The following is a 57,671-nucleotide window of genomic DNA, read 5'->3' as shown; positions in this document are numbered from 1 at the left end:
TCTCAGCTGGTTTATTCTCAGCTGGCTTGTTTTCAGCAGGTTTATTTTCTGCTGGCTTGTTCTCAGCCGGCTTGTTTTCAGCAGGTTTATTTTCTGCTGGTGTTTCTGCTTTTGGCTTATCTTCCTTAGGTTTATCCTCTTTTGGTTTTTCTTCCTTGTCCTCAACTTGTTTATCGAGAGCATCTAGACCAGCTGGTTTCGTTGTTTCAATACCCTTGATGTAGTTTTGAATCCACTCTAGCTGAGCAGGTGAGAAGAGAATACCTCCACTACGTTTACCAGATACACCATTTTGGTGAATACCAATCAATTTCCCATTTTCATCGAAAATACCGCCACCACTAGCACCTGGTTCACTTCCTTGATAGCTAATGCCACGAACACCTTCTCCGTGATTATTAATATCCTCAACAGTTGTATTCAAAATTGGATCAAGTTCTCCTTTTGGATATCCAAATACGTGAACCTTATCTCCTACCTTAGTTGTTGCAGGCTTGTCAGTCACTTCAACTGGTGCATTTGCAAGAGGTGTACGAAGCTTAACGATTGCCAAGTCATTTTTATATCCTTTGAGGAATCCTTCACGGTCCCAGTGTTTTACATCATTTTTACTGAATTTGACGTCTGGAGCGCCTTGGTAAGAAATTGTATAAACATCGTCATCACTTTCAACATTATCAGCTACCTTACGATTATTGCCATCTGGAACATCTTTGATAAAGTTATGAGAAACAGACAAAACGAGATTTTCCCCGATAACAATACCACTACCGAGCCCAGCAGAGCTTTTAATTTCGACAGTTGCACCGTAGTTTAATACCCCATTTTTTGTTTTAGCTACTTCTTCTGGAACTAAGCTTTTATCTTCTTTTTCTAGTTCTTCTTTTGAGGCAGTGCGGCCATTTTCTTCAGCCTTATCAAGTTTTCCACGTAGTTCTTCAGGAAGAGTATCTGAAGCTGCTGAGCTTGTTGCAGTTGCAGTTTCTTTTTCTTTTGCCAGCAATTCTTCTTCAGTCTTTGGTCCTTCAGTTACTTCAGGAGAACCTTGGTCTTCACCAGGTTTTGGTGCTTCAAAGTCATGCCCATCATCCTCTTTAGCATTGGCAAGAGCTGTCGCCAAATCAGCTGGCATGGTCGCTGTTGAACCTGTTTGTGCAGAATCTGCGAGAACAGTGCTAGTTCCAAAGAAAGCTGCACCAATCATAACAGAAGCAACCCCTAATGAAAATTTCCGAATACTATATTTGCAACGTTTTTCAAATAATCCTTTATCCATCGGTTTTTTGTTCCTTTCAGTTTACCAGGTAAGCGTTTGCATTTTATTTTTAAAAAATATCCTCCTCAATTTTTAAACACTACTGGATAAACATATAATTTTTTCTATACCAATTTAATATATCAAAAACAGTTTAAAAAATCAATAGTTTAATAGGTAAAACTAGTAAAAGTAAAATCCGATTATTAGGCAAGTCTGAAACGATTTTCAGATGGCCTTATTTCTAAAGAAATCGCTATAAAAAAGGAAACTTCATCGTAAAAGTTAGACCATTTTTGACTAACTTTTCAATAAAGTTTCCATGCATTTTTATACTATTTTTACGTTTTTTATTGTTGTAAAACCTTTCGTGGCTTCGTTCCTTCTGCTGGACCAATAACCCCAGCCATCTCTAATTCTTCCATCAAGCGAGTTGCTCGGTTAAAACCAACTGATAATCTACGTTGAATCATGGATGCGCTCGCTTTTTGAGTTTCAATGACCAGAGCCTTAGCTTCTTCAAATAGCGGATCTCCACCTTCATCTCCTGTGCCAGACTCACCTTCTGTCTCAGAAACCTCTCCGGGATCAAAGCTTTCATCATAATCGGCATCTGCTTGAGCCTTGATAAAGCTAACAATACGTTCCACATCATCATCCGAGATAAAGGAGCCTTGCAAGCGTACAGGGTGATTTTCATCGATTGGTTTGAAGAGCATATCCCCTCGACCAAGCAATTTCTCCGCGCCATTTTCATCCAAAATCGTACGTGAATCCGTTCCAGAAGATACAGCAAAGGCTACACGAGACGGTACATTGGCCTTAATCAAACCAGAAATAACATCCACCGACGGACGCTGGGTCGCGAGGATCATATGAATACCAGCTGCACGCGCCTTCTGTCCTAGACGGATAATGGCATCTTCTACTTCCTTGCTAGCCACCATCATGAGGTCAGCTAACTCATCAACAATCACGACAATTAAAGGTAGAGGTACTTGCTTGTATTCAGACTGGGCATTGAATTCCTCAACTTTAGCATTGAAACCAGCAATATTACGAACCCCAATTTTGGCAAAGAGTTCATAACGGTTTTCCATCTCATCTACGACTTTTTGAAGGGCCTTGCTGGCCTTACGAGGGTTAGTCACGACCGGAATCAAGAGGTGAGGAATATCATTATAGACTGACAACTCAACCATCTTCGGATCCACCATCATAAACTTGACTTGGTCTGGACGTGCCTTCATGAGAATACTTGCAATGATACCATTGACTGCAACAGATTTACCAGAACCTGTCGAACCAGCCACAAGTAAGTGAGGCATTTTAGCCAGGTCGAAACTGCGAGCTGTACCATTGACGGCTTTGCCAAGGGGAATTTCTAGCAGATTTTCAGGTTTAGTTTGCGATTGTTCCCAGAGTTCTCGGAAAGATACGGTCGCAATTTCAGAGTTAGGCACTTCAATCCCGACCAAGGATTTCCCTGGAATTGGAGCTTCGATACGGACATCTTTCGCAGCCAAGGCCAGAGCCAAGTCATCTGCTAGATTGGAAATGCGATTGACCCGCACACCAACAGCTGGCTTTACTTCGTACTTGGTAACTGATGGACCGATTTCAGCACGTTCAACCGTTACCTTGATACCGAAACTCGCAAAGGTTTCTTCCAAAATTTTGATATTTTCTCGAACGATTTTCTTTTCTTTTGACTGATCTTTTGGTTTATCGGGTGCAAAGAGTTGCAAGCTTGGAAGTTTGTATTCCAAGGCTTTTTTAGCAGAAAAATCTACCTCAACATCCTCATCATCTAAGAACTCAGCTTCCTCTGGAATATCAACTTCGCTAGGAACTTCATAGTCTGCTTGCGGGAGAATAATTTCAGGTTCTATCCATTCTTCCTCTGGAAGGGGTGGTAAATCATCAAAGTGAACAGGGGGAGCTTCTAAAATCTCGCCAGTTTCCATATCAACAGGAGGTATGTCCAACAAGGTTTGCTCTGCTTGTTCTTTTTCTAGTTTTTCCTGCTCCTCTGCTTCCTTACGCGCTTTTTCCTCTTCCCGTTTGATGAAGCGTTCTTGTTTCTTCAGCTCGCGTCGCTCCATCCAAAGCGAAAAACGTGCTCCAAGAAAATCAGCAACGTCATAGACAGACCAGGGACTGACTAGAAGAGCACCAATCAAGATTAAGATGGCTCCGATAAAGTAAGTACCAATATTTGAAAAGAGAAAAGCTACTGGAATGTAGAGAGCAACACCTAGCAGCCCTCCTCCAGCAAAGCTAGTCACACGAAAGCCTGTCAAATCTGTCAAAACTTGGGCTAAAGTTCCCTTAAAGACAGACTGCTCTAAGCCATATTTCCATACAAGATAAGCTTCAAAAATCAGCAATAAGCCTGAAAAAATGCAAAGAAAACCTGAGATCAGACCTTCTTGCTTCCGAATCCATTTGAAGAGAAAAAGATAGACTAGGACGACAAAAATGACCAGATAGGCCAGACTTCCTACTAATAGACGAATGAGATTATAGAGGGTGAGACCCACTGCTCCTAATCTCAGAGCAGCGAACATTAAGCAAAAAGCTATGACTAAGGAAATTAACATCCGTTGGATAGCTTGCTTTCTTTCTAATTCAGCTTTTGACGGTCTCCGTCTTGTTTTACTTGTATTTTTGTTTGCCATGCTTCTATTATACCATATTTCAGAAACATCTAGAACAATCAAAAAAATGACTGCATCTACTAGACACAATCATCTTTCGTTGATAATTCTGAATTTTCTATTCTATATGATTTTTCAACAACCTTGTCTCACTACTTCTTCAAAAATCTAATTGCTGATTTTCTTGCCTTCTCAATCTTTTCGATTTCCAACTTCTCCACAGCAGATGTAGGAATCCATTTTTTCCCAAATAAAACTTGAGCTGCTTCTATCATCAGAGCACAAGCCCGAAAGTCCTTTTCTTCTGCAATGGCTTCACCAAACAAATCCTTCGTTTTCTCCATCAAGACTTCTTTTTCAACTTGATGAAAAGATAATTGCATCAAACTACTGGCAGACCAGGCACGACAAAGTGGATCTTGGTCAGTCAAGAGATGTTGCCCTAAGATTTCTATCTCACTTATTGAACCAATCCAACCTAGGGCAATGATTAACTTTCTACGATTCGAAGCTTCTGAACTAGGTAAAAGAGAGATTAGAACAGGAAGTACTTGCTTGCAGGAAGATGCATAAAAATCTCTATGTCTTACTTTGGAGAGGATTTTCGCTAGAAGATATACAATCAAAACACGTTGTCTCTCTGCTTCCTTTTGATCGAGAATTTCCAAAAGATAATCGATTCCCTCCTGCCCATGCTGGTCAAAACTCGCTTCAAAATTTAGGTCAGTTTCTTCCTCCCAATCGTTGCAAATGAGCTCAAAATGAAAGGCAATTTCTGGACTCCTGCCTAAATCAGCTATAAAATGAATTCGTTTAGAATCAGGAAAATTCTCCTCCAGCAAGCTGGCATAGGTCTCTTGTAACTCTTCTTTTGCAAGATTTTGGTGAGAGATATTTTCTTTCACTAATTTGTCGATTTCTTCTTTTCTAGAATCACTCATGACACTTTTCTCCTCTAAGGTATTTGTAGAACTTTAGCATTCTATCATTTGGATGAAGAAAAATTCTCTAATATTTACTTCTATTATATCACTTTAAAGATCGGTCTCCCTAACCTCATTATCAAAAAAATGACTGCCCACTTTCGTGTTCAGTCATTTGAATCTATTTGTGATTATTTTTCTAATGGTTTACGAAGGTAACCATAAACTACACCACTAACAAGTGCTCCAATCAAGACAAAGACAAGGTAAAGAAGGGCATTTGTTGTAAGGGCGATAACGAAGATTCCTCCATGAGGTGCCATGAGTTTGATACCTGCAAGACCAACAAGTCCACCTGCCACTGCTGAACCAAGGATAAAGCTTGGGATAGCACGAGCTGGATCAGCCGCACCAAATGGAATCGCTCCTTCAGTGATGAATGACAAGCCCATAACGATGTTAGTCAAACCTGAGTTGCGTTCTTCTTTTGTGAATTTATCTTTAAAGAGAAGAGTTGCGACAAAGATTGCAAGTGGTGGAACCATTCCTCCAGCCATAACCGCTGCCATGGCTACTGAACCACCTGTTGACACTGTTGCTGCAAGAGTACCAGTACCAAAGACATAAGCTGCTTTATTGACAGGTCCACCCATATCGACAGCCATCATACCTCCAAGAACGATACCAAGGAGGACAGCTGATCCACCTCCAAGACCGCCAAGGAAGTCGTTCATAGCAGTGTTGATTGCTGCCATTGGGATGTTAACAGCAAGCATGACAAATCCTGTCAAGACTGTTCCAAGAAGTGGCAAGAGAAGGATTGATTTAGCACCTTCAAGCGAACGTGGAACCTTCACGTATTTCTTAACCAAGAGTACCAAGGCACCAGCGATAAATCCACCAACAAGGGCTCCAAGGAAACCTGATGATACACCTGCAAGGGCTGAAGTTGCTTCACCACCTTGAGCATAAGGGATTTTACCAAAGGCAAAACCTTCTTTAGCGATAGCCCCAGCTACGAAACCTGCTACCAAACCTGGTTTTTCAGCGATTGAGTAAGCAACATATCCTGCAAATACTGGCAACATCAAACCAAAGGCTGCACCACCGATTTTCATAAACATAGAAGCGAGTTCATGGTAAGATCCAAGATTTCCGAGGCTATCATTTGGCACACCCATAGCACCATCAATCAAGAAGGCTAGGGCAATCATGATACCACCACCGATAACGAATGGCAACATTTGAGATACACCACTCATCAAGTGTTTGTAGAAAGCACCACCGACACTTTGTTTTTCATTTGACGCTGTTGAAGATTGTGCTCCGTTAGCAGCATGATAAACTTCAGCATTTCCAGAAAGAGCCAAGTTAATCAACTCTTCTGTCTTACGAATACCATCTGCAACTGGACGATTTACCAATGGTTTACCATCAAAACGATCCATCTCAACAGCCTTATCTGCAGCGATAATGACAGCTTTAGCCTTGCGGATATCTTCTGCTGTCAATTGGTTACCTACACCGCTGGCACCATTTGTTTCAACCTTGATACCAACACCCATTTCAGCAGCCACTTTTTGAAGAGCTTCTTGAGCCATGTAAGTGTGGGCGATACCTGTTGTACAAGCTGTAACTGCTACGATGAAATCATCAGAGTCATTTGCAGGAGCTTGAGCTGGTTCCTCAGCTTTTTCTGAAGCTTGATCAAAGAGTTCGATGACTTGATCAGCTGATGTCGCTTGACGAAGTTTGTCAGCAAAGCCGTCTTTCATTAAGTATTGAGATAATTCTGCCAAGGCAGCCAGGTGAGTATCATTGGCACCTTCTGGAGCGGCAATCATAAAGAAGAGATCAGTTGGTTGTCCGTCTAAACTTTCGTAGTCAACACCCTTATTTGACTTAGCAAAGAGAACAGTTGCTTCTTTAACTGCAGCGTTCTTGCTATGAGGCATTGCGATACCATCACCCAAACCTGTAGAAGTCAAAGCTTCACGCGCCAAGATTCCTTCTTTGAAGGTTTCGAAATCTGTCACATATCCGTGCTCTACCAAGCTATGAATCATTTCTTCGATAGCTGCTGTTTTTTCAGTTGCTTGTAAATCAAGCAACATCACATCTTTTCTCAGTAAATCCTGAATTTTCATCTTTTTTCTACCTCAACTTTTTCATAAGTCTCTTTAATAAATGCTGCAGTTGCCAAGTCATCAGAGAAGGTAGTTGCTGTTCCACAAGCCACTCCCCATTTGAAGGCTTCTACTGCGTCTTTTGATTTGACAAACTCACCTGTAAATCCAGCAACCATCGAGTCACCAGCACCAACTGAGTTTTTCACGGTTCCCTTAATCGGTTTTGCAAAGTAGGTTCCTTCTGATGTTACCAGAAGGGCTCCATCTCCAGCCATAGAAATAATAACGTTTTGAGCACCTTTAGCCAACAATTCTCGAGCGTATTTTTCAATCTCATCTAAGCTTTCGAGTTTCACTCCAAAGATAGCTCCAAGTTCATGATTGTTCGGTTTAACTAGAAGAGGTTGATAATCCAAACTATCGATTAAGGTCTGACCTTCAAAGTCACAGACCACTTGAGCACCCGTTTGACGAGTCAAGGCAATCAAATCCTTATAGATAACATTGCCTAGGTTTTTTGCACTTGAACCAGCAAATACAACTGTATCTTCTGCTGTCAGATTTGAAAGAATGGCTTTTAATTCTTCAAGCTGTTCTGGCTCAACAGTAGGACCAGTTCCGTTGATTTCGGTTTCTTGGTCTGCTTTGATCTTGACGTTGATCCGCGTATCTTCTGCCACTTGGACAAATCGTGTTTCAATTTTCTCTTCAGCTAAAGTATCTGTGATAAATTTACCTGTAAAGCCACCGATGAAGCCTGTCGCAGTATTTGAAATATCCAAGCGTTTCAAGACACGGCTAACATTGATTCCCTTACCACCAGCAAACTTATCATCACTGTCCATACGATTAACACTACCAACTTCCACTTTATCCAGACGGACAATGTAGTCAATAGATGGATTTAGTGTGACTGTATAAATCATACTTCGATAACCTCCGTTTTTTCTTTGATAGCTGGCAAGAGTTCGTGACCCTTGCTTGTAATCACAATAGCTCGTTTTATAGGGGCTACCTTAGCGAAGCAAGACTGACCAATCTTGGATGAATCTGCTAGAACATATGTCTGTTTAGCATTTTCTAAGATAGCACGCTTGACGGCGCCCTCCTCCATATCTGGAGTTGTAAAGTAACCTTCATCTACACCATTCATTCCGATAAAGGCACGGTCAAAGTGAAGCTGGTTAATCTGATTAAGCGCGACACCACCGATGCTGGCATCAGTCGTCATTTTAACCCCACCGCCGATAATAACTGTCGGGATTTGCTTATCCACTAATTGAACCGCATGGTGAATGGAGTTAGTCACAACAGTAATGTCTTTTCGCTCCAATTCCTTAATGAGAAAGGCTGTTGTACTTCCTGCATCCACAAAGATAACATCTTTTTCTTTGATGAGGGAAGCTGCCTTTTGCGCAATCAATTTTTTCTCTTGAAGGTTTTTGACAGATTTCTCTTGAATGGTTTCTTCTTCTTGCAAAGAGTGAGGCAACTCTGCTCCTCCATGCACTCGGCGAAGTTTATTTTCCGATTCCAATTCATCTAAATCTCGTCTAACCGTTGATTCTGACGTGTCTAACAAACCTACTAATTTCTCTAGAGAAACGACTTTATGTTTGCCCAGCTCCTCTAAAATCAATTTTTTTCTCTCGGTTTTTAGCACTTACTCACCTCCTGTTAACGATTACAATAATCATTCTACCACAAAAAAATCAAAGTCAAGCACTTTTTGTCACTTTCTTTCACTTTCTATCATTTTGCCAATTGTTTGAATTTTATTTGCAAGATAATTCCCTTTATGATAAACTATTTTAGTAAGTATTGGAAGATTACTCAAGAGGCTTAAGAGGCCGTGTTGGAAACGCGGTAGGCGTGTGAAAGCGTGCGTGGGTTCGAATCCCATGTCTTCCGTTGCTATAGTGTAGCTGCATCTTCATGCAGCTTTTTATAATATTTTTCGTCTATCAAAGATTTGAATTGCAAAAAATCACCCAAGAGTTAACTCTAGGGTGATTTTTTCTACTTCATGTTAAAAGGTCTTAAAAAATATCAAATAGCAATTTCACATTGAGAACAGTTAAGATAATGGAAACGATATAACCAAGGATAGTATTCCACTTGGCATTGGTAAATTCTCCCATCAGTGATTTCTTAGAAGTTAGATAAATCAAAGGAAAGATTGAAAATGGAAGAGCGATTGAAAGAAAGACCTGTGAATAAACCAATAACTGATCCAAGGTTTTTTCTTGATGACCAAACAGAACCGCTACTATCATAACAGGCAGTAAGGCAAAGAGACGAGTCGCCAAACGAATGAACCACTGAGGCAATCGCATATGTAAGAAACCTTCCATAACGATTTGTCCTGTCAAGGTACCTGTGATAGTCGAATTCTGACCACTGGCTAATAGAGCCAAGGCAAACAAGGTTGATAAGGTTGAGCTAGCTATAGCTCCCGCAATGGTTGAATCCTGCAAGGCATTATACATTTGAGAGAAGGCAGAAATCTCAGATGCATGTCCGAAAAAGAGAGCCGCCCCTAAGATCAAAAGAAGGGAGTTAACCACAAAGGCCAAGGATAACTGGAGATTAGAATCCCAGGTCATAAAGCGCACGGCTTTTCGAACATCATTCTTGTCCTTGTGATTGACTTTCCGAGTCTGAGACAAGGAAGAATGCAAATAGAGGTTATGGGGCATAACAGTCGCACCCACGATACCCAACGCCAAGGTTAATTGACTTTCATGTCCAGGCAGAGGACTCTCAAACAAGGTTGCATTTGGCAAATAACCTTCAACGATTCCTTGGAAGCTTGGATGTGACAAAGCTACCAGATAGGTAAAGATTGCTAAGATCGTTAAAATTAGCGTGGTCACGATAGCTTCTATCTTCTTAAAGCCAAACTTCATCAAGAGCAGCAAGAGAAAAACATCCAAAACCGTCAAGAGGATGGCTATCATAATCGGAATTTTAAAGAGAAGATTGAGGGCAATGGCTGAACCTAGAACTTCTGCCAAGTCCGTCGCCATCAAGGCCAGCTCCAAAATCACCCATAGACTATAACGAAGCCATTTGGGTGAATGATGAGCTGTTGCTTGAGCCAGGTCCATCTGAGTTACAATTCCAAGCTTTCCTGCCATCTGCTGAAGCTGCATAGCAATGAGTGATGAAATCAAGATGACAAATAAGAGACTGTACTTATAAGATGCACCTCCAACCACACTGGTTATCCAGTTCCCTGGATCCATATACCCTACAGCCACAAGGGCACCTGGACCCAAGAAGGCCTTTAAATTTTGCCAGAAATGATTGTTATTTGGAGTATCGATAGATTGATTGATCTCAGAGAGTGACACTTTTTTATGAGAAGACATAGATACTTACCTCTTTCTAAACCTACTTTTTCATTATTTTCTATTAGAGAAAAATAAGATTGACTTTAAACTATTAAAACAATGAAAACTATATGAAAAACATTTAGTTTTTTCATTATTTTTCTTAAGGCACCTTAATATTTTTCTTAAGGCACCTTAATTATAACACAAAAAATGAAAACTATATGAAAAACATTTAGTTTTTTCATTATTTTTCTTAAGGCACCTTAATATTTTTCTTAAGGCACCTTAATTATAACACAAAAAATGAAAACTATATGAAAAACATTTAGTTTTTTCATTATTTTTCTTAAGGCACCTTAATATTTTTCTTAAGGCACCTTAATTATAACACAAAAAATGAAAACTATATGAAAAACATTTAGTTTTTTCATTATTTTTCTTAAGGCACCTTAATTATAAAAAATATGATAAAAACTTAAGAAAATTCAACAAAATTTTAGGGAAAGTCAGAATAAGTCTACTCATTAACGATAATGATAAATCTATTGATAAACTTTGACATTTAATAGTGAACTGTAACTATTATTTCTAACTTGATTTCTCTATAAAAGAGGAAAAACCAGCGTCTTTTGACGCTGGATAAAAGCTACTTAGATCATTTACCAAGAAACTAAATGGCTTCTGTAACGAAGCTACGGCTTTCAAGTACCTTAAGCATAGCATCCGCTGTATCTAGGGCTGTAAAGAGTGGTACACCATGTTCAATAGCTGAACGGCGGATTTGTTCACCATCTTCATCAGCAGTTCGCTTAGTACCAACTGTGTTGATGATAGCTTGGATTTTCCCTTTACGAACATAGCTTGGGATATCATGTTCATCATCACCAATCTTACCAACGAGTTGAGCCTTCAAGCCATGACTTTCAAAGAAAGCTGCTGTTCCTTGAGTCGCAAGGATACCATAACCAATATTTTGGAAACGACGAGCCAAATCCAAAGCTTCTTCCTTGGCATCATCAGCGATAGTAAAGACAACATTTCCAAAGGTTGGCAAGTGAAGATAAGAAGCTTCAAAGGCCTTGTAGAGGGCTTTTTCAAGAGTCGTATCAGAACCCATAACTTCCCCTGTTGACTTCATTTCAGGACCGAGCAAGCTATCTACTTTCGCTAGCTTGGTAAAGGAGAAGACTGGCGCTTTAATATGAACACGACTGCTTTCTGGGTAAAGTCCATCTTTGTAACCAAGTTCTTCAAGACTTTGACCAAGAATGAGCTTGGTCGCTACCTGAGCCATAGGGATATTGGTTACTTTTGATAGGAATGGTACGGTACGACTGGCACGTGGATTCACCTCAATAACGTAAACTTTCTCATCCTTGATGACAAACTGAATGTTCATCATACCAAGACAGTTAAGGCCGATTGCTAGGCGTTTTGTGTAGTCTGCGATTGTTTCTTGAACCTTTTGAGACAAGGTTTGTGGAGGGTAAACAGCCATGGAGTCACCTGAGTGGACGCCGGCACGTTCGATATGCTCCATGATACCTGGGATGAGGACATTTTGTCCGTCTGAGATGGCATCGACTTCACACTCTTGCCCAACGATATAGGAGTCAACAAGAACTGGATGATCTGGACTAGCCTTAACAGCTGTACGCATGTAAGAACGAAGATCATCTTCGTTTTCTACAATTTCCATAGCACGTCCACCCAAGACATAAGAAGGACGAACAAGGACTGGGAAACCAATCTTGCGGGCTGCAAGTACTGCTTCTTCTTCGTTTGTAGCAGTCTGTCCAGGTGGCTGTGGAATATCCAAGTCTTTGAGAGCTTGTTCGAAGAGGTCACGGTCTTCGGCACGGTCTAGGTCAGCAACCTGCGTACCAAGGATAGTCACACCTGCTTTTGCTAATGGCTCAGCAAGGTTGATAGCTGTTTGACCACCAAACTGAACGATAACACCTTTTGGTTTCTCCAAATCGATGACATTCATGACATCTTCGAATGTTAATGGTTCAAAGTAAAGTTTATCCGATACAGAGAAGTCGGTTGAAACTGTCTCTGGGTTCGAATTCATGATAATAGCTTCGTAGCCAGCAGCTTGAATCGCCTTAACAGAGTGAACAGTCGCATAGTCAAACTCAACTCCTTGACCGATACGGATTGGACCAGAACCTAGGACCAGTACAGATTCCTTTTCAGACTTGATCGATTCATTTTCCCAACCATAGGTTGAATAGAAGTAAGGAGTTTCTGACTCAAATTCTGCCGCACAGGTATCAACCATCTTGTAAACTGGGACAATCTTGTTTTCTAAACGAAGTTGGCGAACTTGATCAGCTGTCGTTTCCCAAAGTTCTGCGATTTTACGATCTGAGAAACCATTCAATTTTGCAGTTTTCAAAACTTCAAGATCTTGTGGATGTGAGCCCAATTCTTGCTCAATTTCAAAGATATGCAAAAGTTTATCCAGATAGAAGATATCGATTTTTGTAAGCTCAGCAATTTCCTCAGGTGTATAACCACGACGAATGGCTTCTGATACGTAGAAGAGACGGTCATCTTGAGCCTTAACAACCTTTTCAATCAAAGCATCATCTGAAACATCTGCAAGCTCAGGCATTTCATTGTGGTGAACCCCAATTTCAAGTGAGCGACAAGCTTTCAGAAGTGACTCCTCGATGTTACGACCAATGGCCATAACTTCTCCAGTTGCCTTCATCTGAGTACCAAGACGGCGTTCACCCTTTTCAAACTTGTCAAATGGGAAACGCGGAATCTTAGCAACTACGTAGTCAAGGGCTGGCTCAAACATGGCATAGGTTGAACCTGTAACGGGGTTGATCACCTCATCCAAGGTCAAGCCAACTGCAATCTTGGCAGCCAACTTAGCAATTGGATAACCTGTCGCTTTAGAGGCAAGAGCTGACGAACGCGATACACGAGGATTTACTTCAATAACATAATACTTAAAGCTGTGGGGATCAAGTGCTAGCTGAACATTACATCCACCTTCAATCTTGAGGGCACGAATGATGCTCAAGCTTGCATCACGAAGCATTTGATTTTCATAATCTGACATAGTTTGTGCTGGGGCAAATACGATGGAATCCCCTGTATGAATCCCGACTGGGTCAAAGTTTTCCATGTTACATACAACAAGGGCATTGTCAGCCGAGTCACGCATGACTTCGTATTCGATTTCCTTAAAACCAGCAATCGAACGCTCAATCAAACATTGAGTAACAGGTGACAGCTTCAACCCATTTTCAGCGATTTCACGCAGTTCTTCCTCGTTGGCACACATACCACCACCAGTACCACCTAGGGTAAAGGCTGGACGGACGATCACTGGGTAGCCAATTGTCGCTGCAAAGGCAACGGCTTCTTCCACTGTGTTAACAATTTCAGATTCTGGAATAGGTTGGTTCAATTCTTCCATCAATTGTTTAAAGAGATCGCGGTCTTCAGCTTGGTCGATGGCAGACAATTTAGTCCCGAGAAGTTCTACTCCCAATTCATCAAGAATGCCATTTTTAGACAATTCCATGGCCATGTTAAGCCCTGTTTGCCCACCAAGTGTTGGAAGCAAGGCATCTGGACGTTCTTTACGGAGAATACGAGTCACAAACTCAAGTGTAATCGGTTCGATATAAACCTTGTCTGCAATTTCCTTATCAGTCATGATAGTTGCAGGGTTTGAGTTTACTAAGACAACCTCATACCCTTCCTCTTTCAAAGACAAGCAAGCCTGAGTCCCAGCATAGTCAAACTCAGCAGCCTGACCAATAATAATCGGACCAGAACCAATCACCATAATTTTTTGAATATCAGTACGTTTAGGCATTTATAAGATATTAAGGGCGTCAAGCGTACAAAGCTGAAATAGGAGTTATGACGAAGAACTGTCAGTTCTAGGAATAACTATCTTTTTAGCACCGTCCGTAGCCCGTATTCAGTTCAGCAAATACGGCTCACCCTTCTCCTTTCTATTCGTCGCCTCACAGGGCGACATTAAATAAATTCTCCGACGATTTCACACTCGTCTTTAGTTTGTTTGTTTGAAGGCTTCCATCATCTCGATGAACTCGTCAAATAGATAACTTGCATCGTGCGGACCTGGTGCAGCATCTGGGTGGAATTGCACAGAGAAACCTGGTTGGTATCTGTGACGTACACCTTCAACTGACTTGTCATTGATTTCTTCATGAGTAATCATCAAATGGTCTGGAAAATCTTCACGGCTCACTGCATATCCATGGTTTTGACTCGTGAAGTCCACGCGCCCTGTCGCAATTTCGCGTACAGCGTGGTTAAATCCACGGTGACCAAACTTCATCTTATAGGTCTTGGCACCATTTGCCATCGCAAAGAGCTGGTGCCCCATACAAATACCAAAGATTGGAATTTTTCCGAGGATACCACGAATCATATCGAGTGCTTCTGGTACATCTTCTGGATTTCCCGGTCCATTTGACAACATAACTCCGTCTGGATTTAGGTGGAGGATTTCCTCTGCTGTTGTAGTATAAGGAACGACCGTTACATTACAATCTCTCTTAGACAACTCTCTTAAGATTGAATGCTTAAGACCAAAGTCTACAAGTACCACGCTCAAACCTACTCCTGGAGCTGGGTAAGCAGTTTTTGTAGAAACCTGTTTGATATTGTCAATTGGTAGAACAGTTGCTTGAAGCTGATCTGTGATGTGATCGATACTATCTCCCACATGTGTCAGAGTCGCTCTCATAGTCCCATGTTTGCGAATGATTTTTGTCAAAGCACGTGTATCAATACCTGAAATACCAGGGATTTTCTTAGACTTCAAAAATTCATCCAGTGTCATCTGGTTGCGCCAGTTGCTGGCTCTACGAGCTTCTTCAAATACTACTACACCTTTACAGGTTGGACTGATAGACTCGTAGTCATCACGGTTAATCCCATAATTCCCAACCAAGGGATAGGTAAAGGTTAGGATTTGTCCATTGTAAGACTGATCTGTAATGGATTCTTGGTAACCAGTCATCCCAGTATTAAAGACAATTTCACCAGTTACATCAATATCAGCCCCAAAGGCTTTTCCTTCAAAAATTGTTCCATCTTCTAAAACTAGAAGTCGTTTAGTCATAAATTCACCTCTCGTGGATGCTCACAGGCATCTTTTAACGTTTTGTGTCTTATTTTGCGTTTCTGTAAGTCAATACAGATTCTAAAATTGCCATTCTGACAAAGACACCATTGGTCATTTGTTGAACAATACGTGATTTTGGTGCTTCGACCAAGTGATCAGCAATTTCAACATCGCGATTTACAGGAGCAGGATGCATCAGAATAGCTTTATCTTTCAAGCGATCATAGCGTTCTTGAGTCAAACCATGCTGGGCATGATAGCCTTCTTTTGAAAAGACTGTTCCACTTTCATGACGCTCATGCTGAACACGGAGAAACATCATCACATCAACTTGGTCAATGATTTCATCAATGCTTACAAACTGTCCATAGTCTGCAAACTCTTGACTTCTCCATTCCTCAGGCCCAGCAAAGTAGAGTTCTGCTCCTAAGCGTTTTAAGATTTGCATATTGGATTTAGCCACACGCGAATGGTCAAGGTCACCAGCAATGGCAACCTTGAGTCCTTCGAAGTGTCCAAATTCTTCATAAATCGTCATTAAATCAAGCAAGCTCTGGCTTGGGTGTTGCCCCGAACCATCGCCACCATTGATAATCGAAGTCGTAATCGTCGGACTATCGATCAACTCTCTGTAGTAATCTACCTCTGGATGTCGGATGACACAGGCATCTACTCCCAAGGCTGACAAGGTCAAAATTGTATCGTAGAGTGTTTCACCCTTGTTGACTGAACTTGTTTTCACATCGAAGTCCAGTAGCTGAAGGCCCAGTTTAATCTCTGCTACTTCAAAAGATTTGTGGGTACGAGTCGAACTCTCAAAGAAGAGATTAGAGACGATGTGTTGGTCTTCATAAGAAGCCTTTGCTCCATTTTTAAATTCGATCCCACGTTTAATCAATTTCATGACTTGTTCTACAGTAAGGTCTTCCATTGAGACTACATGTTGAATGGCTTGTTGATTTTCTGACATGGCTAACTCCTTTGGCTATCTAAGCTTCTTCAGTAATCAAAACTCTATCTTGACCATCAAGTTCTGTCATCTCAACGATGATTTCTTCAGAACGGCTAGTTGGAATATTTTTCCCAACATAGTCTGGACGAATTGGCAATTCTCTATGTCCACGGTCAACCAGTACCGCAAGACTCACGCGCGCTGGGCGACCATGTCCGACAATGTTATCGATAGCAGCTCGGATTGTACGACCTGTGTAAAGCACATCGTCCACCAAGATTACCTCACGTTCTGTCATATCAACAGAGATTATAGAAGTATCTTCACCGCTTTTGACATCGTCGCGGAAAGGTTTGGTATCTAATTCTACAACGGGGACAGAGATATTTTCTAATTGTTCCAAACGCTCTTGGATACGGTGAGCAATGAAGACACCTCGTGTTTTTATCCCAGCCAATACAATCTTGTTTAAATCTTTATTTCGCTCGATAATCTCGTAGGTAATCCGAGTAATCGCTCGCTTGACGGTCAATTCGTCTACAACTTCTTTTGTCTTCATGACAAACCTCCAAAAAGAAAAGTCTCCTTTTTCAAGGAGACTTGAGAATGTATAACTAAGCGAGCCTTACTGTAAACAGTATAGACTTACCCTTCTACTTAATCGAGCTCCTTGCCTGCCTCACGGGACAGGATTAAAGGAATATTTGATTGCTACTACTATATCACAAAGTAGTAATCGATGCAAGAAAAAACACAAGAAATCAATTTTATAATGAACTAAAATCGTATAACTGTGGATAGTGATCGCATTCTGGATTTTTCGGATGACAAATAGCACGACCAAAGTAAATCATAGCCTGATGAGCTGCTAGCCATTCTTCTGGTGGCAAGACATCCATAACACGTTTTTCGACCTCAAGGGGTGTAGCTGATTTTTTAACAATATCGTGGTGTTTACAGATTCGCTCTACGTGAGTATCAACTGCAAAGGCCGGAATACCGAATCCCACGCTCAAAACTACGTTAGCTGTTTTACGACCAACTCCCGCTAAACTCTCTAATTCTTCCCTAGTCTGAGGGACTTGACCGTCAAAATCATCCAGTAGTTGCTGAGCACACCTCTTAAGGAACTTAGCTTTATTTCGATAAAGCCCAAGACGAGAAATATACGAGGCAATCTCACTCTCACTTGCATCTGCCATGGTTTGTGGGGTTGGAAAAGCTGCAAAAAGGCCAGGAGTAGCCTTGTTGACTGCCGCATCTGTCGTCTGAGCAGACAGCATAACAGCAACCAGAAGTTCAAAATGATTGTGAAAATCTAGACTTGGTTTTGCATCTGGAAAAAGAGCAATGATTTCCTCAATGACATGACGGGCACGTTTCTTGGATAAAACCATCTATTTGTCTCCGTCAAACAGTCCTTGCAAACCTGCAAAAGGACTATTTTCTTCTTTCTTGACTGCCTGTTGGGCTTGATACTCTTCCTCAGACATGATTTGCCAGTCATTTCCAGAAACAAAGCCCTGGCCAGCTTCTTCCTCAGCTGTTAAGACCTTGATTGGAATATTTAGCAAGATATTATCTGAGACACTTTCAGCCAGGTCGATTTCCCCATTTTCAATCGGTAAAACCAAGTCATCATCTAAAACTTCTTGGTCCAGTTGATTGGTAGCACCTTCCATAAAGACTTCCGTTACTGGATAAGACTCTTTCAATTCTACAGGTTCCATGCTGCGGCTAGAAGCTAAAACGATTGTATATGACAACTGATAATCTAGGAAAAACATAAGGTCTTCGTACTGAACTTTCCCTATAGCAACAATATCTTTTACATCTATAATTTCTTGATTACGGGCACGCAAGTCAGCTGCTAAGTCTAAAGTTTGCTCAAAGTGCAAACCTTCAGGCTGCTTACGAATTTCTTGAATATTTAATTTCATACTTCCTCCATAAAGATTTACTATCTTGATTATACCATGAAAAAAGTTCAAACAAGGTATCTAAACATTTTAAATATTTTTCACTATTTTTTGATATATTTACTATGACATTTTTTGTTTTTGGTGCTATACTATAGACATCAATACATGAGCAAAGGAGGACGCTCATATGGAAGACAAAGAACTAATCTTAGAAGCTTATCAACTCATTTCCGAGTTAAATAACGCTTACCAAACTTGCAAACAAGGATTGCCTGATGATCTGCGCTTGCAGCAAAATATTGACGAGCTACTCAAACAACTTAAAAAGACAGAGAAACTAGATAACTCTATCTTAGTTGAACTTGAGAAATTTTACCAACATACCAGTCTCTTGATTGGACTTGGCACCCTTAAACTCAATGAAGAAGCTCGCACAGCTTGGCGAAACTATGACAAATTCCACTACGATCACGTCAAACACGTTTTGACTCTCTATGGACCTGTTTTTGGTTTCTAGAAAGATTTAAATTTCTCATTTCTTTTGACAAAGTGTTCCAAAAGGTATAAAATAAACATAGTAATTTTCGGAGGTAAGGGAGACATGAACAACTAAGTCTATCAAATAAAGAACCTTTATTTAGTAGATCTTGTTTCTGTCTCTTTTTGTGCGCTCTTTTTTCTGCTACTTTTTCAGCCCTTTTAAGAGAGGATTTTTTGACATAGACGATTGGCTCTACTAGGTAAAGTAGAGCTTTTGTTATGCAATATAGACATTCTAGAAAGGGCATTAATATGATAAAAATTAACCATCTAACTATCACTCAAAACAAAGATTTACGAGACCTTATTTCCGATTTAAATATTACTATCCAAGACGGAGAAAAGGTCGCTATTATCGGCGAAGAAGGAAATGGAAAATCAACCTTACTTAAAACTTTAATGGGAGAAAGATTAGAGGATTTCACTATTAGGGGCGACATTCAATCTGACCTTCAGTCTCTGGCTCACATTCCCCAACATCTCCCTGAAAAATTGAAGAAAAAATCTCTACAGGACTACTTCTTTTTAGAGTCTGCTGATTTGGACTACAGTATTCTCTATCGTTTAGCTGAGGAATTGCACTTTGATAGCAGTCGTTTTGCTAGTGACCAAGAGATTGGTAGCCTCTCGGGAGGTGAAGCTTTGAAAATTCAGCTTATCCATGAATTAGTCAAACCCTTTGAGATTCTATTTTTAGATGAACCTTCAAATGACCTGGACCTTGAGACAGTTGATTGGCTAAAAAGTAAGATTCAGAAGATCAGGCAGACCGTTATTTTCATTTCTCATGATGAAGACTTCCTCTCTCAAACTGCAGACACCATTATCCACTTGCGACTAGTCAAGCATCGAAAGGAAGCTGAAACCCTAGTCGAGCACTTAGACTATGATCGCTATAGTGCCCAAAGGAAGGCTAGTTTTGTCAGACAAAGCCAGCAAGCTGACAACGACCAACGATCCTATGATAAAGCCATAGAAAAGCATCGCCGAGTCAAGCAAAAGGTAGAAACTGCACTTCGAGCTACCAAAGACAGTACTGCCGGACGACTACTGGCTAAAAAGATGAAAAATGTTCTTTCTCAAGAAAAACGCTACGAAAAAGCAGCTCAGTCCATGACCCAAAAGCCACTTGAAGAGGAAGAAATCCAACTTTTCTTTTCAGATATAGAGCCATTAGCAGCTTCTAAAGTCTTACTTCGACTGGAAAAGGAGACTTTATCCATTGGCCAACGAATTTTGTCTCAAAAACTCCAACTAACTGTTTGGGGGCAAGATAAAATCGGCATCATCGGTCCCAATGGAGTTGGCAAATCTACTCTGTTAGCCAAGTTGCAACAACTACTAAGTAGCAAAAGTGAGATTTCACTTGGATTTATGCCACAAAATTACCAAGAAACATTGCAATTGGATCTATCTCCAGTAGAATTTCTCAGCCAAACTGGACATAAAGAGGAATTACAGAAAATCCAATCCTTTCTAGCTAGTCTCAATTTCAGTTATCCAGAAATGCAACACCAAATCCGCTCCCTATCCGGCGGTCAACAAGGCAAACTCCTTCTTTTGAATTTAGTTCTGCGGAAACCAAACTTTCTCTTTCTGGATGAACCCACACGAAATTTTTCTCCAACTTCACAACCTGAAATCAGAAAACTCTTTGCCAATTATCCTGGTGGTCTGGTCACTGTTTCACATGATCGACGTTTCTTAAAAGAAGTCTGTAGAAGTATCTATCGTTTAAGCGAAAATGGGTTAGAAGTCATTGATTTACAAGATTTATAACTGTAGAAAATAGTAAACATCCAGAGGAAAATCTCTGGATGTTTTTACATATGTTTCAGACGCTCAATCCGTTCTGAGATTGGCGGATGGGTATAGAAGAGTTTTTGCAAGCCACCTCGTTTTTGAGGATCATTGATATAGAGAGCACTGCTAGCATCATCCACATGACGACTCATAGGCTGACTATGGTCCAGCTTACGAAGGGCATTGATCATCCCTTGAGGATTACGAGTCAACTCTACACTTGAAGCATCTGCTAAAAATTCTCGTTGACGAGAGATGGCTAGTTGCACTAAGGTTGCTGCGAGAGGCGCCAGCACAAGAGCTAGTAGAGAAACCACGAGCATAACGATTTCTAAGCCATTTCCATCTCGGTCATCGTCACTTCGTCTGCGACCTGCCCCACCCCACCACATCATACGTCCAGCCATACTTGATAAAAGTGTAATAGCACTGGCAAGGGCAACCGCGATCGTAGAAATCCGTATATCATAGTTACGAATGTGACTGACTTCATGACCAATAACCGCCTCTAACTCTTCACGATTCATAATCGCAAGGAGTCCTGAAGTTGCTGCTACCGCTGCATTTTGGGGATTTGAACCCGTAGCAAAGGCATTTAAGCTGGCATCATCGATGATGAAGACACGTGGCATAGGGATTTGCGCCACCATAGCCATATCTTCCACAACATGATAGAGGGTTGGTGCAGTCTGCTCATTCACCTCACGCGCACCATTCATACTCATGACTATCTCTGTTGATTGAAAAATCATGGACAAGGCATAGATAAAGCCGATAATCAGAGCGATAACTAAGCCACTAAGACCAGATCGCATAAAGAGATAACCAACTGCATATCCAACCAAAGCCAAAAGTAAAAAGAATACTAGTAGTAAAATCCAAGTTCTTCGCTTATTACTCGCGATTTGATCATACAACATCCTAGTCACCTAAACCACTAAAATCAACCTTTGGTACTGCCTTTTCTTCTTCAGGTGTTTGAAGGAAATCAGCCACTTTAAAACCAAAGAGTCCAGCAACTAGGTTGCTTGGGAATGTTTCTAATTTAACATTATAGTTGCTAACAACACTATTGTAGAGTTGGCGAGAGTAAGAAATTTTATTTTCAGTATTGGTCAACTCCTCTTGCAATTGTGCAAAGTTGCCACTTGCTTTTAGGTCTGGATAATTTTCTGCAACAGCAAAAATTCCTGATACTTGGCGTGAAAGAGCATCACTAGCCTTCATAGCTTCTGCTGGTGAAGTTGCTGCTGCTACTTGATTACGAAGTTCTGCAACTCTTTCAAGTGTTGAACCTTCATACTTTGCATATCCCTTTACAGTCTCAATCAAGTTTGGCAAGAGATCGTTACGACGTTTCAACTGAACATCAATCTGACTCCATGCCTCCTTAGTTTGCATGCGATTTTTAACCAATCCATTATAGGTAATAATCACAAAGATACCAATAAGAGCAAGAACTCCAAGAATAATCCAATTCATCTGATATCTCCTTTCTGTTTTTAGATTAGTACCAGTATATCAAATTTCTATCTTTTTGTGGTAAAATAAGATGATACTAAAGAAGGAAACTACTATGAAACCAGAAACATTTTATCAACTACTAGCTGAACAAAATATCAATCTTTCTGACCAGCAAAAAGTTCAATTTGAGCGTTATTTTGAACTCTTGGTCGAATGGAATGAAAAAATCAACCTAACTGCTATTACAGAAAAAGAAGAAGTCTATCTCAAACACTTCTATGATTCCATCGCTCCTATTTTACAGGGATTGATTGAAAACCAGCCCATTAAACTCTTAGACATTGGTGCTGGAGCAGGTTTTCCTAGCCTTCCTATGAAGATTCTCTATCCTCAACTAGATGTGACCATTATTGATTCCCTCAATAAACGAATCAACTTTCTGAATCTATTAACCCAAGAACTAGGATTAGAAAATGTCCACTTCTATCACGGACGTGCAGAAGACTTCGCCCAAGATAAGAACTTCCGTGCCCAGTTTGATATCGTTACGGCTCGTGCTGTTGCCCGTATGCAGGTCTTGTCCGAGTTGACTATCCCCTACTTAAAAGTCGGTGGAAAATTGCTAGCACTGAAGGCTAGCAATGCCCCAGAGGAATTAACTGAGGCTAAAAATGCCCTTAACCTTCTCTTTAGTAAGGTTGAAGAAAATCTCAGTTACACACTTCCTAACGGAGACCCTCGCTACATTACTATTGTCGAGAAGAAAAAAGAAACTCCAAATAAATACCCAAGAAAGGCTGGCATGCCTAACAAACGTCCGCTTTAGAAAGATTAAAAATCTGCAAACTCATACCTCACTCTCTCATTTCAAGGCTCAGGAAAAAATGATTTACAAAATCATACCTCGCTCTCTCATTTCAAGGCTCGGGAAAAAATGATTTACAAAATCATGCCTCGCTCTCTCATTTCAAGGCTCAGGAAAAAATGATATACAAAATCATACCTCGCTTTCTCGTTTCAAGGCTCGGGAAAAAATGATTTACAAAATCATGCCTCGCTCTCTCATTTCAAGGCTCGGGAAAAAATGATTTACAAACTCATGCCTCGCTCTCTCATTTCAAGGCTCAGGAACAAATGATATACAAAATCATACCTCGCTGTCTCGTTTCAAGGCTCGGGAAAAAATGATTTACAAACTCATGCCTCGCTCTCTCATTTCAAGGCTCGGGAAAAAATGATTTACAAAATCATTTTTTTCTGCTATACTATCCTAAGCAAAGGTTTTTAATGTCATCCCGTGAGGTGACGAAGGCGCAGATCTATATAAAACTCTTTAAAACTTGATAAAGGAGTCTTGTTTTAGAGAGGTCTTACTCTGGGAGCCTATTGCTATAAAATAATGGGCTCTTTTTTGATGCCCAAAAGTGAGGTTAATATGAAACAGGAATCAACTGTTGATTTGCTTTTAGACGTTGACCAACGTCCTTCAGCTGGAAAGGGAATTCTTCTTAGCTTCCAGCACGTATTCGCCATGTTTGGTGCAACCATCTTGGTACCTTTGATCTTGGGAATGCCTGTATCGGTTGCCCTTTTTGCTTCAGGTGTAGGAACACTCATTTACATGATCTCTACTGGCTTTAAAGTTCCAGTTTATCTGGGTTCTTCTTTTGCCTTTATCACAGCTATGTCACTTGCCATGAAAGAAATGGGTGGTGATGTATCTGCTGCTCAGACAGGGGTTATCCTGACTGGTCTTGTTTATGTCCTTGTTGCTGCAAGTATTCGCTTTGCAGGTACAAAATGGATCGACAAACTCTTACCTCCAATCATTATCGGTCCTATGATCATTGTTATCGGTCTTGGACTTGCTAGTTCAGCTGTTACCAACGCTGGTCTTGTAGCTGACGGAAACTGGAAAAACGCTCTTGTAGCCGTTGTTACTTTCTTGATTGCTGCCTTTATCAATACAAAAGGAAAAGGATTCCTACGAATCATCCCATTCCTTTTTGCCATTATCGGTGGTTATCTCTTTGCACTAGCACTTGGATTGGTTGACTTCACTCCTGTTCTTGAAGCTAACTGGTTTGAAATCCCTGGTTTCTACCTACCATTCAATACAGGTGGTGCCTTCAAACAATACGACCTTTACTTCGGTCCTGAAACAATTGCCATCCTACCAATCGCAATCGTAACCATTTCTGAACATATCGGAGACCACACCGTTCTAGGTCAAATCTGTGGACGCCAATTCTTGAAAGAACCAGGTCTTCACCGTACCCTTCTTGGTGATGGTATTGCAACATCTGTTTCTGCCTTCCTCGGTGGACCAGCAAATACAACTTACGGTGAAAATACAGGGGTTATCGGTATGACTCGTATCGCTTCTGTCTCAGTTATCCGTAACGCTGCCTTTATCGCAATTGCTCTCAGCTTCCTTGGTAAATTCACTGCCTTGATTTCAACAATTCCAAACGCTGTACTTGGTGGTATGTCTATCCTTCTTTACGGGGTTATCGCAAGTAACGGTTTGAAAGTCTTGATCAAAGAACGTGTTGACTTTAGCCAAATGCGCAACCTTATCATCGCAAGTGCCATGTTGGTGCTTGGACTTGGTGGAGCAATCCTTAAACTTGGTCCAGTTACCCTTTCAGGTACTGCCCTATCAGCTATGACAGGTATCATCCTAAACTTGATCTTGCCATACGAAAACAATGACTAATCCATATAGAATCAACAAGAGGTCGGGACCAAAAATCCCGACCTCGTTTTTATGAACAAGAAGCTTTTGATACAGTGACTCATTGGACTGTTGTCAAAAAGTTTGATTTCTTAATTTCCCCAAGCAATCAGAAGATACAAGAGACTTGAACCAAACATATCTGCCAGAGCATACATGAGAAAAAATGGCAGTAAATTCTTGACTACATACTTGTACAAGAAATAATAAAAGAGACCATAAACAAGCCCAATCACCAAGGCCCAGAGTAAGCCTTGATAGGTATGGAAAGAAATCCGTATAATTACCGAGTAGACTAGAGCCAACCACTTGTGCTTTTCTTTTACTGAAGACAGTAAGCCTAGGAAGAAAAATTCTTCATAAAAACCATTTAGAAGAGCATAACCAATGGCCATTGGCGTTAAAGCCATGAATTTTCAAATGATTTCCATAGGATCTATAAAAGGGATCAACTGAGGATTAAAATAATTGTACTCACCACTAAGGGTTGTAATGATATCACCAAAGATACCAACTACAGCAAAGATAAGGGGAACCCAAATTAAAACAGACCAGCTCCAACGTATAGGAAGCTGTTTAAAATCATAATTTCGAATCACAAGATAAAGGAAGGTAATCCCAAACATCATCAATTGGAAATTGAAATTACTAGAATAAGCTGCCCCATCACTTGCTAGATTTGTCGTAGTTTCTGCGACGCTAGTAAGAGTTGAAGGCGATAAACTTTCCATAAATTGCTGGGTAGAACGAATGATAAACTCTCCAAACATTAAAACAGTGATGATGAGGATATCGAACCATTTTAAGTATCTTAAAGGTTTTGATGGATGAATACTTTGTAGCAAATTCATATTTCCTCCTTTATCTTTAAATGTATGGATTGATTATAACCATTCATTCTTAATACTCAATGAAAATCAAAGAGCAAACTAGGAAACTAGCCGCAGGCTGTACTTGAGTACGGCAAGGCGACGTTGACGCAGTTTGAATTTGATTTTCGAAGAGTATAAGGTTATATGAACCAACTTGCTGGAAGATTAAAAACCAGCCTTATCAAAGACTGGTTTAATCCATTAAACGGAATGATGTTTCTTTTCAAGCATTAAATCCTTCAATGAAATGATAGTCACAGCTAGTAAAATCATTGCCATACCAAGAAAATCTACAGGATAAAAGATATCCCCCATAATCATGAAGGCAAAAAATACTGCCGAGATAGGCTCAATCGAAGCCAAAAGGCTAGACTTGACTGGTCCTATCATACTAGCTCCCTTGAGGAAGGCTGTATAGGCAAAGACCGTTCCAATCAGAATGATGCCAGCAAAAGCTAGAAAGATATCAAAAGATATGGGAATACTGGCCCCGATAAGCCCCGTAAAAGGTACTGCTAGTATACCTGAGATGGTCATTCCAACACCAATAACCAAAATGCTCCCCCATTTTTGAATCAATTTTATGGGTAAAATGATATAAAGAGCATAGGTTAGGGCCGAGAACAAACCCCAAAATAGACCAGCTGGAGTCATCGAGAGTTGATCCAATTGCCCATGGGTTGCAATGAGAAAGGTCCCACCTATAGCTAAAAACATAGAGATGATTTCTGTAAGCGTCGGAGCCACCTTATCCTTGATACAAGTGTAAGCAAGGATTCCAACTGGACAGACATACTGGAGAACTGTCGCTGTCCCAGCATTTGTCTCCTGAATAGCTGAAAGATAAGCTAATTGATTTAGAAAAAGACCAAATAAAGAAAATAACAAGAGAGAAAACAGACTTGATTTATCCTTCAGAAAAGCCATAAATTTATCCCTTGATTTAGTATAGGCAAGAATAATCAGGAGTAAACCAGCAATTATCAAACGGATATTGGTCAGAACGAGGGCTGAAATCCCGTGAGCCATCAAGTACTGACCGCTAGTCCCTGATAGGCCCCATGCGATACCTGCAATCACTGTAAAAATAGTTCCTTTTAAAGCTTTTGACATACTTCCTCCCTAGTCTGCCTCTCGAATCAAGTCCATGACCTGATTACGGTCCAATATCCATTGGGCACGCTCATCTTTTTCATAGGTTCGGTTAGATAGAAAAATTGCCGCCTCTTGTTTCTGTCGATTCCACATGATAAAGGTCCCAGTATAGCCTGTATGGTCCAACCAATCACCTTCAAAATTCCAGGCCAATGAGCGTTCTTTATCATTCAGATCCGAAAAATTCTGACTTAAGTCTGTAGCAAAATCATCCTGCAAATAATGCTCCAAGAAGATTTTTAAATCATGAACTGTTGAAAACAAGCCTGCACTACCTGCATGCTTTCCAAGCAAACGAGCCTTAGGATCATGTACCACTCCTGCTTTCTGTCCACGGACCGTTGGAACAGCACGGCTAACTGGACCAAACTGAGTTTCCTTCATTCCCCAAGGATCCAAAACTTGCTCTTGTAAAATCTGATCCAAGTCCTTTTCAAAATACTTTTCCAAGAGAAAACCTAGCAAGAGAAAGTGCACATCCGAGTAGAGAAAGGCTCTCTTCTCTCGGCGATTAAGATGAAACATGGCATTCCTCAACTGGTCTGCTGAGAGCTGATCCCTATTGAGGATATAGGGGTCCAAATCTGTCGCATGCGTTAGGAGTTGACGAATGGTGATGTCTGGGTAATCCACTTCTGGAAGATAGTCTCTTATGGAGTTATCTAACTCAATCTTGCCTTCCTTCCACAAAAAGGTTAAGACCGTTCCTACTCCAACGACCTTGCTCACACTTGCCAAATCATAGACCAAGCCCTCACGAGTCTGCTCACCAGTTTCTGGATTTGCTTCTCCTAGATACCAGTCAGTCCAAACGCCATCACGATAATACGCAAAAGAGGCACCAGGACAAATCCCTGCCTCAATTTGTTGCTCTATTTTTTGAATGATTTCTTGTTTCATACTTCTTCAAACCACAATTCAATATTGTTGGTATCCTTAGTGAGGAAAAACTTCTCAGATTTTGGAATAAAGTAACCAGCTTCTTCAAAACGCTGACGCAATACAACAAGATCCAAATTCTCAACTTGAAATTTCAACATGGACAAGTCCCAAGTTACATTATTTTCAACCAGTAAATCGCTCCCTTGAGTTTGATTAAAAGCTAGTCGGTTTTCAATTTCTTCTTTTTCAAGTAGGCTTGATGTCTCATCTGGTAAGTTGATTTCCACCGAGATTTCAAAAGCTGTCAAATATCTCAGTTTCTCATCTTTTGCAAAAGTGACTTCTTCCTCAACTTTTTTCAAATCCTTGATATCATCTTCAGCATGAATAAGAATACAATCCCCTTCTGGAGAAAGAACCTCAAAAGCATATCCCTTATTTCCTTTATAGAGTTGAGGGATTTCTTCCATTCTAGCTAGTAGTGCTTCAATCTCAGATGGCTTCTCTACCTTTACAAGTAATCTAGCTAATTTTTTAATCCCTTCAACCTTACGGCTCCTCATACTTGGTGACTCTTCTAAAACTAACTTTTCAATACCTGATTGGTCTCCTAGTGATAAGAAGGCTGACTCTTCAAGCAAGGGTTTCATCCCCAAAGTCTCAATATAAAACAACTCATTTAAATTTCTATTATTTACCTTTAGCGTCGGGATCATACGCTTTATTTGATTTACAATCATAAATTCCTCCAACACTTTTTATTTTAAAGGATTTTATCTTTTTTTACAAGTTATTCAATAAAAAACTTTAACTATATTAACTCTTTAAATTAAATTCCCCCTTCTGTTTGTAGAAGGGGGGCTTGATTGTTTTTACTAAAATACCTTATTTAGTCTTTCCAAGATAGTGTTGCTTGTAGACCGTAATGATCACTAACTTGTGGACTGTTTTTACCATCAAAGACCACGTGAAGTTTTTCTACCTGCACATCCTCTGTTGTAAAGATATAATCGATTCGAAGAGGTTCGCTGTTTCCCTTCCAACCATCAATTTCAGGCGGAACAGTGTAACTACCACTTCTTTCTTTTGCAACTTCAAATGCATCTTGTAAGTTTAGTGGACTAGCTAAAATAGCTTGGTAACCCTCTTGGCCTGCAGGATTATTAAAATCACCTGCTAGCAAGAGTGGCTTGTTCAATTCTTTCAGAACTGCTTCAAAGCGCGCCCATTCCTCTTGGAAGCCTTTATCCCACCAAGAGAGATGGACACTCGCAACTGCAAGTTCTTTACCTTCAACTACTGTCTCTGCTAGAGCAACTCGACGAGTGTGGTAATCTGTCGGATCATCTACATCTGAAACCAAAATTTCACGCGCTTCAATTGGTGTTTTAGATAGAATTGCAACACCTTCATGGTAACGATCATAACCGATATGGTTATAGGCCCAAGTCCAATAATAGTTTTGACCTTGCTCAGCCAACTTCTCTACCAAAAGTCGCACATAGTGGTCTTGATGAATCGGCTCAGCAGATGGTAATGGCTGATAAAGTACACCAGCTTCTACTTGCGCTGAAGTAATTTCCTGGTTAATTTCTTGAAAACAAATCAAATCATAACCATTTTCAAGTATATCTTGAAGTAAAAGTTGAAACTTTTGTTCAGGATCTTTTTCCATCCAACTATGGGTATTGAGTGTTAAAAACTTCATGCTTTTCTCCTATTAAACAAGAGGTTGGAAACAGCTTCCAACCTCCTAAATATTACAATTCTACTTTTGCAACTGCTGTTTTAGCAGCAAGAGAACCTGTTTTTTCTAATTTAACTGATTTGATCGCATCACCATTTGTGAAGACAACTACAGTTGTGGTTTCACGACCAGCTTCACGGATAGCACCCAAGTCAGCTGTGACAAGAAGATCACCAGCTGCAACCTGTTGTCCTTCAGTAACACGAACTGTAAATGGTTTACCTTCAAGACTGACTGTGTCTAAACCAATGTGAACAAGTACTTCAAGGCCTGCTTCAGTCACAAGACCAAGAGCGTGTTTAGTTGGGAAGATGCTTGATACAGTACCTGATACTGGAGATACAATGTTTCCGTTTGATGGTTCCACTGCAAATCCATCACCCATCATTTTTTGTGCGAATACAGGATCCTTAACTTGATCCAATTCAATCACTTGACCGTCAGCAACTGAGTATACTTCTTCAGTCACACCTTTGTATACAACAGCATCTTGTTGAGCTGCTGCCATTTGACTTGGAAGAGTTTCAGGAATCACTTCACCTGAGTCAAGAAGGTCTTGGATATCTGATTTCAAAACGTCAGCTTTAGGTCCGTAGATAGCTTGGACACCTTGTCCTTTCATGACAAGTCCCATAGCTCCTTCAGCTTTCCATTGTTCCTCTGTTCCAACTTTTTCAGCGTCTTTTACAGTAACACGAAGGCGAGTCATACATGCGTCCACATCAACGATGTTAGCACGTCCACCAAGAAGGTTAATGATGTTAACAGCTTGAGAAGCTTCTGCAACTTTTGACTCACCAGAAGCAGCAGATTCTGATGAACCTTCAGCAGTTTCGTAGTTTCCGTTACGTCCTGGAGTCGCATAGTTGAATTTTTGAATCATGAAGTTGGCGATAAAGTACATGATAACTGCAAATAGTGCTGTTACCCAGATAAAGTTAATGATATCCATACCAAGACCAGCATTGATAGCTAGTGGAGTACGAGTCAAGAATTCAATTGAACCGAATGAGTGCACACGAAGGTGAACAATATCAGCCATAGCAAAGGCAGCACCTTGAACAACAGCGTAGACAAGGTAAAGAGGTGTTGCAACGAACATGAACATATATTCAATTGGCTCAGTAACACCTGTCAAGAAAGTTGCAAGAGCTGTCGCAATCATCATACCTTTGTATTGGTGTTTCTTGTCTGCTTCAACATTACGGTAAATAGCAGCAGCCACACCCATCAAAATACCGAATGAACCAATCATTTGTCCAACTTTGAAACGAGCTGGATGAACTGTATCTAGCAATGTTTGGTATTGACTAGCATCAGTACCTTTAAGGTTTACAAGGTCTGTTACCCATGCAAGCCAAAGTGGATCTTGTCCAAATACTTGAGTGCCTTTTGCTGCACCAGTTAAAATATCGTAAGTACCACCAAGAGCTGTATAGTTCATTGGGATAGTCAACATATGGTGAAGACCAAATGGCAAGAGCAAGCGTTCCAAAGTACCATACAAGAATGGTGCAAGAACTGGTGCTGTTTCTTGTGAATTAGCAATCCAGATACCGAAGTTGTTGATACCTGTTTGAACAACTGGCCAGAAAGCTGAAAGAAGAATTGCAGCGATTGCTGAGCGAAGAATAACTACAAATGGTACAAAACGTTTCCCGTTAAAGAATGAAAGGGCATCAGGAAGTTTACGGAAATTATAGTATTTGTTAAATGCAGTCGCTCCAACAAAACCTGAGATAATCCCTACAAATACCCCCATGTTAAGGGCTGGTGACTCAAGTACACTAATGAAGTAATCAGCAACCTTGATAGATCCACCAAAGATTGTTGAAACCATAGCGTTAGGATCTTTCAACATATCCCCTGATACACCGAAGATTGTACCAGTGATACGGTTAATAAGGATAAATGCAAGACCTGCCGCAAAAGCACCACCAGCACGTTCTTTAGCCCAACTTCCTCCAATAGCGAGGGCAAACAAAATATGAAGGTTACCGATAACTCCCCAACCAATTTGCTCTAGTACGCCACCAGTAATAACTAGGGGAGCAAGGTTTGGGTCAATCATTGCAAGTGACTTACCGATTGAAATCATCAATCCAGCCGCTGGCATAACAGCGATAACCACCATTAGAGCCTTACCGAATTTCTGCCAAAATTCGAAAGACAAGACATTTTTGAATGTATCTTTCATCATTCAAATCTCCTTTTATATTTATTAGGCAAACGTTTTACGAAAACGTTTGCACTTGTTTGTGACTTAATTATACCACTTTTTATTTTTTTGTAAAGGCTTTTTTTAAAAAAATTTTCTGTCCAATCATTTCAATATCTCTCACTTATTTGCTGACTTTGAGTTTGCGGGTCTTTTCTGATATAATATTAGCTATGAAATCGTATAATACCTTGAATGATTACTATCGAAATTTATTTGGAGAAAAGACTTTTAAAGTCCCTATTGATGCTGGCTTTGATTGTCCCAATCGCGATGGAACTGTAGCACATGGGGGCTGTACTTTTTGTACGGTTTCTGGTTCTGGAGATGCAATCGTTGCTCCTGATGCTCCTATTCGCGAGCAATTCTATAAGGAAATTGACTTTATGCACCGTAAGTGGCCAGATGTTAAAAAGTATTTGGTTTACTTCCAAAATTTTACCAATACACATGAAAAGCTGGAAGTGATTCGCGAACGCTATGAACAAGCTATCAATGAACCAGGTGTAGTTGGCATCAATATTGGAACTCGACCAGATTGCCTTCCTGATGAAACAATTGAATACTTGGCAGAATTATCAGAGCGAATGCATGTTACCGTAGAGTTAGGCTTACAAACTACTTACGAAGAAACTTCAGAATTGATTAACCGCGCCCACTCCTATGAACTCTACGTGGAGACTGTCAAGCGCTTGAGAAAATATCCTAAAATCGAGATTGTTGCCCATTTGATCAATGGTTTGCCAGGTGAAACTCATGAAATGATGGTGGAAAACGTTCGGCGTTGTGTAAGGGACAATGATATCCAAGGGATTAAACTTCACCTACTTCACCTCATGACCAATACTCGGATGCAAAGGGATTATCATGAAGGTCGTTTGCAGCTCATGAGTCAGGATGAATATGTCAAGGTTATCTGTGACCAACTAGAAATTATTCCCAAGCATATCGTTATCCATCGGATTACAGGTGATGCGCCTAGAGATATGCTGATTGGTCCTATGTGGAGTCTCAATAAATGGGAAGTTCTAAATAGCATTGATGCTGAAATGAGACGACGCGGTAGCGTCCAAGGATGCAAGGCTGTAAAACAGGAGTTTATGAATGAAAAGACCACTTGAAATGGCGCATGATTTTCTTGCCCAAGTCATTACACAAGATGATATTGTCGTTGATGCGACCATGGGAAATGGCCACGATACCTTTTTTCTTGCCAAGTTGGCTAAACAAGTCTACGCTTTTGATATACAGGAACAAGCTCTAGAAAAGACAAGCCAACGTCTACAAGAAGCTGGTTTGACCAATGCAGAATTAATCCTACAAGGTCATGAAACCGTGGATCAGTTTGTAACTGAGGTGAAAGCTGCCATCTTTAATCTTGGTTATCTTCCTTCAGCTGATAAAAGCATTATCACCCAACCTCAAACAACTATTGAAGCACTGGATAAACTTTGCCAATTGCTAGTTAAGGGTGGACGAATAGCCATCATGATTTATTACGGGCATGAAGGCGGAGATATCGAACGGGATGCAGTCATGGATTTTGTCAGTCACTTACCACAACAAGAATATACTGCTACGATCTATCGCACTCTCAACCAAATCAACAATCCACCATTTTTAGTCATGATTGAAAAATTAGAAAGGTATCGACATGGATAAACAATACCTACGAGATAAAATAGAAAATCTACGTCACAACTTTGTCGAATCAACTCAACATGAACGGGCAGTTGGTATGTTAGACGAAGCTCATATGAGCAAGAAGATGCTGAAAATCAAGAAGAAAATGATAACACTTGAAATGGAGCGTTGTCAGAAGAAAATCGAGCATAAGGACTGCTCGAAGATTGATCAAAAAATCCAAGAACAAAAGGAACTTTTTGAAGCTTGTCGAAAACAAAAATAAGGAGGTAGAAGATGGATTTACTGTTTTATCTCTTGATATTTTTACTTGTTCTAATTGTTTCTAGTACGACCAATAAACTGCTTCCCTTTTTACCCATGCCCCTGATTCAGATTTTGCTGGGTATCGGTATTGGTCTTTGCTTACCTAATAACCAATATCATCTAGATACTGAATTGTTTCTTGCTTTAGTTATCGGACCGCTCCTCTTTCGAGAAGCTCAAGAAGCAGACGTTACCTCCATCCTAAAACACTGGCGGATTGTCCTCTTCTTGATTTTTCCAGTTATCTTTGTCTCAGCTCTGAGCATAGGGGGACTCGCTCATGTCCTTTGGGCTAGCCTACCATTAGCCGCCTGCCTAGCAGTTGGTGCGGCTTTAGGACCTACTGACCTAGTAGCCTTCGCATCCCTTTCTCAACGCTTTTCCTTCCCGAAGCGGGTTTCTAATATCCTAAAAGGGGAAGGTCTTCTTAATGATGCTTCTGGACTCGTAGCTTTTCGGATGGCTCTCATCGCTTGGACAACAGGAACATTCTCACTTACCCAAGCCGGAACTTCATTAGCCATTTCCATCGTTGGGGGATTTGCAGTCGGCTGTATAACAGCCTTAATCAATCGCTTCCTTCATACCTTTCTACTCAGCGTCCGTGCAACAGATATCGCAAGTGAGCTCTTACTGGAACTAAGTTTACCTCTCTTGACTTTTTTCATAGCCGAAGAGATACATGTTTCAGGCATCATCGCCGTTGTTGTTGCTGGGATTCTCAAAGCCAGTCGTTTCAAGAAAATAAATCTCCTTGAAGCACAAGTTGATACAGTTACTGAGACTGTTTGGGACACTGTAACCTTTATGCTCAATGGTTCTGTCTTTGTCGTTCTTGGTATGGAACTGGAAATGATTGCAGAGCCGATTCTGAAGAATGCTTTTTATAACAATGTGCTTCTATTACTCAGCGTGTTCCTCTTGACCTTCCTGCTTTTTGCTATCCGATTTGTCATGATCTATGGATTTTACGCTTTTCGGATTAAGAAGCTTCATAAAAGTTTAGACAAGTATGTCAAAGACATGCTCCTCCTTACGTTTTCTGGTGTAAAGGGGACTGTATCCATTGCCACTATTCTCTTGATACCGTCTGATTTAGAGCAGGAATACTCTCTCCTTCTCTTCCTCGTAGCTGGTGTCACCCTGGTCAGTTTCCTTACAGGATTACTCGTACTCCCACACCTTTCTGAAGAGAAAGAACCATCTAAGGATCAGCTCATGCACATCGCTATCTTAAACGATGTCGCCATGGAATTAGAGAAGGATTTAGAGAACACAAAAAACAAGGTTCCACTCTATGCGGCTATTGACAATTATCATGGACGTATTGAAAATCTTATTCTTAGTCAAGAAAACAAAGAAATTCAGGAGGACTGGGAAGCTCTTAAACTCTTGATTCTCAGTGTTGAAAGCGATGGCTTGGAACAAGCCTATGAAGAAGGAAAGATTGGAGGTCGTGCTTATCGTGTCTACCAACGCTACTTGAAAAACATGGAGAAAAATATTAAGCGAAACTTTGCTTCTCGACTAACCTACTACTTCCTTGTCTCCATACGCATTCTTCGTTTTCTACTTCATGAATTGCTCACATTTGGGAAAACATTCCGCTCGTGGAAAGACAAGGAAAAACAGCGACTTCTTGCCATTGATTATGACCAGATTGCAGAACTCTACCTAGCTAATACGGAAATTATCATCGAGAGTTTGGAAAACCTTAAAGGGATTTATAAGAGTTCTCTGATCAGCTTTATGCAGGAATCTCGTCTTCGCGAAACCAGTCATATTACGAGCGGTGCCTTTGTGGAACGGGTTATCAATCGTATCAAACCCAATAACATTGATGAAATGCTTAGAGGATACTATCTCGAACGTAAGTGTATCTTTGAATACGAGAAACAAAAACTCATCTCAGCTCAGTATGCTAAAAAGCTTCGCCAAAATGTCAATAATTTAGAAACCTATTCCTTGAAAGAATCAGCTAATACCTTACCTTACGATATGATGGAATTAGTTCGAAGAAATTAAAATCTATACCAAACAAGACAGAAAGAAACTTGGAGGATTATGAAATGAAAAAGTTGTGGAAACAGCTGATTGATAGACCCTTATTAAAAGCTTTTTTACACTACTATCAAGCCTCTGATAGTGAGTTAACTAGCGTTGCTGTTGCCTACTATTGGTTGATTTCAATCTTCCCTTTGCTCATGATAGTGGTCAATATTTTACCCTACTTTCAAATTCCCGTTTCAAACTTTCTTTTAACAATCAAGGAATTTTTACCAGATACAATCTATGAAGTTGTTGCAAAGATTGCCAGAGAAGTTCTGACCCAACCATCGACAGGTTTACTAAGTTTTGCGATCTTATCAGCTCTTTGGACTTTCTCCAAATCCATGAATTTTCTTCAGAAAGCCTTTAATAAAGCCTATGGAATTGCAAAAAATAGGGGAATTATCTCACACCAACTGATGAGCCTCTTGGTTAGCTTTGGCCTTCAAATTCTCTTTGCACTTTCCTTATTCCTAAGTATGTTTGGTCATATGTTATTGGATTTACTAAAAAACTACTGGAAATCCGAAAGTTCTCTATTTTCTTATCTGCAAGATTTTACAGGACCGCTGATCTATGCCTTTCTTTTCGCTACCGTGATTATGCTCTATTATTTCCTACCAAATGTTAAAGTCAGTCGGATTCGATATGTTGTACCTGGAAGTCTGTTTGTACTAGCTACTACTATTGCTTTATTAAATATCTTTGCAGCCTATTTCAACAATTATGTCAACTATCTCGTAGACGTCCGTTTTTTCAGTTCTATCGTCGTTGTTGTGATGATGTTCTGGTTCATTATCATTGCAAAGATATTGATCATCGGTGCAGTCATCAATGCTAGTGTTCAAAGCTTGAAGGATCCAGAATTTAAAACAAATCAATAATTTTTTATCGATTAAAACTCAATGAAAATCAAAGAGTAAACTAGGAAGCTAGCTGCAGGCATTACTTGAGTACGGCAAGGCGAAACTGACCTGGTTTGAAGAGATTTTCGAAGAGCATAAACAAATCAATCCCCCAGTCATTTGATACTGGGGGATTTTTGAATTGAGTACTTTATTGTTCACTAGTGAGGGCTTGCAATTCTGTTTTTAGATACTGAGCCAAGTGTTGATGCGCATAAATATTGGCATTCTTTTCTGCCGTAGGATTGTAGTTAGTGTTGGTATTTACATCATAAACATAAATGTCTCCACCCTCTGACTGAATCCACTCAATAGCAGCAACTTCAATCTGAGCATTTTTCAGGAAGTTCTCATAAGCCTCTCTTCGATCATCTGGTAGAGGTTCTGTAATCTGGAATTTCTCAGACGTTTCCAGTTGTTCTGGTCTCTTGCCGATTTGACAACCATCTGCGGGACAAAGTTGGAAACCGTCTGAAGAATCAATCGAAACAGTATAGAGGAACTTTTGATTGATAAACTCTGAACGACGGATACGTCCATCACTTGGTTTGATGTAGGCTTGTAACAAGGTAATCCCGTCCACTGAAGGTTCAAATAGGGGACTATTGACATAAGCTTGCAGTTCCTCTTCATTTTGGAAGAGTTGAACTCCTAATCCTTTTCCAGCTCGATTATGCTTGGTAATCAAAGGATAGATATTTAACTTTCTTGCTGCTTCAATGATGTTCTCTTGCCCTAAAACTGCAACTGTTGCAGGCGTTTCAATACCAGACTCGTTTAACTTCAAATATTGTTTGACTTTACTGATTTCAAGGTTGATAGCACCAGTACCATTCACAACCTTACGTCCGTGTGCTTCTAGCCAAGTAATCACCTGCTCTGTAAATTCTGGTGCATAGCGATGACCTCTGGTATGAGAAGACGCAGACATGCGATTGTAAAAGATACCTTGTGGTGGTGGGCTTTGCAAATCTAAAATCCCACTAGACAAATCCCATAGTTCATAAGGGACTTCTAATTCTTCCAACCATTTGACTAAATGCTGGGTCCACTCAAGATTTTCATGAATCACATAAACTTTTGCTTTACTCATTTTTCATATCTCCTTAAGAAAAGCTGACTGATAATTGGCTTTCCTTTTCTTCTTCTAAAATATATCCTTCTGTTTTTTCGATAACGCTAACTGTTAAGATTTGGCCCAAAACATTGATCATAGTACGGCCAGCATTAACAAAGAAGTCAACTGCAAAAATCAAGGCCACTCCTTCAACTGGCAAGCCCAATTGAGGTGCTGCAGCTAATAGAACTACGATAGCTCCTGATGGCACAGTTGCTGCAGTTTTTCCAATCAAAGTCAACAATAAAACAGTAAGCAAGAGACTTGATAAAGAAAATTGAATGCCGTAGGCGTGGGCGATAAAGATTGTCGCAACTGAGAAATAAACTGCGGCTCCCTCTAAGTTAAAAGTATATCCTAAAGGAACAACTAAATCAATTGTATGCTCGTCATGCCCCTGTTTTTTCAAATCTTTAAGAAGTGATGGCAAGACAACACTAGAACTACCAGTCACAAAGGCCAATGTCAAGAGACTCCAATTTTCACGAAAGGCTGACAAATACGGAACTTTAAAGAAGACGGCAATCAAAGGGAAAATAAGAAGAACCAAAACAGCATAAGCCAAATAAGTTCCAATTACAAACTGACCAAGCCCAATCAACTTGTCGACACCAGTAGTTGCAACATCTTTTGCGATAAATCCAAAAATTCCAATCGGTGATAGTTTAACAATCACTGCTACAATCTTATAAATGGCTTCAATCCAGATTTGGAAACCTTCGATAATTTTCTGAGATTTATCCATCTTAAGATTTCCAATACCGTAACCAAGAAAGATGGCAAAGACGATAATTGGTAAAAGGGCACCTTCTGAAAGAGACTTGACGATATTTGATGGAATAAAACCTAGCAAAAATTCGCTGAACTTGACATTGTTGGCAATCCCATCAAGATTTCCACCAGTTTGACCGATATTCACTCCTTGCCCAAATCCTAAATAGTAACTAGCAAATACAAACAAAAGAGTAATGGCAGTTGTTACGGCAAAAAAGTAAACCAGACTCTTGGTCAAGATTTTTCCAAAAGATCTTTTCCCGATAACACCGGCAACTGCAACAACAATGGTCGGGAAGATTAGCGGAATAATAACCATATTGATCAGTTTAATAAAAGCCTGACCTAAAAATTGATAAAAGCCTGCAAATTGTGGCCAGATGACCGCAGCGATAACACCCAAGACCAAAGCCACCAATAATTGGATTCCAAGTGAGAGTTTTGACCATAAACTAACTAATTTCATAAGAAACTCCTTTGTTTTATTTGCTACTCATTCTACTACTATTCCTCTATTCTGACCAATATATATTTTCTATGGTCAACATAAAAAAGATTTATATTGAGAGTTCAAATTATTGTCATATAGAACACATGATTCATTCTGATCAAGCAGGAAGTATAAAATCTGTTTCTTATCAATGATTTTTTGCTAAAACAGTGATAAATCAAGGAATTTACTTTTCTATTCTCAAAATTTTATGATACAATAATGGTATGATTTTAATGAAACTTGCTTCCATCTTGCTTTTGGTACTAACCTTAGCTCTGGCGATTATTTTAAGCAGACTCTTTAAGTTAAAGAAAAGGGGCATCAATGCTGCTGATTTAGCTTTTCCTTTTCTAATTTTTGAATACTATTTGATTACGGCTAAGATGTTTACACACAATCAACTTCCAGTATTGGGAACGGCCTTATCAATACTAGCAATTGTGTTAGTCTTTTTCTTCTTAAATAAAAAACGTAGTTTTTATTATCCAAAATTTATTAAATTCTTTTGGCGAGCTGGATTTTTACTAACACTGCTCATCTATATCATCATGATTGTTCAAATTTTCGTGATGAAATAGTCAACTATTACAATATAGCCCACCAACACCTCGATCTTGGTTTCTAGATATTCCTAAGAGGGGCTTTTCTAATGAAATTTTAAAAAAAGATTATAAAAAATGTATAGGAGATGAATCAAGTGAAAAAAACGCTCTTGGCAAGCGCCATTACGCTTTCAGTTTTTGGTCTAACAACCAACCTTAGCTATGCTGAGGAGAACAAAGTACAGTCAACCCCAGTAGAAACAACACATAGTGAAACCTCTGCTGACAAAGTGGAGAAAAACAGTCTCCCAGCCAAGGAAGCTGAACCTTCAACTGAAGCAAATGCCAATCAAACAACAAATCCAGCTAAGAAAGAAGAAGACAAGGCACCAGAAGTCCAAAAAGAAGGTTGGGTATTAGAGGAAAACATCTGGCGCTTCTATGAAAATAATGCCCCTGTTCTTAACTGGAAAAAAATCCACGGAAAATGGTACTACTTCAACAAAGATGGCATCATGTTGAGCGATACTATTTTTGACGGATATATCCTTACTAGTAGCGGGGCCATGGTCGATTCTGGTTGGAGTAAACTCCAAGAAAAATGGTATTACGCTAACGCTTATGGAAAAATTTCTCAACAAAAATGGGAAAAAATCGGTGGTGTCTGGTACTATTTTGATCAAGACGGTGTCATGCTCAGCAACACAATTTTTGACGACTATCTGTTTACTAATAGTGGTGCCATGGCTGAGAGTTCTTGGGTAAAACAAGATGGACAATGGTACTATGCCCTTGCTTCTGGTAAATTAATCAAAAATAAGTGGGACAAAATTAGTGGTACCTGGTACTACTTTAACAAAGACGCCACTATGGCAAACAACCAATGGCAAGGTAGCTACTACCTAAAAGCTAGCGGTGCTATGGCTGAAAAAGAATGGATTTTCGATAAAAACTATGATAGTTGGTTCTACTTAAAATCTGGTGGTACTTATGCAGAGCGTCAATGGATTGGTTCATACTACCTCAAGGCAGGTGGCTACATGGCTAAGAGCGAATGGATTGACGATAGTTACTATAAAGCTCGCTACTATGTAGATGAAAATGGAGTCTATGTTACAGGTACCTATAAAATTGATGGGAAAGACCAGCAATTTCAAAGTGATGGAAAATGGCTTGGAGAAGCTTCTACAAGCCACGGGTTTGAAAAGGGGAAATATAACAATATCATCTTTCTAGATCCAGGCCATGGTGGTAAAGATCCTGGAGCATCTTATTATAACATCACCGAAAAAGAACTGAACATGCAAGTTTACCATAAGCTACGCAAGGAGCTTGAAGGGCTCGGCTATACTGTTCTTTCTTCAAGAGACAGTGATGTCTTTGTAGACTATGTCACCGAACGTTCAAGAATGGTTAATAAGACTGATTCAGATATCTTTATTAGTATTCACTTCAATGCTAGTGGTAATCCAGCTTCAAACAGAGCTGGAATCCAGACTTATTCTTATGAAGAAGCTGCTGGTTATCCTTCTAAGATCAATCCTTACTGGCATAACCATCCTGACCGTATCAGTGAAAGTAATCGACTTGCGGCAGATATCCACTCTTCACTATTAGCTGAAACTGGTGCTAAGGATGCAGGTCGTCTACGAAGTAGTTTTGCTGTCCTTCGAGAAACTAATAAACCAGCCGTTCTATTGGAATTGGGATATATTGACAATTTCAACGAGAATCAACAAGTCCGTAGTGATGCCTACCAAAACAGATTGGTTGCAGGTATTGTAAAAGGGATTCAAAAATATTACGCAGGTCAATAAAGAAAAAGTCTCGAGAAAATCTCGAGATTTTTTTGTATTATTTTTCTTACTTGTTGGCTTCAGGAAAAAGAAATCCAATTCCAACGCAAGCCAAGACTCCAGCACCGATAACCAAACCGCTTGAAAGTGGCAAGATATCAAGAATGGCATTGGCGATGATAAAGGCAATCATCAAGCTCATGAGACTGGCCTTGTAATCTTTTTTCACCAAATTCTCAAGAGTAAAGAATAAGAATAAACCTACTGGAAAGAGGGCCCAGATATTGACATCCAAACTTGGCCATCCAACAAAACCAAAATACAAAACTGCTACTGCAACGACTAAAAATCCGATACCTACTACTTTTTTCATGATACGACCTCATTTTCTATTTTGTTAGGAAGTTTTATCTCCCTTTAACAATTACAACTATAACAGAAATAAAAATCGCAAACAATAGCTTTTGTCTATGTGGCAGACATGATAGACTATGTGGTCAGAATTTTTCTAAAAAAGAAGCCATTGCTGGCTTCTTTTCATTCATTTTTCATTTTTCTTTAGACTCTAAAGCTGATTTGATGGCATCACGGTCAACTTTCAATTTTGTTAAATTATTCTCTTCAGATTCTAATTGACTCGTATCTGGTTTAACACGATAGTAAACATTTTCTGGATGCATCAACATTCCTTCATATTGTTGTCCTGCAAAGAGTCTATCCTCAGCGTGATTGGAATTGTCTGTTATTTTACCATCACCACCAGGTTCCATGACAACAGCACTTGGTACAACGACTACCACAAACCCTCCCGCCTGAGAACCTTTTGCCCAAGCACCAAGGGCTACTGTTTCTGGGTTGCGATCATTCTGACTTTTTGATACTTTCAATTCAACAATAGACTCATGCTTTTGATCATTGTATATCCAAGAAGATTGGACTTCCCCTGAATCATTAATGATATATTCATTACCAGACTGTGTCCGCCAAGTACCCTCTAAACTTGATAAATCATTATTTCTGAGGGCTTCAATATCTAATTTGGGAACAGAAGCTTCTTTTTTTAATTGACTAACATGCTGCTCCGATTCTGAGATCTTGGTATCCAAATCAGCCAATTGCTCCTTTAGCTTTTGAATTTCCTCTTCCTTTACCTTATCTTTATCGTCCTTTTTCCCCTGACTTCTTGTCGTCTCTTCAGTCTTAGATGAGGAAGAAGTTTGATTTGCTTCTTGCTTAAGATTAGGTGAATTTAAAAAGATGCTAGCAACAATGATTATAACTAGAGCTATTAAGGCAAGACTAATATACATTTTTATATTTTTAGTTGTAGAGGAGGCTTCTGCCAATTTCGATGCAGTTGCTTTTCGACCATGGGTCTTCTCAACATGTTTTATCCGTTCTTTCTTGTTCATGATACTCCTCCTCATTTTAATATTTGTTGATAATTCTAATCAGCTATTGCAATTTTACTCTTTCTGATGCCAATCTATAATATTTGTATAAAGGTAATCTATCACATAGATTATACCACTCTTCAAATACAGATAAAAAATTTTATAGAAACTTTTTTGAATATTACTAAAGAGTGAATCAACCTAATCTACTTTATTCAATCTTCCCTTTTTGGTCAAAATTTGGTCAAAAAAATTAAAAATGCTAAATTATTTTAAAAAATAAACTTGAGAAAATTGCCTTCAAATAAACATTTTGAATTTTCTTTGTCTTTCTTTACATTACTAAAAATGCCGATTGCAGGGATCGAACCTGTGACCTTCGCGTTACGAATGCGGTGCTCTACCAACTGAGCTAAATCGGCGATTCCACTTATAGTATAGCACTATAAGAAAGGATGTCAAGGGATTCTTAACCCATCTTTTTAATCAAAATCTGACAAGGATTTTGAGGCCCCCAAAGTTGTGGAAAAATCTCTAATTTTTTAAAGCCAAGACTGCGATAAAAGACATTTGTTCGATCATAATCTTTATTAGAGCCTTCTGCTACTGTTTTCACTTGTAAATAATCAACGTTTTTGCGTGCTTCACTTTCTAAAGTAGCAAGCAATTGACTCCCAATTCCTCTACCTTGATGAGCTTTTTTTACACCGAGGCAATCAATCTCAGCGCAATCTTCACTAGAATAGGACAAGCTCACAAAGCCAAGCAAATCACTCTCCTGAAAGGCGGCCCACACTTGCAGATCCTTGGCTCCTTCGATGTAGGCTTGCGTACTTTCTGGTATTCCAAACCATTCTGGCAAATCCTTTAAAATCTCAGCGACAACTGTCATTTTTTGATCTTCATACTTGACTTCTTTAATTACAAACATCATAAGTTCCTTTCTTGATTTTAGTCTTACTTTATCTCTTACGAACCAGCACTTTCGTAGGCATCCAATCCCCTATCCCAGAGTTTCAGAGAGATGCAAAAGAAAATAAGAGAAATCAAAATCAAACCTCCGATGTTAAAAAAGACATCCTTGTCCTGCAAGAAATAGCTGGCAGGATAGTAGGCCGTAAAGGCGAAAGGAACGATAAAGCTAATCAACCATCGAAGAAATGAATTGTAAATAGAAATAGGATACTTGGCAAAATCATTAAACATATAGAAAATGTAAATCATGGCACCTGACTGCTTGGTCCAAAAAGCGATGCTGGCTGTCGCAATTTTCAAGGAAGTATAAATTAAGGTCGCAAAAGGAATACAAACTAGAAAAATCAGGAATTTTGGAAGAGTCCAAGCAATACTGGTCACTGTTGTTGCTAGTAAGATTCCACCAACCAAGAGTTCTCCCAAGGCATCAATCTGAAAGGTCTCAACGAGGATGTGAAAGAGAGGATTGATGGGACGAGTCAGATACTTGTCAAACTCCCCTTTTCGAACTAGTCGTTGACCTAAAGCCCAGAGATTGTCAAAAAAGAGATGATCTAATCCCTTTGGAATTAAGGAAAATCCATAGATAAAGGCAATCTCTTGAAAGGTCCAACCTTCTAGCGAGGGGATATGTTGAAAGATGACATTGAGAAACAAGAGGTTCAGACCTTGAGTCAGAAAAACTCCTAGCACACCAACCACAAAATCCACCTTGTATTCCATGATTTGCTTGATGTATTGTCTGATAAAAATCAGATGCATGCGTTGATATTTTTTCATACTAACCTCCTTGAATGGTGATGAATGACTGGACTCGTTTCCAAATCAACTGAGACAAGCCCACCATCACTAAGAGCCAGAAGAACTGGAGCAAAAGCGCTCGAAGAATCTGACTAGTATCGTATTTCCCAACAATAATCATGACCGGAGTGTAAATCAAGGATGAAAAAGGCAAGAAGGAGAGAATATCTGCAACCACCTTTGGAAAGAAAGCCAAGGGAATCAGACTTCCAGACATAAAGGATACTAGAGAAATCTTAAATACTTGAGAACCCCATAGATTTTTAAACACAAAGGCAGAAAATCCAAAGCAGATATTAAAGAAAAAGTTAATCAGATAGGCCAACGTTAAGCTAAAGAGATAAAGAATCGTCAATCCCAGCACCTCTACAATCCCTTGCCCAGACAAGATTTTCACCAAAACAATGACACTTAAAAATGGTAGTCCAACGCTGATGAAAATCAACCACTTGGAACCAAGCTCGGTGAAAAGATAAGAGGCAGCAAAATGCACTGGTCGCAATAAGCGCATGATAATAGAGCCATCTTTTACCTCATCACCAATCATAAAGGAGCTATCTGACTCAGTTAATAAATTGGTCACAAAACTCATGATGATGTAGAGTGTGATATCTGCCATACTGAAACCCTGAATCAAAGACTCCTGCGAGGAATCAAAGACAGCCTTCCAGAGATAAAATTCCACAAAAGCCCCCATGACATCGCCAATCCGATAAAGAAGAAAGTTGACTCGATAGGTAATCAACTCCTGAATCCCTGCATTGATAAAGGGTTTATAACGTCGCCACAATTTGACCATCTTAGAGCTCCTTTCGGTAGAAGCGACGGATAATATCCTCAATATCCGTATCCACCATCTTCAAATCACGGATTTCAAAATCAGACAGGGTTTGCTTGATAATATCAGCTGACTGGTAGCGGGAACTATCGAATTCAATATTGAGAGTATTTCCTTGTCTATCAATGGACATATCAGGCAAGCCTTCATAGTGGGAAACAAGATGACTTTGACCTGGCATCAGATCGAAGGAGAGAGTCTTCATCTTGCCAAAGGTTTCCTTGAGTTGGCTAACGGTTCCATCAAAAATCTCCTGCCCTTTGTCAATCATAAAAATCCGATCACAGAGTTGCTCAATATCACTCAGGTCGTGAGTGGTCAAGAGAATAGTGGTCTCTTCCTCCTGATTGATCTGAGTGATAGCCCGACGAATGTTATCCTTGACCGACACATCCAAACCAATAGTTGGCTCATCTAAAAAGAGAACCTTGGGATTGTGAAGCAAGGAAGCCGCAATATCCGCCCGCATCCGTTGACCCAATGAAAGAGTCCGCACAGGATCCTTGATAAATTCCTTCAAGTCCAAGACTTCATTCAAAAAGTCCATGCGCTTATGGAAAAGCGAGTCTGGCACATCGTAAATTTCCTTCAAAACCGTATAAGTCTCTTGCAGTGCCAAATCCCACCATAGCTGGGTACGTTGTCCAAAGACAACCCCAATATCCTTGACATAATCTTGGCGATTGTCCTGTGGAATCTTGCCGTTAATCCGACAAAAACCAGATGTCGGTTTCAAAATTCCTGTCAGCATTTTGATGGTTGTCGACTTCCCTGCACCATTAGCCCCGATAAATCCTAAAATCTGCCCTTTTGGAACTTCAAAAGTCAAATCTTTGACCGCTTCAAAGGTCTGCTTTTCAGGATGAATAAAGGAGCGCAAAGCTCCCTTTACCCCCGGCTCCTTAACTGTCTTCACAAAATTTTTCCGAAGATGTTGCACTTCTATCATTGCCATATCTATCTCCCTATCGTAAGAAACAACATTGTATTTTTGACTACAAATATTCTAAATCCTTACTTTCTCCACCTTCTCAATATTATTACAGAAGGATTTATACCAACCTATTATAATTCAATAAAAAAAGGAATGCAAGAGTTTGCTTATGGATTATGAATTTAGAGATTTCTCTCTTATAATAATGCTTTTGAAACAGAAATTCTGATTTAATAGTTTCCTTAAAATACCAAAAAACCTGCCTTCTTTTTCAACATAAGGAAAGAAAGCCCTAATAACACCCTATTATAGTGCAAATGTCTAAGGAAAAACAGTGTTAATTTATATCGAAAATTTTTATCTCTAAGAAAAGATAAAAAGGTGATGCTACATCACCTCCCTCTACCAATTTAAGTCTTCAATCATGCTTCTTACTTGTGAATCAAGAGTCTTATCCTTCTTGAGTTCTCCAACCAAAGCCTGAATCTGCCGGACTAGATTTGGATCATTGTCATTATAGCATCGATGAAGCATCCAGATGTTATGCACAGTTGGACTTTTTAGAACTGACTCCATCAATAATTCCTCATAGCCTTGATGATAAAATCGCTCCACAAAGTGAACCAACTCACCTGGAGCCCCAAAATCTACTTCTGGATGCTTGGAAATAAAGTCTAAGACGGGGTCAACCAAATCAAAGGGTTGAGAGTAAGCCTCCATGGCATCTACAATCTCGTCTGCCAACTCAAATTCTTGGTCTTCAGTAATTGCATCATGCAAAGCAACTAACATATCATCTTTAGTAAGCATCTGATTCTCCTTTTAACTTTTCCATATCATTATTCGTTTTTGAACTTCCTCTTCACTCATCAAACCTTATTCGTAAGTAGTTTTCCAACTCCTTTTGGGATAAATCACTAGGGAGTTCAAACACATACTCATAGCCTTCATCACAAAAGGAAACTTTCTCTTCAGGTGGAAACCATTTCCGAAGCCAGATGATATAGGAGGCATAATCTTGTAACCTGTTCGTTGAATCAAAGTAATCAATCACAAAAACATTTTTCTTGCTACTTAAAGAACTTTCCAAGGTAAGCTGAGGACTTTGATAATCCCAAGAAAGCGAGTAAGCTTTTTCAGGATTCGTCCTTTCTCTGATCAAAATACCTGGGAATTTTTCTCTCAAAGCAGTACAAAAGGCTTGTAAATCTAGGAATATGGGGTCTTTACTCTCAATAAAGACAAAATTAGCAGTACTCATCATTCTCTCTCCTTCTTTTTAAAACTCAAAACAGACCTTAACCATCAATGGCAAAATTCTCCAGACTCTCAAATGCCTGACCCTGATAGTCAAAAGAAAAGATATGAATATCATCAAAAGTTTGATCACAAAAAGTAACGGTTTGTCTTTCTGGCTCGATGATGGGTTTACCCAATTTTTCAGTAGCTTCTTCATCTGTCAAATACCCGTAAAATTCTTGTAAATGAGGCAGTATAAAGGCAAGAATACGAGACCTATTTTTATGGTAATTGGCTGCAAGCAATTGAGCCTTCGTCTCAAAACTCCCACTTGGTTTTTCTTCCCAAGCTACAAGAACATTATCTACTTCATGAACGTAGGCTTGCAAGGACTGATCGAATATCATGGCTATTTTTCCTTTCACAAGTACTGTAATCTTCTCACACCTAAATATCGAAAAACCTATAATCGCTAGCAATCCAATGTCAACAAGCTTTCCAAATGAACCTAGTGTAGCTAAAACTGCAATTAAAGAGTCATCAATATATGCTCCGGAGGTTTCATGAATTCCAAACAACTTTGCAAATCAGTTAGAATTTCTGCCGTAAGAAAAGATTTTTCATCCTTATTTATAACCTCCCTTACTTGAATCATTATTCTCCTCCACCATTTCAATCCAAGAATCAAAATACTGCTCCATAAAATAGGTCTGCTCTGCAATTAAACCTTTATTAACCTTCTCATCCAAGGGCGCTAAAACCCACTTGTCTTCTATATCATCACGACGTCGAATGATAGCAACCAACTTTCCAGTAAAGACTTCCAGAGGCTGTTGTTGATCATGGGAAACAATATAAACATCTTGCTCTTCGCCATCTCCCCCCATCAGTTCAGGTATGTAGCCATAGTTAATCGGATAGACATTCCCAAAAGAATCTTCAAACCCCACCGGCCGATCAATGACACCACTAAATATTCTCTCTTTGAATTTCATCTTTTCATTGCCTCCGTATGACATTTCCTAGATTCATTATACAAGAAAAATCCCGCCGTAGCGAGATTTTCTATCTATAGCCTAATTAAGCTTTACCTTCTGAACCGAATACGTCGATACGTTCTTCAACTGATGCTTGGATAGCTTTTACACCGTCAGCCAAGAATTTACGTGGGTCGAAGAGTTTCTTCTTGTCGTATTCTGCTTCGTTTGCTTCGTAGTCACGAGCAAATTTACGAGTTGCGTTAGCGAATGCGATTTGGCATTCAGTGTTAACGTTAACTTTAGCAACACCAAGTTTGATAGCTGCTTGGATTTGGTCATCAGGAATACCTGAACCACCGTGCAATACGATTGGGAATCCTGGTACAGCTTCAGTCAATTTTTGCAAGTGATCAAGGTGAAGACCTTTCCAGTTTTCTGGGTAAGGACCGTGGATGTTACCGATACCAGCTGCCAAGAAGTCGATACCAGTTGCAACCATTGCTTTAGCATCTTCGATTGGAGCCAATTCACCATCACCGATGATTCCGTCTTCTTCACCACCGATAGTTCCAACTTCAGCTTCTACTGATACACCATTTGCGTGAGCAAATTCTACAACTTTACGAGCTTTTTCAAGGTTTTCTTCAACTGGAAGGTGTGAACCATCAAACATAACTGAAGTATAACCAACTTGAATACACTCAAGTGCATCTTCGTAGTGACCGTGGTCAAGGTGGATAGCCACTGGTACAGTGATACCCATTGATTCAACAAGGTTAGCGATCAAGTTGCGAGCAACTTTATAACCACCCATGTATTTAGCAGCACCCATTGAAGTTTGGATCAAAACTGGAGCTTTTTTAGCTTCTGCTGCGCGCAAGATAGCTTGAGTCCACTCAAGGTTGTTTGTGTTAAATCCACCAACTGCATAACCGTTGTCACGAGCTGCTTGGACAAATTTTTCTGCTGAAACGATTGCCATTTTATCAGGCCTCCTGTATATTTTTATGGGACATCCCATTTACATTGTTCATTTTATCACTTTTTAGCAAAAAAAGCTAGTTTTTCCCGTAGTTTCGATTGAATTTCTTCTATTTTCAGATATGTAAACCTTTTCCCACTTGGTCTACTCCTTGTTCTAAGGAAGGTTCATGTAAAATACCAAGTGATCATCATGTCTTTCAAATCGATAGTCAATTTCTTCGTTTTCTAATAAACTTTTAACTACGAATAGTCCCAATCCAGCTCCCTTACTTTGTCGACTAGAAAACGTAAAGGATTGTTCAAACTTATCTTGCTCCTCAGGTGTACAGGCGTTCTCAATGAAGACCCAGCCATCTTCTGTCCCAATTTTTAGATAGCCTCCTTGAACAGAGTGTTTCACAGCATTACTGATAAGATTGGAAAGAATCAGCTTTAGAACTGAAGGATTTAGATATGTTTGTTGGTCAGTCAGTTGATTCACAACTGAGATTTCCCTCTCTTTGGCTAACAAGTCATAGTCCTTCAATAGGAGATTTGACATATCAAAAAGGTTGATTACTTCCTTCTTATCTCGCAATTCTTGCACTGAAGAAAGAGATAAGATTTGCTGGACATGGTGAGTCAAATCATCCACAATACCTAGAGAAACTCCCAGATAATGGTCTCTATCTTTGTAGCGTCCTATATTGGCTTGCATATTCTCCAGAAGAATCTTTAGACTAGCTAGAGGCGTTTTCAGTTCGTGGGAAGCACCTCGTAAAAACTCAACCTTCATCTTTTCTAGTTGGAGGATGGCCTCGTTCTTCTCATGCAAATCTGCAATCACAGTCAAGAGATGCTGATAAAGGCTGTTGATTTGTTCTTTAAGATCGCCAATTTCATCCTTAGAATCCACGCGCAACCTCACTTCTGCATCCAAATCCATCATCCGTCGAGTCACTCGTTTGATTTCCAAAATAGGAGCAACAATGGTTCTAGCATAGATAAAGGCGATGAGAAGCGAAATGATGAAAGACGCTAATAAAGTATAAGGCAGAAATTGAAGACTAATGTCCTCTGCTTCTTTCTGCAAATCCATAGAAGCTAAAAACTGCAAGGTCATCGTCTGACCATCCTTGGTTTGAACTTCTCTTTCCTCAATTACCAAGGAGGCCGTTTGTCGTTGTTTATCAATGGGAAGATTATCATTGACTTCCAACTTATCCTGAGTCATCTCTCCCTTAACAGCTCCCTTAATATCACTGCTTTTAGAATAAAGATCAAGGACTTCCTGAATAGCTTGACTGTCCTTTCCTTGGAGAGACTGGGCAATTTCTGTAGCCTTTTGCCCAATGCTTTCCTGACGGTGACTGAGATAGGTCGGAGGAAAGAGGAAATAGATGGCCAAATGCAAACAAATGACCAAGGTAGAAAATACCGAGAAGGTATAGATAAAAATTTTTTTAAATAAACCTGAACGTCTCATTTTCTCTCCAATTTATAACCAACATTGCGCACGGTAAGAATACAGTCTAAATCTAATTTTTTCCGTAGTTCCTTGATATAGACATCGATCACTCTGTCAAAAGGAACCTCATCTGTCATCTTCCATACAGCATCGATAATCTGCGACCGTGTTAAGGCTCGACCTTCATTTTTAACCAGATAGTCTAAAATTTCCAGTTCTTTTGCATTCACTGCAACTTCTTGACCAGCCACTTTGGCGCTATAGCTGTCAAAGTCTACCTGGGTGTCTTTATAGGTAAAAATACGACCGGTATCATAATAACGTTTAAAGATGGCATCCACTCGTACTTTTAACAAAGATAGAGAAAAAGGCTTTTCCAAATAACCATCTGCTAATGCAGCAAAGGCACTCATCTTATATTCTTCGTCCTGAAAGGCTGTCAACATCAAGACCGGAACTTGGCTGCTTTTACGGATTTCTGACAAAACCTCTAAACCATTGAGTTTCGGCATTTGAATATCTAAGAGAACCAAGGCAACTTGGTGATTGGAAAATTGTTCTAAGGCCTCAAGGCCATCTGCTGCCTGAATGGTTTCATAGCCACAATCCGTCAAATAATCACTAATTCCCTCGCGAATCATATCTTCATCTTCTACAATTAGAATTTTCATATAAATCCTTTTCTATCAAAAATGCTACCTATATTATATCTCATTTGAATGAGAATAGGTAGCATGATTTTTATTCACTATCCAACAAGAGTTCTTTTGGTTGTTTAAAGAGGAGATTGCTTGAAGCAAGCGCCATAACAAGTACTACCAGTACCAATCCAAGAACAAAAACGATAGCAAAGTCTGATGGTTGAATAGAAATATCCAGACTTGAAAGTGTCTTGCTAAAGCCGTCAACTTCTGCACCACCACCAAGATTGGAAGCTTGGGCTGCCTTACTTGTCTGCTTGGCCACATCTGATGTGACATTGTCAAGAACTGTATTCCCAATTGCTCGAGCAGTATAGTTGGCTAGGAAGTTAGCTGAAATTAGTGCTGGAATTGCAATCATAACTGCTTCTGTGATAAATTGTCCTAGAATACTTGCTTGTTTAAGACCAATTGAAAGGAGAATTCCCACTTCTTTACGACGAGCATTAATCCAAAGTGTCAGTAATAGACCAAGTAGGAGAACTGAGAAGCCTAAACTACCCCAAAAGAGCAGATTAGCCATCTTGTACATGCCTGAGATCGATTGTTCAAGGGCAGGATAGTTAGATGAACTCTTGATTAAGCTGTACATCTTCCAGTTGATACCATTGATAGAACCTAATTCTTGCATGACACTATCTAGGTTCTTATCCCCAGCTACAAAGAAGGTAGCATCTCCATAAATAGCTGTATCTTCTGTATAACCATAGAGTTGGGCAGCTGTGTGAATATCTGTGATAACTGTATTCTCATACAGTTCTTGTGAGTAGGTTACAGCAGATTTATTGTGTCCATCAAAAAGTCCTTTGATCGTTACTTCTACTGTTTCCTTTGCTCCTTTTTCATTATCTGCATCGTAGATATTGGAGTTCAGTTTGACCTTGTCGCCAACTTTCCAGCCATGTTTAGCAGCCAAGTCTTTGTGCATGAGAATTTGGTATTTGTCATCGTTTGTTAAATGTTCTCCTTCGACTAGTTTGTAAGAACCTGACACAAACTTGTCTTCTTTAGAAGAGTCATTGACACCTGTTATCATCAAGCTACTTCCAAAACGTTGAGCTCGATCTGCCGTTAGATTTTTCTTGGTTTCAGGCGTTTCAATCAATTCATAACCTGTTAAATCACCGATAGCATTGATCCGTTTGATGTAGGATTCGATAGCCTTATTTTCGGTAATTTTTTTGATATCTTCTCCCTTGATATTCCCTGCACCACGTGGAGTTCCTTGGTTGACCCTGCGATTGATCTGCATAGAAAAACTATTGGTAATATTTTTAAAGGTTTCCTGAGAAGCCTTGGCTGTTGCTCCCTTGATTGACAAGCCTACCAAACTCAAGCTTGCCATCAAGAGAATGATAAGAAAGATCACAAGCGACTTGAAAAATTTTCTTGTGACATAGGCAAATGCGTTGTGTAACATAAGATTCCTTTCTAGATTTACTTCCGTTTTTAACATGTTTAAAAGTTTTAGTTACTGTTTGTTCTTATTTCAGTCAGTTTCTTATCCTTCAATTCAAGTGTAATATCTGATGCCTGTGCCACTTCCTTACTGTGGGTCACAACGATCACACACTTGCCTGTTTTCTCAGCCAGTGATTTAAGGAGTTCAATAATATCCCCAGCAGTCTTAGGATCCAAGTTTCCTGTTGGTTCATCTGCTAAAATCACTGGTGCTTCAGATACAAGGCTACGAGCAATGGCTACCCGTTGTTGCTGTCCACCTGATAATTGGAGAACATTCCTCTTGATTTGACTTTCATCTAAACCAAGTTCAAGAAGGGTGTCCTTGCTAGCTTTTTTATTAACCAAGCGGATATTTTCCAATGGAGAAAGATAATCAATCAAGTTATAGTTTTGGAAAACCAAAGAAATATGGTGCATTCGGTGATAAGAATAACCTTGTTCACGAATGTCTTTTCCCTCAAACTTAATAGCACCTTCTACTGGGCTATCAAGTCCTGCTAAGAGAGATAAGAGTGTTGATTTCCCAGCTCCTGATTCTCCGATAATACTATAAAACTTGCCTGGTTCAAAATCGTAATTGATTTTATATAAGACTGCTTCTGCAGTGTTTTTGTAACGATAAGTAAGATCTTGTAATTGTAGTAAAGTCATGATTTCTCCTTCATTAACTAATAGATGATAAAATTTCCTTCGGTGATTTTCTAAATAAAAATAAGAAACAAAGTGCAACTGACAAGCAGCTGATGATAAGTAGAAAGATATAAGATTCTCCAAATGATAAAAGACTTGTTGAAAGATTCGTTGCTTTTGCCAGTGTATCTTGTAGTGCAGCTTGGTCGCCACTTGCTAGTACAGTCTTCAAGAGATAGGAAGTAATGGCATTGCCAGCTACAAATGCCGGCAAAATAGATGCCAATGAAACTATGATGACTTCCAGGCAGAATTGGCTAAAGATTGCAATTTTTCCTTTCCCTAGTGCCAATAAAATACCAACCTCGTAGACTCGCTCTCGTAACCAAAGTGACAAGACCAAGATCAGCGCTCCTACACCAGCAATCATAATGCCATAGAGGAAAATCTGTAGGAAGGTTTGGAAGGTCGAAACTGAATCCTTGATTTGTTCAAAGGCCTTATTTTCCTTTTCAACTTGGAACCCTTGGTTTTCCAGGGATAACTTTTCAACCTCTTGAATGATACTATCCATATCTTTTGGATTTTCTAGATAGAAACGGGCTGCAGTAACTTGAGCTTCCTTATTTCCAAGAAGAGTTTGGCTACTTTCGTAGTCTGTATAGACCGTATTTTCACTAAAGTCAGATGATAGACCGGTAAATTTCTCTTGCTTCTGGCCTGAGAAAATACCTATGATTTCATAGTCTAGCCTTTGTCCACTATTTCCTTCTACTTGACCAGGATTTAAGTTAATCTTATCTCCTAGCTTTAGATTGTTTTTCTTCGCTAAATCTTCATGGATTAAGATTTTATTACGATCCCCTTTTTCGATATGTTTTCCTTCTTTAAGGGTAAAGGCGGAACTTGTAAAAGAAACATCCTTGGAAGAATCTTCCAAAGCAAACAAACTGATAAGATTTTTTTCAACCTCTGTCAAATCATCCCTTTGGATACTTTGTTCTCCAGTAACGACTTCTTTGTCAGTCAACTTAGCTATTGTCTCAAGCTCTGGGGAAATCTCCTCAAGACCTTTTATCTTCTTAACCTCATCTAATTCTGACAACTGAAAAGTCTGATCCGAATCAATTCTCTTAATAGAAAAAGATGTATTCAATGAACGATAGAGATTATTTTCAACTGTTTTGTTGGACTTCATAAGCGTCAGACAAGCCGATATTCCAGCCAATAAGACAAATAGAATCAAGAATAAAATGAGACTTCTCAGTCGTTTTCTGCTGACGTAAGCCCAAGCTCTTTGAGTGGGATTCATATAGCACCTCCATATTTGTAAAACCATTATAATATTCAAATATGAAATGTTTATGAAATCGAAAAAATTTTGATTTATTTTTTTGAAAAAAAGCTGGTATTTCTACCAGCTCCATTTTTATAACTTTATTTACTCAAAGCAAAGAAAATGCAGCAACTAAACCAGACAGGATGTTAGCTAGTGCATGTATGATCCAACTTGTTAAAATGGACCCTCCAGCTTTCTTTTCATTAACAAAACCAAGATAAGCTGCTATTGCTCCAGTAAAAAATATAATGAAAAAAGTGACTTCCAAACTTACTACTGAAGCAAATAATACTCCATGAAGCAATCCAAAAGCGAAGGCCTGTATTGTATTTGCAAAGACAAACGGCATGTGATTAGCCATTCGTTTCAGTAGAAATCCTCTAAATAGCAGTTCCTCTGGCAAAGATGTTTGCAAAATACTGTAAATTAGAATACTTGGTAAAGCCTTATAGCCCATACCAGAAAAAGCCGAAGTAGCCGTTTCTATACTACGTGTTAGAGGAAAGATAAACATATAAAAAATGGTAAATAAGAGAAATCCACCAATTATCCATGAGATCAGATCAGAATCTTTAACCCTTTTAATAGATTTTAAACCAATCCATTCTATAAATGGGACTTTCCCCCTCACAGTCAGAAACCACCAGATAGAAGGTAGTAAAATAATAAAGAGAATTTGAACAAAGGCACTTATGATTCGTTGAAGTTCATTAACCATCGTAATCCTCCTTTACATTTTTGAAACACCTATTTTAAATCAGGAAATACAAGTCTTTAACTATGAAAGCTTTCCCGATAATAACAGTTATAAACTAGGATAGATTAAACTTTTCTACACTACTCTCTATATTTTTTTAATACTGATTTCTTTTCCTTCTTTTCTATCTATATTGTAACACTTTTTAAAAGAAAACAAAAAACTATCTTGTATGTTTTTCACTATACCTATTTCAAAAAATAAAGAGCTAGCCGAAGCTAACTCTTTTCCTATGCGGAGAGAGGGACTTGAACCCTCACGACCTAAAGCGGTCACAGGATCCTTAGTCCTGCGCGTCTGCCAATTCCGCCATCCCCGCGTCGATTACTTTACTAGTATATCAACTTTCAAAAACTTTGTCAACACTTTTTTCAGATTTTTTTCAGTTTTTTTGAATACATTATTCTTTGATTTCAATTAGGTTTTCATCAAGGAGTTTCGCTCCTAATGTATTCTTAAAATGTCCAAGTGCAAACTGATGGTTTTCAGGCCAAATGGATGCGACTGCTGGCTTGACAACTTCTATCTGATACCCAAGATTATAGGCATCGATAGCCGTATGCAATACACAGATATCTGTAAGAACACCTGTTAAGATGACTGTATCCACACGACGCTCTCTCAGACGGATATCCAAATCTGTGCCAGAAAAAGCTGAATAGTGACGTTTGTCCATCCAGAAAACACGACTATCCTGGGCCTGTTCCTGATAAAATTCAGCTAACTTACCATATAGATTACGCCCGCTAGTCCCAATCAGGTTATGAGGGGGAAATAGTTTACTTTCTGGATGAAAGACATCATTTTCCTCATGAGCATCAATGGTAAAGAAAATATAATCTCCACGGTCAAATGCTAATCTAGTTACCTGATTGATTGCTTCTGATATTGCTTGAGCAGGAGCTCCTGCTGTCAATTTTCCATAATCCGCTACAAAATCTTCTGTATAGTCTATCGAAATTAAAGCCTTAGCCATTAATAGTCCCTCTTTTTCACTTCTTCAAAGATATCTGGAATCAAGACCTTAAGATAAGTTCCCTTCATCCCCAGTGAACGACTTTCAATAATTCCTGCTGATTCGAGTTTTCGAAGGGCATTGACAATCACAGAACGCGTAATACCGATACGGTCTGCAATGACTGACGCAGTTAATTGTCCTTCATTGCCTTTCAATTCACCCAAAATAGCTGATACTGCTCGTAACTCAGAGTAAGAAAGGGTGTTGACTGCCATCGTTACAGCTGTACGACGACGGATATTTTTCTCATCTTCTTCACGTTGGAAGTTCAAAAGCTGAATACCAACCACCGTGCTAGCAATCTCAACAAGAATCAAGTCCTCATCTTCAAATTTCTTATCATTACGCCATATAATCAAAGATCCCAAACGAATCCCAGAAACATGGATTGGAGCAATGGTTGTCAAACCTTCTGCGAAATCTGCACGACTCTCAACTGGAAAGATGCTTAATTCGTGATCTACAGTCAGATTTGCTTCTGTATCGTAAATCATATTTGCACCTTGAATATAGTCCTCAGGAAAAATTTTTGATTGGAAAAATTGCTCTACACGATCATTATTAGTCTTGTAGCGCATAAAATATCCTAAAAGACGTCCCTTACTATTTAGGATACAAGCGTTGCAATCAATAATATCCGCTAATTGGCGTGTGATGGCATTATATGGAAGATCATCTTGTAATTTCTCCTCTGCACGCTTCAGGATAGACGTAATTTTTCTCGTTTTTTCTAATAAATGTGCCATTTTTTACCTCGTATTTAATCGCTCCCATTATATCATAAAATGCCCATTATTTCAATAATTATCTGAAAAT

52 protein-coding genes, 3 tRNA genes and 1 pseudogene (1 of these 56 cut by a window edge) are annotated in these 57,671 nt (G+C 39.5%); 12 read left to right on the top strand and 44 right to left on the bottom strand.

What is annotated here, in order from left to right:
* The 6 genes from AB2B50_RS01375 to AB2B50_RS01350 form a co-directional block, all read right to left on the bottom strand.
* Positions 1 to 1,276: the beginning of a SpGH101 family endo-alpha-N-acetylgalactosaminidase gene (locus tag AB2B50_RS01375; RefSeq protein ID WP_083303343.1), read on the bottom strand. The gene continues 5,756 nt to the left of window position 1, outside the view; only the first 1,276 of its 7,032 coding nucleotides appear in the window; it begins with the start codon at positions 1,274 to 1,276; its stop codon lies beyond the left edge, outside the window.
* Between the two features lie 329 nt (positions 1,277 to 1,605).
* The gene (locus AB2B50_RS01370; protein ID WP_075228255.1) at positions 1,606 to 3,936 is read right to left on the bottom strand and encodes a DNA translocase FtsK; all 2,331 of its coding nucleotides are present in this window, start codon (positions 3,934 to 3,936) and stop codon (positions 1,606 to 1,608) included.
* Positions 3,937 to 4,067: 131 nt separating this feature from the next.
* Positions 4,068 to 4,856 carry a HEAT repeat domain-containing protein gene (locus tag AB2B50_RS01365; RefSeq protein WP_320692204.1) on the bottom strand — a complete coding sequence of 263 codons (789 nt, stop codon included), beginning with the start codon at positions 4,854 to 4,856 and terminating at the stop codon, positions 4,068 to 4,070.
* A gap of 173 nt (positions 4,857 to 5,029) precedes the next feature.
* Positions 5,030 to 6,985, bottom strand: coding sequence for a PTS fructose transporter subunit IIABC (locus AB2B50_RS01360; protein WP_320692205.1), 1,956 nt, complete (start codon positions 6,983 to 6,985; stop codon positions 5,030 to 5,032).
* The gene (gene pfkB / locus AB2B50_RS01355; protein ID WP_320692206.1) at positions 6,982 to 7,893 is read right to left on the bottom strand and encodes a 1-phosphofructokinase; all 912 of its coding nucleotides are present in this window, start codon (positions 7,891 to 7,893) and stop codon (positions 6,982 to 6,984) included. The genes AB2B50_RS01360 and pfkB overlap by 4 nt, the downstream gene beginning before the upstream one ends.
* Entirely contained in the window at positions 7,890 to 8,630 is a 741-nt protein-coding gene (locus tag AB2B50_RS01350; RefSeq protein WP_320692207.1) for a DeoR/GlpR family DNA-binding transcription regulator, read from the bottom strand. The genes pfkB and AB2B50_RS01350 overlap by 4 nt, the downstream gene beginning before the upstream one ends.
* A 160-nt stretch (positions 8,631 to 8,790) precedes the next feature.
* Between AB2B50_RS01350 and AB2B50_RS01345 the strand changes: the two genes are divergently transcribed.
* Positions 8,791 to 8,878 (top strand) — tRNA-Ser (locus tag AB2B50_RS01345).
* A 128-nt stretch (positions 8,879 to 9,006) separates the two neighbouring features.
* On the opposite strand, the gene AB2B50_RS01340 is transcribed toward AB2B50_RS01345, so the two are convergent.
* The 7 genes from AB2B50_RS01340 to AB2B50_RS01310 all read right to left on the bottom strand — a co-directional run bounded on the left by AB2B50_RS01340 (position 9,007) and on the right by AB2B50_RS01310 (position 18,328).
* Positions 9,007 to 10,341 carry an Nramp family divalent metal transporter gene (locus AB2B50_RS01340; RefSeq protein WP_320692208.1) on the bottom strand — a complete coding sequence of 445 codons (1,335 nt, stop codon included), beginning with the start codon at positions 10,339 to 10,341 and terminating at the stop codon, positions 9,007 to 9,009.
* A gap of 634 nt (positions 10,342 to 10,975) precedes the next feature.
* Complete coding sequence (gene carB / locus AB2B50_RS01335; RefSeq protein WP_320692209.1) at positions 10,976 to 14,152, bottom strand: carbamoyl-phosphate synthase large subunit; 3,177 nt, start codon at positions 14,150 to 14,152, stop codon at positions 10,976 to 10,978.
* Between the two features lie 201 nt (positions 14,153 to 14,353).
* On the bottom strand, positions 14,354 to 15,433 hold the full coding sequence (locus AB2B50_RS01330; protein ID WP_045763806.1) for a carbamoyl phosphate synthase small subunit: 1,080 nt from the start codon (positions 15,431 to 15,433) through the stop codon (positions 14,354 to 14,356).
* A gap of 49 nt (positions 15,434 to 15,482) precedes the next feature.
* Positions 15,483 to 16,406, bottom strand: a complete 924-nt coding sequence (locus AB2B50_RS01325) for an aspartate carbamoyltransferase catalytic subunit (protein WP_060955956.1) — start codon at positions 16,404 to 16,406, stop codon at positions 15,483 to 15,485.
* 19 nt (positions 16,407 to 16,425) lie between these two features.
* The gene (pyrR, locus tag AB2B50_RS01320; RefSeq protein ID WP_320692210.1) at positions 16,426 to 16,947 is read right to left on the bottom strand and encodes a bifunctional pyr operon transcriptional regulator/uracil phosphoribosyltransferase PyrR; all 522 of its coding nucleotides are present in this window, start codon (positions 16,945 to 16,947) and stop codon (positions 16,426 to 16,428) included.
* 208 nt (positions 16,948 to 17,155) lie between these two features.
* Positions 17,156 to 17,785 (bottom strand): endonuclease III, encoded by a 630-nt coding sequence (nth, locus tag AB2B50_RS01315; RefSeq protein WP_320692211.1) that lies wholly within the window; start codon positions 17,783 to 17,785, stop codon positions 17,156 to 17,158.
* Complete coding sequence (locus AB2B50_RS01310; protein WP_320692212.1) at positions 17,786 to 18,328, bottom strand: YceD family protein; 543 nt, start codon at positions 18,326 to 18,328, stop codon at positions 17,786 to 17,788.
* Positions 18,329 to 18,497: 169 nt separating this feature from the next.
* On the opposite strand from AB2B50_RS01310, the gene AB2B50_RS01305 reads away from it, so the two are divergent.
* Together AB2B50_RS01305 and AB2B50_RS01300 are read left to right on the top strand one after the other, a co-directional pair.
* A complete protein-coding gene (locus AB2B50_RS01305) occupies positions 18,498 to 18,827 on the top strand; it encodes a helicase BlpT (protein ID WP_320692213.1) in 330 nt (109 codons plus the stop codon).
* A 242-nt stretch (positions 18,828 to 19,069) separates the two neighbouring features.
* Entirely contained in the window at positions 19,070 to 20,629 is a 1,560-nt protein-coding gene (locus tag AB2B50_RS01300; protein ID WP_320692214.1) for an ATP-binding cassette domain-containing protein, read from the top strand.
* A 44-nt stretch (positions 20,630 to 20,673) separates the two neighbouring features.
* Here the strand turns inward: AB2B50_RS01300 and htpX are convergent, their stop codons facing one another.
* Both htpX and AB2B50_RS01290 read right to left on the bottom strand, forming a co-directional pair.
* Positions 20,674 to 21,573 (bottom strand): zinc metalloprotease HtpX, encoded by a 900-nt coding sequence (gene htpX, locus AB2B50_RS01295; RefSeq protein ID WP_320692215.1) that lies wholly within the window; start codon positions 21,571 to 21,573, stop codon positions 20,674 to 20,676.
* A gap of 1 nt (position 21,574) precedes the next feature.
* The gene (locus AB2B50_RS01290) at positions 21,575 to 22,135 is read right to left on the bottom strand and encodes a LemA family protein (RefSeq protein WP_320692216.1); all 561 of its coding nucleotides are present in this window, start codon (positions 22,133 to 22,135) and stop codon (positions 21,575 to 21,577) included.
* Positions 22,136 to 22,229: 94 nt separating this feature from the next.
* On the opposite strand from AB2B50_RS01290, the gene rsmG reads away from it, so the two are divergent.
* Together rsmG and AB2B50_RS01280 are read left to right on the top strand one after the other, a co-directional pair.
* Complete coding sequence (rsmG, locus tag AB2B50_RS01285) at positions 22,230 to 22,943, top strand: 16S rRNA (guanine(527)-N(7))-methyltransferase RsmG (protein WP_320692217.1); 714 nt, start codon at positions 22,230 to 22,232, stop codon at positions 22,941 to 22,943.
* Positions 22,944 to 23,552: 609 nt separating this feature from the next.
* Complete coding sequence (locus tag AB2B50_RS01280; protein ID WP_320692218.1) at positions 23,553 to 24,836, top strand: uracil-xanthine permease family protein; 1,284 nt, start codon at positions 23,553 to 23,555, stop codon at positions 24,834 to 24,836.
* 110 nt (positions 24,837 to 24,946) lie between these two features.
* Here the strand turns inward: AB2B50_RS01280 and AB2B50_RS01275 are convergent.
* The 6 genes and pseudogenes from AB2B50_RS01275 to AB2B50_RS01250 all read right to left on the bottom strand — a co-directional run bounded on the left by AB2B50_RS01275 (position 24,947) and on the right by AB2B50_RS01250 (position 31,710).
* Positions 24,947 to 25,705: pseudogene (locus AB2B50_RS01275) on the bottom strand (CPBP family glutamic-type intramembrane protease).
* Positions 25,706 to 25,927: 222 nt separating this feature from the next.
* Positions 25,928 to 26,839 carry a DMT family transporter gene (locus tag AB2B50_RS01270; protein WP_320692219.1) on the bottom strand — a complete coding sequence of 304 codons (912 nt, stop codon included), beginning with the start codon at positions 26,837 to 26,839 and terminating at the stop codon, positions 25,928 to 25,930.
* Positions 26,840 to 26,848: 9 nt separating this feature from the next.
* Positions 26,849 to 27,781: a serine hydrolase domain-containing protein gene (locus AB2B50_RS01265; RefSeq protein ID WP_320692220.1), complete on the bottom strand. Its 933-nt coding sequence runs from the start codon at positions 27,779 to 27,781 to the stop codon at positions 26,849 to 26,851.
* Complete coding sequence (locus AB2B50_RS01260) at positions 27,778 to 28,503, bottom strand: CppA N-terminal domain-containing protein (RefSeq protein WP_320692221.1); 726 nt, start codon at positions 28,501 to 28,503, stop codon at positions 27,778 to 27,780. Before AB2B50_RS01260 ends, AB2B50_RS01265 begins: the two co-directional genes overlap by 4 nt.
* A 149-nt stretch (positions 28,504 to 28,652) precedes the next feature.
* Positions 28,653 to 29,471, bottom strand: a complete 819-nt coding sequence (locus AB2B50_RS01255) for an endonuclease/exonuclease/phosphatase family protein (protein ID WP_045763819.1) — start codon at positions 29,469 to 29,471, stop codon at positions 28,653 to 28,655.
* A 52-nt stretch (positions 29,472 to 29,523) separates the two neighbouring features.
* Positions 29,524 to 31,710: a PTS transporter subunit IIBC gene (locus AB2B50_RS01250; RefSeq protein ID WP_301559703.1), complete on the bottom strand. Its 2,187-nt coding sequence runs from the start codon at positions 31,708 to 31,710 to the stop codon at positions 29,524 to 29,526.
* Positions 31,711 to 31,901: 191 nt separating this feature from the next.
* Between AB2B50_RS01250 and mnmL the strand changes: the two genes are divergently transcribed.
* Genes mnmL through AB2B50_RS01225 form a run of 5 tightly spaced genes read left to right on the top strand, consistent with a single transcriptional unit; the run spans position 31,902 to position 36,611 of the window.
* Positions 31,902 to 32,849 (top strand): tRNA modification radical SAM protein MnmL/YtqA, encoded by a 948-nt coding sequence (gene mnmL / locus AB2B50_RS01245; protein ID WP_320692222.1) that lies wholly within the window; start codon positions 31,902 to 31,904, stop codon positions 32,847 to 32,849.
* A complete protein-coding gene (gene mnmM, locus AB2B50_RS01240; protein ID WP_223139940.1) occupies positions 32,833 to 33,390 on the top strand; it encodes a tRNA 5-(aminomethyl)-2-thiouridylate-methyltransferase MnmM in 558 nt (185 codons plus the stop codon). Before mnmL ends, mnmM begins: the two co-directional genes overlap by 17 nt.
* Complete coding sequence (locus AB2B50_RS01235; protein ID WP_320692223.1) at positions 33,383 to 33,637, top strand: hypothetical protein; 255 nt, start codon at positions 33,383 to 33,385, stop codon at positions 33,635 to 33,637. Before mnmM ends, AB2B50_RS01235 begins: the two co-directional genes overlap by 8 nt.
* A gap of 11 nt (positions 33,638 to 33,648) precedes the next feature.
* Positions 33,649 to 35,703: a cation:proton antiporter gene (locus AB2B50_RS01230; RefSeq protein ID WP_320692224.1), complete on the top strand. Its 2,055-nt coding sequence runs from the start codon at positions 33,649 to 33,651 to the stop codon at positions 35,701 to 35,703.
* Between the two features lie 44 nt (positions 35,704 to 35,747).
* On the top strand, positions 35,748 to 36,611 hold the full coding sequence (locus AB2B50_RS01225) for a YihY/virulence factor BrkB family protein (RefSeq protein WP_320692225.1): 864 nt from the start codon (positions 35,748 to 35,750) through the stop codon (positions 36,609 to 36,611).
* A 172-nt stretch (positions 36,612 to 36,783) separates the two neighbouring features.
* Here AB2B50_RS01225 and AB2B50_RS01220 read toward each other — a convergent pair whose 3' ends face one another.
* Both AB2B50_RS01220 and AB2B50_RS01215 read right to left on the bottom strand, forming a co-directional pair.
* A complete protein-coding gene (locus AB2B50_RS01220; protein WP_320692226.1) occupies positions 36,784 to 37,725 on the bottom strand; it encodes an ATP-grasp domain-containing protein in 942 nt (313 codons plus the stop codon).
* A gap of 13 nt (positions 37,726 to 37,738) precedes the next feature.
* Entirely contained in the window at positions 37,739 to 38,989 is a 1,251-nt protein-coding gene (locus AB2B50_RS01215; protein WP_320692227.1) for a dicarboxylate/amino acid:cation symporter, read from the bottom strand.
* Between the two features lie 251 nt (positions 38,990 to 39,240).
* On the opposite strand from AB2B50_RS01215, the gene AB2B50_RS01210 reads away from it, so the two are divergent.
* Both AB2B50_RS01210 and AB2B50_RS01205 read left to right on the top strand, forming a co-directional pair.
* A complete protein-coding gene (locus AB2B50_RS01210; protein WP_060955976.1) occupies positions 39,241 to 39,594 on the top strand; it encodes a DUF3397 domain-containing protein in 354 nt (117 codons plus the stop codon).
* A gap of 119 nt (positions 39,595 to 39,713) precedes the next feature.
* Positions 39,714 to 41,375, top strand: a complete 1,662-nt coding sequence (locus AB2B50_RS01205) for an N-acetylmuramoyl-L-alanine amidase (protein ID WP_320692228.1) — start codon at positions 39,714 to 39,716, stop codon at positions 41,373 to 41,375.
* Positions 41,376 to 41,421: 46 nt separating this feature from the next.
* Here AB2B50_RS01205 and AB2B50_RS01200 read toward each other — a convergent pair whose 3' ends face one another.
* The 21 genes from AB2B50_RS01200 to codY form a co-directional block, all read right to left on the bottom strand.
* On the bottom strand, positions 41,422 to 41,727 hold the full coding sequence (locus tag AB2B50_RS01200; RefSeq protein ID WP_045763829.1) for a hypothetical protein: 306 nt from the start codon (positions 41,725 to 41,727) through the stop codon (positions 41,422 to 41,424).
* A 175-nt stretch (positions 41,728 to 41,902) separates the two neighbouring features.
* Entirely contained in the window at positions 41,903 to 42,766 is an 864-nt protein-coding gene (locus AB2B50_RS01195) for a DUF6287 domain-containing protein (protein WP_320692229.1), read from the bottom strand.
* A 331-nt stretch (positions 42,767 to 43,097) separates the two neighbouring features.
* Positions 43,098 to 43,170, bottom strand: a tRNA-Thr gene (locus tag AB2B50_RS01190).
* A 47-nt stretch (positions 43,171 to 43,217) separates the two neighbouring features.
* The gene (locus tag AB2B50_RS01185; protein ID WP_320692230.1) at positions 43,218 to 43,679 is read right to left on the bottom strand and encodes a GNAT family N-acetyltransferase; all 462 of its coding nucleotides are present in this window, start codon (positions 43,677 to 43,679) and stop codon (positions 43,218 to 43,220) included.
* Between the two features lie 38 nt (positions 43,680 to 43,717).
* Complete coding sequence (locus tag AB2B50_RS01180; protein WP_320692231.1) at positions 43,718 to 44,503, bottom strand: ABC transporter permease; 786 nt, start codon at positions 44,501 to 44,503, stop codon at positions 43,718 to 43,720.
* Between the two features lies 1 nt (position 44,504).
* On the bottom strand, positions 44,505 to 45,323 hold the full coding sequence (locus tag AB2B50_RS01175) for an ABC transporter permease (RefSeq protein WP_320692232.1): 819 nt from the start codon (positions 45,321 to 45,323) through the stop codon (positions 44,505 to 44,507).
* 1 nt (position 45,324) lies between these two features.
* Complete coding sequence (locus tag AB2B50_RS01170; protein ID WP_320692233.1) at positions 45,325 to 46,317, bottom strand: ABC transporter ATP-binding protein; 993 nt, start codon at positions 46,315 to 46,317, stop codon at positions 45,325 to 45,327.
* A 381-nt stretch (positions 46,318 to 46,698) separates the two neighbouring features.
* The gene (locus AB2B50_RS01165) at positions 46,699 to 47,106 is read right to left on the bottom strand and encodes a hypothetical protein (protein WP_320692234.1); all 408 of its coding nucleotides are present in this window, start codon (positions 47,104 to 47,106) and stop codon (positions 46,699 to 46,701) included.
* A 52-nt stretch (positions 47,107 to 47,158) separates the two neighbouring features.
* Positions 47,159 to 47,557, bottom strand: coding sequence for a hypothetical protein (locus tag AB2B50_RS01160; RefSeq protein WP_320692235.1), 399 nt, complete (start codon positions 47,555 to 47,557; stop codon positions 47,159 to 47,161).
* A 37-nt stretch (positions 47,558 to 47,594) separates the two neighbouring features.
* Complete coding sequence (locus tag AB2B50_RS01155; protein ID WP_320692236.1) at positions 47,595 to 47,942, bottom strand: hypothetical protein; 348 nt, start codon at positions 47,940 to 47,942, stop codon at positions 47,595 to 47,597.
* Between the two features lie 219 nt (positions 47,943 to 48,161).
* Entirely contained in the window at positions 48,162 to 48,554 is a 393-nt protein-coding gene (locus AB2B50_RS01150; protein WP_320692237.1) for an inorganic diphosphatase, read from the bottom strand.
* Between the two features lie 61 nt (positions 48,555 to 48,615).
* Positions 48,616 to 49,497: a class II fructose-bisphosphate aldolase gene (locus AB2B50_RS01145; protein ID WP_060955987.1), complete on the bottom strand. Its 882-nt coding sequence runs from the start codon at positions 49,495 to 49,497 to the stop codon at positions 48,616 to 48,618.
* 156 nt (positions 49,498 to 49,653) lie between these two features.
* Positions 49,654 to 50,964 (bottom strand): sensor histidine kinase VncS, encoded by a 1,311-nt coding sequence (vncS, locus tag AB2B50_RS01140; protein ID WP_320692238.1) that lies wholly within the window; start codon positions 50,962 to 50,964, stop codon positions 49,654 to 49,656.
* Positions 50,961 to 51,617, bottom strand: a complete 657-nt coding sequence (vncR, locus tag AB2B50_RS01135) for a response regulator transcription factor VncR (protein WP_320692239.1) — start codon at positions 51,615 to 51,617, stop codon at positions 50,961 to 50,963. The genes vncS and vncR overlap by 4 nt, the downstream gene beginning before the upstream one ends.
* 70 nt (positions 51,618 to 51,687) lie before the next feature.
* Positions 51,688 to 53,067: an ABC transporter permease subunit Vex3 gene (gene vex3, locus AB2B50_RS01130; protein WP_320692240.1), complete on the bottom strand. Its 1,380-nt coding sequence runs from the start codon at positions 53,065 to 53,067 to the stop codon at positions 51,688 to 51,690.
* 47 nt (positions 53,068 to 53,114) lie between these two features.
* A complete protein-coding gene (gene vex2 / locus AB2B50_RS01125; RefSeq protein WP_320692241.1) occupies positions 53,115 to 53,762 on the bottom strand; it encodes an ABC transporter ATP-binding subunit Vex2 in 648 nt (215 codons plus the stop codon).
* A 13-nt stretch (positions 53,763 to 53,775) separates the two neighbouring features.
* A complete protein-coding gene (locus tag AB2B50_RS01120; RefSeq protein WP_320692242.1) occupies positions 53,776 to 55,053 on the bottom strand; it encodes an ABC transporter permease in 1,278 nt (425 codons plus the stop codon).
* Between the two features lie 133 nt (positions 55,054 to 55,186).
* Positions 55,187 to 55,798, bottom strand: coding sequence for a CPBP family intramembrane glutamic endopeptidase (locus AB2B50_RS01115; RefSeq protein ID WP_320692243.1), 612 nt, complete (start codon positions 55,796 to 55,798; stop codon positions 55,187 to 55,189).
* 272 nt (positions 55,799 to 56,070) lie between these two features.
* Positions 56,071 to 56,156 (bottom strand) — tRNA-Leu (locus tag AB2B50_RS01110).
* Positions 56,157 to 56,237: 81 nt separating this feature from the next.
* Positions 56,238 to 56,813, bottom strand: coding sequence for a cysteine hydrolase family protein (locus AB2B50_RS01105; RefSeq protein ID WP_320692244.1), 576 nt, complete (start codon positions 56,811 to 56,813; stop codon positions 56,238 to 56,240).
* Positions 56,813 to 57,601: a GTP-sensing pleiotropic transcriptional regulator CodY gene (gene codY / locus AB2B50_RS01100; RefSeq protein WP_000940719.1), complete on the bottom strand. Its 789-nt coding sequence runs from the start codon at positions 57,599 to 57,601 to the stop codon at positions 56,813 to 56,815. Before codY ends, AB2B50_RS01105 begins: the two co-directional genes overlap by 1 nt.
* Positions 57,602 to 57,671 lie beyond the last annotated feature (70 nt).

Origin of the sequence: Streptococcus fermentans (genome assembly GCF_040888305.1) — a bacterium.
Classification (GTDB): domain Bacteria; phylum Bacillota; class Bacilli; order Lactobacillales; family Streptococcaceae; genus Streptococcus; species Streptococcus fermentans.
The sequence above is the reverse complement of the archived record's forward strand: the minus strand, read 5'-3'. Positions and strand labels throughout refer to the sequence as shown.

Excerpts from the sequence above, each read along its gene's own strand:
- AB2B50_RS01370 (WP_075228255.1), bottom strand. The coding sequence starts at position 3,936 with ATGGCAAACAAAAATACAAGTAAAACAAGACGGAGACCGTCAAAAGCT.
- AB2B50_RS01365 (WP_320692204.1), bottom strand. The coding sequence starts at position 4,856 with ATGAGTGATTCTAGAAAAGAAGAAATCGACAAATTAGTGAAAGAAAAT.
- AB2B50_RS01360 (WP_320692205.1), bottom strand. The coding sequence starts at position 6,985 with ATGAAAATTCAGGATTTACTGAGAAAAGATGTGATGTTGCTTGATTTA.
- pfkB (WP_320692206.1), bottom strand. The coding sequence starts at position 7,893 with ATGATTTATACAGTCACACTAAATCCATCTATTGACTACATTGTCCGT.
- AB2B50_RS01340 (WP_320692208.1), bottom strand. The coding sequence starts at position 10,341 with ATGTCTTCTCATAAAAAAGTGTCACTCTCTGAGATCAATCAATCTATC.
- carB (WP_320692209.1), bottom strand. The coding sequence starts at position 14,152 with ATGCCTAAACGTACTGATATTCAAAAAATTATGGTGATTGGTTCTGGT.
- AB2B50_RS01330 (WP_045763806.1), bottom strand. The coding sequence starts at position 15,433 with ATGACTAAACGACTTCTAGTTTTAGAAGATGGAACAATTTTTGAAGGA.
- AB2B50_RS01325 (WP_060955956.1), bottom strand. The coding sequence starts at position 16,406 with ATGTCAGAAAATCAACAAGCCATTCAACATGTAGTCTCAATGGAAGAC.
- pyrR (WP_320692210.1), bottom strand. The coding sequence starts at position 16,947 with ATGAAGACAAAAGAAGTTGTAGACGAATTGACCGTCAAGCGAGCGATT.
- nth (WP_320692211.1), bottom strand. The coding sequence starts at position 17,785 with ATGGTTTTATCCAAGAAACGTGCCCGTCATGTCATTGAGGAAATCATT.
- AB2B50_RS01310 (WP_320692212.1), bottom strand. The coding sequence starts at position 18,328 with ATGAAATTAAATATTCAAGAAATTCGTAAGCAGCCTGAAGGTTTGCAC.
- AB2B50_RS01305 (WP_320692213.1), top strand. The coding sequence starts at position 18,498 with ATGGAAGACAAAGAACTAATCTTAGAAGCTTATCAACTCATTTCCGAG.
- AB2B50_RS01300 (WP_320692214.1), top strand. The coding sequence starts at position 19,070 with ATGCAATATAGACATTCTAGAAAGGGCATTAATATGATAAAAATTAAC.
- htpX (WP_320692215.1), bottom strand. The coding sequence starts at position 21,573 with ATGTTGTATGATCAAATCGCGAGTAATAAGCGAAGAACTTGGATTTTA.
- AB2B50_RS01290 (WP_320692216.1), bottom strand. The coding sequence starts at position 22,135 with ATGAATTGGATTATTCTTGGAGTTCTTGCTCTTATTGGTATCTTTGTG.
- rsmG (WP_320692217.1), top strand. The coding sequence starts at position 22,230 with ATGAAACCAGAAACATTTTATCAACTACTAGCTGAACAAAATATCAAT.
- AB2B50_RS01280 (WP_320692218.1), top strand. The coding sequence starts at position 23,553 with ATGAAACAGGAATCAACTGTTGATTTGCTTTTAGACGTTGACCAACGT.
- AB2B50_RS01270 (WP_320692219.1), bottom strand. The coding sequence starts at position 26,839 with ATGTCAAAAGCTTTAAAAGGAACTATTTTTACAGTGATTGCAGGTATC.
- AB2B50_RS01265 (WP_320692220.1), bottom strand. The coding sequence starts at position 27,781 with ATGAAACAAGAAATCATTCAAAAAATAGAGCAACAAATTGAGGCAGGG.
- AB2B50_RS01260 (WP_320692221.1), bottom strand. The coding sequence starts at position 28,503 with ATGATTGTAAATCAAATAAAGCGTATGATCCCGACGCTAAAGGTAAAT.
- AB2B50_RS01255 (WP_045763819.1), bottom strand. The coding sequence starts at position 29,471 with ATGAAGTTTTTAACACTCAATACCCATAGTTGGATGGAAAAAGATCCT.
- AB2B50_RS01250 (WP_301559703.1), bottom strand. The coding sequence starts at position 31,710 with ATGATGAAAGATACATTCAAAAATGTCTTGTCTTTCGAATTTTGGCAG.
- mnmL (WP_320692222.1), top strand. The coding sequence starts at position 31,902 with ATGAAATCGTATAATACCTTGAATGATTACTATCGAAATTTATTTGGA.
- mnmM (WP_223139940.1), top strand. The coding sequence starts at position 32,833 with ATGAAAAGACCACTTGAAATGGCGCATGATTTTCTTGCCCAAGTCATT.
- AB2B50_RS01235 (WP_320692223.1), top strand. The coding sequence starts at position 33,383 with ATGGATAAACAATACCTACGAGATAAAATAGAAAATCTACGTCACAAC.
- AB2B50_RS01230 (WP_320692224.1), top strand. The coding sequence starts at position 33,649 with ATGGATTTACTGTTTTATCTCTTGATATTTTTACTTGTTCTAATTGTT.
- AB2B50_RS01225 (WP_320692225.1), top strand. The coding sequence starts at position 35,748 with ATGAAAAAGTTGTGGAAACAGCTGATTGATAGACCCTTATTAAAAGCT.
- AB2B50_RS01220 (WP_320692226.1), bottom strand. The coding sequence starts at position 37,725 with ATGAGTAAAGCAAAAGTTTATGTGATTCATGAAAATCTTGAGTGGACC.
- AB2B50_RS01215 (WP_320692227.1), bottom strand. The coding sequence starts at position 38,989 with ATGAAATTAGTTAGTTTATGGTCAAAACTCTCACTTGGAATCCAATTA.
- AB2B50_RS01210 (WP_060955976.1), top strand. The coding sequence starts at position 39,241 with ATGATTTTAATGAAACTTGCTTCCATCTTGCTTTTGGTACTAACCTTA.
- AB2B50_RS01200 (WP_045763829.1), bottom strand. The coding sequence starts at position 41,727 with ATGAAAAAAGTAGTAGGTATCGGATTTTTAGTCGTTGCAGTAGCAGTT.
- AB2B50_RS01195 (WP_320692229.1), bottom strand. The coding sequence starts at position 42,766 with ATGAACAAGAAAGAACGGATAAAACATGTTGAGAAGACCCATGGTCGA.
- AB2B50_RS01185 (WP_320692230.1), bottom strand. The coding sequence starts at position 43,679 with ATGTTTGTAATTAAAGAAGTCAAGTATGAAGATCAAAAAATGACAGTT.
- AB2B50_RS01180 (WP_320692231.1), bottom strand. The coding sequence starts at position 44,503 with ATGAAAAAATATCAACGCATGCATCTGATTTTTATCAGACAATACATC.
- AB2B50_RS01175 (WP_320692232.1), bottom strand. The coding sequence starts at position 45,323 with ATGGTCAAATTGTGGCGACGTTATAAACCCTTTATCAATGCAGGGATT.
- AB2B50_RS01170 (WP_320692233.1), bottom strand. The coding sequence starts at position 46,317 with ATGGCAATGATAGAAGTGCAACATCTTCGGAAAAATTTTGTGAAGACA.
- AB2B50_RS01165 (WP_320692234.1), bottom strand. The coding sequence starts at position 47,106 with ATGCTTACTAAAGATGATATGTTAGTTGCTTTGCATGATGCAATTACT.
- AB2B50_RS01160 (WP_320692235.1), bottom strand. The coding sequence starts at position 47,557 with ATGAGTACTGCTAATTTTGTCTTTATTGAGAGTAAAGACCCCATATTC.
- AB2B50_RS01155 (WP_320692236.1), bottom strand. The coding sequence starts at position 47,942 with ATGATATTCGATCAGTCCTTGCAAGCCTACGTTCATGAAGTAGATAAT.
- AB2B50_RS01150 (WP_320692237.1), bottom strand. The coding sequence starts at position 48,554 with ATGTCATACGGAGGCAATGAAAAGATGAAATTCAAAGAGAGAATATTT.
- AB2B50_RS01145 (WP_060955987.1), bottom strand. The coding sequence starts at position 49,497 with ATGGCAATCGTTTCAGCAGAAAAATTTGTCCAAGCAGCTCGTGACAAC.
- vncS (WP_320692238.1), bottom strand. The coding sequence starts at position 50,964 with ATGAGACGTTCAGGTTTATTTAAAAAAATTTTTATCTATACCTTCTCG.
- vncR (WP_320692239.1), bottom strand. The coding sequence starts at position 51,617 with ATGAAAATTCTAATTGTAGAAGATGAAGATATGATTCGCGAGGGAATT.
- vex3 (WP_320692240.1), bottom strand. The coding sequence starts at position 53,067 with ATGTTACACAACGCATTTGCCTATGTCACAAGAAAATTTTTCAAGTCG.
- vex2 (WP_320692241.1), bottom strand. The coding sequence starts at position 53,762 with ATGACTTTACTACAATTACAAGATCTTACTTATCGTTACAAAAACACT.
- AB2B50_RS01120 (WP_320692242.1), bottom strand. The coding sequence starts at position 55,053 with ATGAATCCCACTCAAAGAGCTTGGGCTTACGTCAGCAGAAAACGACTG.
- AB2B50_RS01115 (WP_320692243.1), bottom strand. The coding sequence starts at position 55,798 with ATGGTTAATGAACTTCAACGAATCATAAGTGCCTTTGTTCAAATTCTC.
- AB2B50_RS01105 (WP_320692244.1), bottom strand. The coding sequence starts at position 56,813 with ATGGCTAAGGCTTTAATTTCGATAGACTATACAGAAGATTTTGTAGCG.
- codY (WP_000940719.1), bottom strand. The coding sequence starts at position 57,601 with ATGGCACATTTATTAGAAAAAACGAGAAAAATTACGTCTATCCTGAAG.